This is a genomic window from Achromobacter sp. HZ01, from assembly GCF_003267925.1.
In the GTDB taxonomy this organism is placed as follows: domain Bacteria; phylum Pseudomonadota; class Gammaproteobacteria; order Burkholderiales; family Burkholderiaceae_B; genus Achromobacter; species Achromobacter pulmonis_A.
The window spans coordinates 1478210-1525313 of the sequence record NZ_LWKV01000002.1 but is presented as its reverse complement, the minus strand read 5'-3'; the positions used below and the strand labels follow the sequence as shown (position 1 = coordinate 1525313).

Annotated in this window: 41 protein-coding genes, 3 tRNA genes and 1 pseudogene (1 of these 45 only partly in view); 18 read left to right on the top strand and 27 right to left on the bottom strand. The window is 66.4% G+C overall.

Features of this window, described 5'->3' with window-relative positions:
* The 8 genes and pseudogenes from A6B37_RS16080 to hisN form a co-directional block, all read right to left on the bottom strand.
* Positions 1 to 81: pseudogene (locus A6B37_RS16080) on the bottom strand (elongation factor Tu); the annotation flags it as partial.
* 69 nt (positions 82 to 150) lie between these two features.
* Positions 151 to 225: transfer RNA gene (locus A6B37_RS16075), tRNA-Thr, on the bottom strand.
* Between the two features lie 9 nt (positions 226 to 234).
* A tRNA-Gly gene (locus A6B37_RS16070) sits at positions 235 to 308 on the bottom strand.
* Positions 309 to 472: 164 nt separating this feature from the next.
* Positions 473 to 559 (bottom strand) — tRNA-Tyr (locus tag A6B37_RS16065).
* 114 nt (positions 560 to 673) lie between these two features.
* A complete protein-coding gene (locus A6B37_RS16060; protein WP_111826301.1) occupies positions 674 to 1834 on the bottom strand; it encodes an iron-containing alcohol dehydrogenase in 1161 nt (386 codons plus the stop codon).
* Between the two features lie 24 nt (positions 1835 to 1858).
* A complete protein-coding gene (locus A6B37_RS16055) occupies positions 1859 to 3247 on the bottom strand; it encodes an aldehyde dehydrogenase family protein (RefSeq protein ID WP_111826300.1) in 1389 nt (462 codons plus the stop codon).
* Positions 3248 to 3278: 31 nt separating this feature from the next.
* On the bottom strand, positions 3279 to 4664 hold the full coding sequence (locus A6B37_RS16050; RefSeq protein ID WP_111826299.1) for a glutamine synthetase: 1386 nt from the start codon (positions 4662 to 4664) through the stop codon (positions 3279 to 3281).
* Between the two features lie 61 nt (positions 4665 to 4725).
* Positions 4726 to 5532 carry a histidinol-phosphatase gene (gene hisN, locus A6B37_RS16045; protein WP_102775007.1) on the bottom strand — a complete coding sequence of 269 codons (807 nt, stop codon included), beginning with the start codon at positions 5530 to 5532 and terminating at the stop codon, positions 4726 to 4728.
* Positions 5533 to 5735: 203 nt separating this feature from the next.
* Between hisN and A6B37_RS16040 the strand changes: the two genes are divergently transcribed.
* The 4 genes from A6B37_RS16040 to A6B37_RS16025 are packed head-to-tail and all read left to right on the top strand — an operon-like array spanning position 5736 to position 10278.
* Complete coding sequence (locus A6B37_RS16040) at positions 5736 to 6740, top strand: ABC transporter substrate-binding protein (RefSeq protein WP_111826298.1); 1005 nt, start codon at positions 5736 to 5738, stop codon at positions 6738 to 6740.
* A gap of 49 nt (positions 6741 to 6789) precedes the next feature.
* Positions 6790 to 7797, top strand: coding sequence for an ATP-binding cassette domain-containing protein (locus tag A6B37_RS16035; protein ID WP_102775005.1), 1008 nt, complete (start codon positions 6790 to 6792; stop codon positions 7795 to 7797).
* Positions 7798 to 7807: 10 nt separating this feature from the next.
* Positions 7808 to 9490: an ABC transporter permease subunit gene (locus A6B37_RS16030; protein WP_111826297.1), complete on the top strand. Its 1683-nt coding sequence runs from the start codon at positions 7808 to 7810 to the stop codon at positions 9488 to 9490.
* A gap of 26 nt (positions 9491 to 9516) precedes the next feature.
* Positions 9517 to 10278: a DeoR/GlpR family DNA-binding transcription regulator gene (locus A6B37_RS16025; protein ID WP_102775003.1), complete on the top strand. Its 762-nt coding sequence runs from the start codon at positions 9517 to 9519 to the stop codon at positions 10276 to 10278.
* Between the two features lie 18 nt (positions 10279 to 10296).
* Here A6B37_RS16025 and A6B37_RS16020 read toward each other — a convergent pair whose 3' ends face one another.
* The 4 genes from A6B37_RS16020 to A6B37_RS16005 all read right to left on the bottom strand — a co-directional run bounded on the left by A6B37_RS16020 (position 10297) and on the right by A6B37_RS16005 (position 14811).
* The gene (locus tag A6B37_RS16020; protein ID WP_102775002.1) at positions 10297 to 11292 is read right to left on the bottom strand and encodes a tripartite tricarboxylate transporter substrate binding protein; all 996 of its coding nucleotides are present in this window, start codon (positions 11290 to 11292) and stop codon (positions 10297 to 10299) included.
* Positions 11293 to 11432: 140 nt separating this feature from the next.
* Positions 11433 to 13031 (bottom strand): rhodanese-like domain-containing protein, encoded by a 1599-nt coding sequence (locus A6B37_RS16015; protein ID WP_111826296.1) that lies wholly within the window; start codon positions 13029 to 13031, stop codon positions 11433 to 11435.
* A 5-nt stretch (positions 13032 to 13036) separates the two neighbouring features.
* On the bottom strand, positions 13037 to 14221 hold the full coding sequence (gene metC, locus A6B37_RS16010; protein WP_111826295.1) for a cystathionine beta-lyase: 1185 nt from the start codon (positions 14219 to 14221) through the stop codon (positions 13037 to 13039).
* A 2-nt stretch (positions 14222 to 14223) separates the two neighbouring features.
* Positions 14224 to 14811, bottom strand: coding sequence for a cysteine dioxygenase family protein (locus tag A6B37_RS16005; protein WP_102775000.1), 588 nt, complete (start codon positions 14809 to 14811; stop codon positions 14224 to 14226).
* 114 nt (positions 14812 to 14925) lie between these two features.
* On the opposite strand from A6B37_RS16005, the gene A6B37_RS16000 reads away from it, so the two are divergent.
* Positions 14926 to 15813 carry a LysR substrate-binding domain-containing protein gene (locus tag A6B37_RS16000; RefSeq protein ID WP_102774999.1) on the top strand — a complete coding sequence of 296 codons (888 nt, stop codon included), beginning with the start codon at positions 14926 to 14928 and terminating at the stop codon, positions 15811 to 15813.
* On the opposite strand, the gene A6B37_RS15995 is transcribed toward A6B37_RS16000, so the two are convergent.
* From A6B37_RS15995 to A6B37_RS15960, 8 genes are all read right to left on the bottom strand, one after another.
* Positions 15807 to 16811, bottom strand: coding sequence for an asparaginase (locus tag A6B37_RS15995; RefSeq protein WP_111826294.1), 1005 nt, complete (start codon positions 16809 to 16811; stop codon positions 15807 to 15809). The two genes, A6B37_RS16000 and A6B37_RS15995, sit on opposite strands and share 7 nt — an antisense overlap.
* On the bottom strand, positions 16804 to 17724 hold the full coding sequence (locus A6B37_RS15990; RefSeq protein ID WP_102774997.1) for a ParB/RepB/Spo0J family partition protein: 921 nt from the start codon (positions 17722 to 17724) through the stop codon (positions 16804 to 16806). Before A6B37_RS15990 ends, A6B37_RS15995 begins: the two co-directional genes overlap by 8 nt.
* 43 nt (positions 17725 to 17767) lie before the next feature.
* On the bottom strand, positions 17768 to 18592 hold the full coding sequence (locus A6B37_RS15985; RefSeq protein ID WP_111826293.1) for a GNAT family N-acetyltransferase: 825 nt from the start codon (positions 18590 to 18592) through the stop codon (positions 17768 to 17770).
* 9 nt (positions 18593 to 18601) lie between these two features.
* Entirely contained in the window at positions 18602 to 19402 is an 801-nt protein-coding gene (locus A6B37_RS15980; protein WP_102774995.1) for an AAA family ATPase, read from the bottom strand.
* Positions 19399 to 20055, bottom strand: a complete 657-nt coding sequence (gene rsmG, locus A6B37_RS15975; protein WP_210405807.1) for a 16S rRNA (guanine(527)-N(7))-methyltransferase RsmG — start codon at positions 20053 to 20055, stop codon at positions 19399 to 19401. Before rsmG ends, A6B37_RS15980 begins: the two co-directional genes overlap by 4 nt.
* Positions 20056 to 20138: 83 nt before the next feature.
* On the bottom strand, positions 20139 to 22058 hold the full coding sequence (gene mnmG / locus A6B37_RS15970; RefSeq protein WP_111826291.1) for a tRNA uridine-5-carboxymethylaminomethyl(34) synthesis enzyme MnmG: 1920 nt from the start codon (positions 22056 to 22058) through the stop codon (positions 20139 to 20141).
* Positions 22059 to 23951: 1893 nt separating this feature from the next.
* Entirely contained in the window at positions 23952 to 24158 is a 207-nt protein-coding gene (locus tag A6B37_RS15965) for a cold-shock protein (protein ID WP_006216596.1), read from the bottom strand.
* A 233-nt stretch (positions 24159 to 24391) separates the two neighbouring features.
* Positions 24392 to 25450, bottom strand: coding sequence for an AbrB family transcriptional regulator (locus A6B37_RS15960; protein WP_102774992.1), 1059 nt, complete (start codon positions 25448 to 25450; stop codon positions 24392 to 24394).
* A gap of 88 nt (positions 25451 to 25538) precedes the next feature.
* On the opposite strand from A6B37_RS15960, the gene A6B37_RS15955 reads away from it, so the two are divergent.
* Entirely contained in the window at positions 25539 to 26705 is a 1167-nt protein-coding gene (locus A6B37_RS15955; protein ID WP_111826290.1) for a pyridoxal phosphate-dependent aminotransferase, read from the top strand.
* Positions 26706 to 26836: 131 nt separating this feature from the next.
* Here the strand turns inward: A6B37_RS15955 and A6B37_RS15950 are convergent, their stop codons facing one another.
* The 5 genes from A6B37_RS15950 to A6B37_RS15930 all read right to left on the bottom strand — a co-directional run bounded on the left by A6B37_RS15950 (position 26837) and on the right by A6B37_RS15930 (position 32162).
* Positions 26837 to 28363: a tripartite tricarboxylate transporter permease gene (locus A6B37_RS15950; protein ID WP_111826289.1), complete on the bottom strand. Its 1527-nt coding sequence runs from the start codon at positions 28361 to 28363 to the stop codon at positions 26837 to 26839.
* Complete coding sequence (locus A6B37_RS15945) at positions 28360 to 28797, bottom strand: tripartite tricarboxylate transporter TctB family protein (RefSeq protein WP_102774989.1); 438 nt, start codon at positions 28795 to 28797, stop codon at positions 28360 to 28362. The genes A6B37_RS15950 and A6B37_RS15945 overlap by 4 nt, the downstream gene beginning before the upstream one ends.
* Positions 28798 to 28908: 111 nt before the next feature.
* Positions 28909 to 29907, bottom strand: coding sequence for a tripartite tricarboxylate transporter substrate binding protein (locus A6B37_RS15940; RefSeq protein WP_102774988.1), 999 nt, complete (start codon positions 29905 to 29907; stop codon positions 28909 to 28911).
* 115 nt (positions 29908 to 30022) lie between these two features.
* On the bottom strand, positions 30023 to 31495 hold the full coding sequence (locus A6B37_RS15935) for a sensor histidine kinase (protein WP_111826288.1): 1473 nt from the start codon (positions 31493 to 31495) through the stop codon (positions 30023 to 30025).
* A complete protein-coding gene (locus A6B37_RS15930) occupies positions 31482 to 32162 on the bottom strand; it encodes a response regulator (RefSeq protein WP_102774986.1) in 681 nt (226 codons plus the stop codon). The genes A6B37_RS15935 and A6B37_RS15930 overlap by 14 nt, the downstream gene beginning before the upstream one ends.
* Before the next feature lie 490 nt (positions 32163 to 32652).
* Here A6B37_RS15930 and A6B37_RS15925 point away from each other — a divergent pair, with 490 nt between their 5' ends.
* Together A6B37_RS15925 and A6B37_RS15920 are read left to right on the top strand one after the other, a co-directional pair.
* Complete coding sequence (locus A6B37_RS15925; protein WP_102774985.1) at positions 32653 to 34035, top strand: ClcB-like voltage-gated chloride channel protein; 1383 nt, start codon at positions 32653 to 32655, stop codon at positions 34033 to 34035.
* Between the two features lie 177 nt (positions 34036 to 34212).
* The gene (locus A6B37_RS15920) at positions 34213 to 34548 is read left to right on the top strand and encodes a hypothetical protein (protein ID WP_111826287.1); all 336 of its coding nucleotides are present in this window, start codon (positions 34213 to 34215) and stop codon (positions 34546 to 34548) included.
* Between the two features lie 5 nt (positions 34549 to 34553).
* On the opposite strand, the gene A6B37_RS15915 is transcribed toward A6B37_RS15920, so the two are convergent.
* The gene (locus A6B37_RS15915; protein ID WP_111826286.1) at positions 34554 to 35117 is read right to left on the bottom strand and encodes a hypothetical protein; all 564 of its coding nucleotides are present in this window, start codon (positions 35115 to 35117) and stop codon (positions 34554 to 34556) included.
* Positions 35118 to 35175: 58 nt separating this feature from the next.
* Between A6B37_RS15915 and A6B37_RS15910 the strand changes: the two genes are divergently transcribed.
* Both A6B37_RS15910 and dinD read left to right on the top strand, forming a co-directional pair.
* Positions 35176 to 35532: a winged helix-turn-helix domain-containing protein gene (locus A6B37_RS15910; RefSeq protein WP_111826285.1), complete on the top strand. Its 357-nt coding sequence runs from the start codon at positions 35176 to 35178 to the stop codon at positions 35530 to 35532.
* 218 nt (positions 35533 to 35750) lie between these two features.
* The gene (gene dinD / locus A6B37_RS15905) at positions 35751 to 36605 is read left to right on the top strand and encodes a DNA damage-inducible protein D (protein WP_111826284.1); all 855 of its coding nucleotides are present in this window, start codon (positions 35751 to 35753) and stop codon (positions 36603 to 36605) included.
* Between the two features lie 33 nt (positions 36606 to 36638).
* Here the strand turns inward: dinD and mnmE are convergent, their stop codons facing one another.
* Positions 36639 to 37991 (bottom strand): tRNA uridine-5-carboxymethylaminomethyl(34) synthesis GTPase MnmE, encoded by a 1353-nt coding sequence (gene mnmE, locus A6B37_RS15900; RefSeq protein WP_111826283.1) that lies wholly within the window; start codon positions 37989 to 37991, stop codon positions 36639 to 36641.
* A 115-nt stretch (positions 37992 to 38106) separates the two neighbouring features.
* On the opposite strand from mnmE, the gene A6B37_RS15895 reads away from it, so the two are divergent.
* From A6B37_RS15895 to A6B37_RS15860, 8 genes are all read left to right on the top strand, one after another.
* On the top strand, positions 38107 to 39693 hold the full coding sequence (locus A6B37_RS15895) for an ABC transporter substrate-binding protein (protein WP_111826282.1): 1587 nt from the start codon (positions 38107 to 38109) through the stop codon (positions 39691 to 39693).
* 21 nt (positions 39694 to 39714) lie between these two features.
* Complete coding sequence (locus A6B37_RS15890) at positions 39715 to 40689, top strand: ABC transporter permease (RefSeq protein WP_111826281.1); 975 nt, start codon at positions 39715 to 39717, stop codon at positions 40687 to 40689.
* On the top strand, positions 40686 to 41612 hold the full coding sequence (locus A6B37_RS15885) for an ABC transporter permease (RefSeq protein ID WP_102774978.1): 927 nt from the start codon (positions 40686 to 40688) through the stop codon (positions 41610 to 41612). Before A6B37_RS15890 ends, A6B37_RS15885 begins: the two co-directional genes overlap by 4 nt.
* 11 nt (positions 41613 to 41623) lie before the next feature.
* Positions 41624 to 42634, top strand: coding sequence for an ABC transporter ATP-binding protein (locus tag A6B37_RS15880; RefSeq protein WP_111826280.1), 1011 nt, complete (start codon positions 41624 to 41626; stop codon positions 42632 to 42634).
* Complete coding sequence (locus A6B37_RS15875; RefSeq protein WP_111826279.1) at positions 42631 to 43641, top strand: oligopeptide/dipeptide ABC transporter ATP-binding protein; 1011 nt, start codon at positions 42631 to 42633, stop codon at positions 43639 to 43641. Before A6B37_RS15880 ends, A6B37_RS15875 begins: the two co-directional genes overlap by 4 nt.
* 40 nt (positions 43642 to 43681) lie before the next feature.
* Positions 43682 to 44881 (top strand): M20 aminoacylase family protein, encoded by a 1200-nt coding sequence (locus A6B37_RS15870; protein WP_111826278.1) that lies wholly within the window; start codon positions 43682 to 43684, stop codon positions 44879 to 44881.
* 328 nt (positions 44882 to 45209) lie between these two features.
* Positions 45210 to 46133 (top strand): TauD/TfdA family dioxygenase, encoded by a 924-nt coding sequence (locus A6B37_RS15865; RefSeq protein ID WP_111826277.1) that lies wholly within the window; start codon positions 45210 to 45212, stop codon positions 46131 to 46133.
* Between the two features lie 46 nt (positions 46134 to 46179).
* Positions 46180 to 47104, top strand: partial view of an ABC transporter substrate-binding protein gene (locus A6B37_RS15860; protein ID WP_102774973.1) — the 5' portion only. It continues 119 nt past the right edge of the window; 925 of the gene's 1044 nt are visible here — the first part of the coding sequence; it begins with the start codon at positions 46180 to 46182; its stop codon lies beyond the right edge, outside the window.

The window sequence follows — 47104 nt, the reverse complement described above, 5'->3', positions numbered from 1 at the left end:
CGTCGTTTTGCCGTGGTCAACGTGACCAATCGTACCCACGTTCACGTGCGGCTTGGTACGTTCAAACTTGCCTTTTGCCATGGCTGACTCCTGACCTGGATTGCGCTTTTGACTAAAGCTGCGACTGAAGAAAAGAACTTAGGGAATTAGTGGTGCCCATGGCGCGGATCGAACGCGCGACCTCTCCCTTACCAAGGGAGTGCTCTACCACTGAGCCACATGGGCATATAAAGCTGGAGCGGGTGAAGGGAATCGAACCCTCGTCGTAAGCTTGGAAGGCTTCTGCTCTACCATTGAGCTACACCCGCGGCTATCCTTTCACCTTCTCTCTTCCCGAACCTCTTTCAATACAAAGCCTGGAAAACCGTGCCGCCTTTCTTGCAAAGGCGGCCAAGCATCCAGAACCTCACATTGTAAATCCAGGCCAACTGCGCCTGGATTCCTGTGTACTACTACACGAGGCACGGGTCTCTGGTGGAGGAGGTTGGATTCGAACCAACGTAGGCGCAAGGCCAACAGATTTACAGTCTGCCCCCTTTAACCACTCGGGCACTCCTCCAGAGGAGAATTCGAGATTATGAACACTTTCTAAATCGCTGTCAAACGATTCGGACGAAAAATATTCAGAACTCCGGTTCAGTCACCCCGCGTTTGCACGCAGAGGGGGGCAATCTTACAGATTTCCGTGAACCGCTGCACGGAAAAGTTCGGTGTATTGCGCGGCCGAGTAGTCCACCGGATTGGTGCCGGCCGAAGGGTCGGCGGCCGCCATGCGCCCGACGCGCTCGGCCTGGGCGTCATCGATGCCGATCTCGGCCAGCGTGTGCGCAATGCCGATGGCCTCGCGCAGCGCCAGCACCCAGTCCAGCACCGCGCCCGGCCGGGCCGGCAGGTCCAGGTAGCGCGCCAGCGCTTCCAGGCGCGGGGCCACGGCGTGCTGGTTGGCTTTCAGCACGTAGGGCATGAGGATGGCGTTGAGCAGGCCGTGGTGCGCGTCGTAGAGCGCGCCCAGCGGATGCGCCAGCGCGTGCATGGCGCCCAGCCCGCGCTGGAACGCGGTGGCGCCCATGCTGGAGGCCACCAGCATCTGCTGGCGCGCCTGCAGGTCGGCGCCGTCGGCCACCGCCTGCGGCAGGTATTCCTTGACCATGCGCATGCCTTCGAGCGCGATGCCCGTGGCCATCGGATGGAACACCGGCGAACAATAGGCCTCCAGGTTGTGCGACAGCGCGTCCATGCCGGTGGCGGCCGTGATCTTCGGCGGCAGGCCGACGGTGAGTTCGGGGTCCAGGATGACGATGGCCGGCAGCATGCGCGCATGGAAGATGATGCGCTTGACCTCGGCCGCCTCGTCGGTGATGACCGAGGCGCGTCCCACTTCCGAGCCGGTGCCCGCGGTGGTGGGCGCCGCCACCACCGGCGCCATGCCGGCCACGTTCACCCGCAGGTAGTTGTCGCCCACGTCCTCGAAGTCCCACAGGGGCCGCTGCTGGCCCGCCATCAGCGCGATGGCCTTGGCCGCGTCCAGCGCCGACCCGCCGCCCATCGCGATCACGCCGTCATGGCCGCCCTGCCGGTACGCCGTCACGCCGTCGTCGACGTTGCGGCCCGTGGGGTTGCCCTTGATATCGTGGAACAGGCCGCATTGCAGGCCGGCTTCGCGGCACGCGGCCTGCGCCGCGGCCACCATCGGCAGCGCCGCCAGGCCGGGGTCGGTCACCAGCAGCGGGCGCGCCATGCCCAGTTCGCGGCATGCCTGCGGCAGTTCGCTGATGCGGCCGGGACCGGCCTTGATGGCGGTGGGGTAATTCCAGTTGACGCTAGGCACGCTCATGGTCGGCTTCCTGTGGATATCTGGTTAGAGGCTGCGCAGATGGAAGGATTTGGCCTGCGTGAGCTGCTCGTATCCGACCACGGACAGCGATACGCCGCGGCCCGAGTTCTTCACGCCGGTCCAGGCCAGCGCGGGGTCCAGGTAGTCGCAGCGGTTCATGAAGAACGTGCCCGTGCGGACCTGGCGGCCGATGCGCAGCGCGGCCTCCTGGTCCTGCGTGAACGCCGCGGCCGTCAGGCCGTAGGGGCTGTCGTTCATGAGCGCGATGGCCTGCTCGTCGCTGTCTACCGGCATGATGCCGACGACGGGGCCGAAGCATTCGTCGTTCATGACGCGCATGCCGTGGTCCACCTGCGTCAGCAGCGCCGGCGCGACGTAAGGCGAGTTTTTGTTCGCGTTTTTAAAACGCGATGGATCTATCAGGTTTCTGGCGCCGGCCGCGACCGCGGCGTCGACGATCTCGCGGATTTCGTCGGCGGCGCGCTTGCGCACCACCGGCCCGAGCGTGGTCCCGTCCTGCAGCGGATCGCCCAGCACGTATTGCTCGGTCAGCGCCACGGCGCGCTCGACGAACTCATCGTAGCGCGGCCGCGCCACGTAGATGCGCTGGATGCCGCAGCAGGACTGGCCGGAATTGAAGTACGCGCCGTCGACCAGCGTCTCGACCGCGTGGCCGATGTCGGCGTCGTTGCGCACATAGGCCGGGTCGTTGCCGCCCAGCTCCAGGCCGACGCCGATGAAGCGCCCCGCCGCGCCCTCTTCCACGCTGTGTCCGCCGCGCACGGAGCCGGTGAAGGACACATAGCCGATTTCCGGCGCGCGGATCAGGCGCTGCGCGATCTCGTGGCTGGCGTGCAGGTACTGGAACACGCCCGCGGGCGCGCCGGCCTCGCGGAACGCGCGCTCGATGAATTCGGCGCACAGCGGCGTCTGATCCGAGTGCTTGAGGATGACGGCGTTGCCGGCCATCAGCGCCGGCACGATGCTGTTGACGGCGGTCAGCAGCGGATAATTCCACGGCGCGATCGTCAGCGCCACGCCGATGGGCTCGCGGCTGATGAAGCGCGTGAACCCGGGCTGCTCGGGAACCCGGATCGGGGCCAGCGCCTCGGCGGCGATGGCGATCATGTGACGCGCGCGCGACTCGAAGCCGGCCACCTCGCCTGGCGTGTAGCGCAGGGGCCGGCCCATTTGCACGGTGATGGCGCGCGCGATTTCGTCCCTGGCCGCGACGAAGCGGTCCACGGCGGCCGACACGATGCGCCCCCGCTCCTGCACGCCCAGCGCCGCCCAGCCCGGCTGCGCGCCCTGGGCGTCGGCCAGCGCACGCGCGATCTGCGCCTCGCTGGCATAGGGACGGCGGACGACCTCGCGCCCGTCGATCGGACTGATGGTGATGAGTTCCTGCGTCATGGCTGCCCTGTGCAAACGGTGTGGTCGATGGTCAGATGATTTCGAAGTAGCGCGCCAGTTCCCAGTCGGTCACGTGGCGCCGGAACTGCCTTTCTTCCCATTCGCGCGTGGCCACGTAGTGCTCGACGAAGGCGTCGCCGAACAGCCGGCGCGCGGCCTCGGATTCGCCCAGCCGCTGGGCCGCGTCCCACAGCGTGCTCGGCAGGCGCAGATGCGCGGGAAACTGCTGGGTATAGGCGTTGCCCTGCACCATGGGCTCGGGTTCGAGCCCCTGTTCGATGCCGTACAGGCCCGAGGCCAGCGCGGCCGACAGCGCCAGGTAGGGATTGGCGTCGGCCGAGCCGATGCGCACTTCGACGCGCTGCGACTTGTCGCTGCCGGGAATCAGCCGCAGCGCGGTGGTGCGGTTCTCCATGCCCCAGGTGGCGTCCAGCGGCGCCCAGTAGCCGGGCACCAGGCGCGAGTAGCTGTTGACGGTCTGCGCGTACAGGGCCATGAATTCCGGCAGGTAGCGCTGCACGCCGGCCATGAAGGAAGCCTGCGTCGCGCTCATGCAGTGCGGCCGCGACTCGTCGTGGAACGCCGAGCGCCCGGTCTTGCGGTCGCGCAGCGACAGGTGGATGTGGCCGCTCTGGCCGGGATGCTCGTGCGACCACTTCGCCATGAAGGTCGCCATCAGGCCATTCTGCTGCGCCAGCGCCTTGGTGAAGGTCTTGAACAGGAATGCCTTGTCGCCGGCGGCCGCGGCCTGGTCGACCGCGAGCGCGGCTTCCAGCACGCCCGGCCCGGTCTCGGTATGCAGGCCTTCGATGGGCATGTCCATGCGTTCGCACATGTCCAGCAGCTTGCGGTAGAAATCGCCCTCCACCGTGCTGCGCAGCACGGAGTAGCCGAAATTCCCGGGCGTCCAGTTCTCGAGGTTGCGGTAGTGCTTCGCGCGCACCGAGTGCGGGGTCTCGCGGAACATGAAGAACTCGTATTCCAGCGCGGCGTAGGCGTCGAAGCCCATGTCGGCGGCCCGGTCGATGACCCGGTGCAGCAGGCGCCGCGGGCAGATGGCGCCGGCCTCGCCTTCGAATTCCGCCAGGAACAACAGCATGTCCTCGCCGCCCGGCCCCTGCTCCAGCGGCAGCCTGCGGGCGCTTTGCGGGACGATCCGCAGCTTGGCGTCGGGATAGGCGGTATGCCAGCCGGTGTACTTGGTGTTGTCGTAGAGCTGGTCGTCGAGATCCCAGCCGAACACCACGTCGCAAAATGCGAGCCCGGAGCGCAGCGCCCCCAGGAACTTATCGCGGCGCAGGTACTTGCCCAGCATGACGCCGTCGACGTCGGACAGGCCGACCTTGATGTGCGAGAGCGCGCTGGCCTGCACCAGCCGCTCCGCGTCTTCCACCGTTGCTACCCCTAGTGCATGCATGCTTGTCCACCTTGCTGTGACTGTAGCGTTGCGTTGACCTGTCGGGCGGGCGGCGCGGCGTTCAGGTCGCGGCCGCCCCCAGCAGCCGCATCGCCTGGCGATGCAGCTGCGGCGTGGCGGCCGCGATCACGCGGCCCTGCGACTGGAGGCCGAGCGGCTGCCCGGACCAGTCGGTAATGACGCCGCCTGCCCCTTCGATCACGGGCATCAGCGCCAGATAGTCGTATGGCTGCAGGCCGGACTCGACCACCAGGTCGACGTGGCCGCTGGCCAGCAGCCCGTAGCTGTAGCAGTCGCCGCCGTAGCGGCGCATGCGCGCGGCCTGCGCCAGCGCGTCGAAGGCGGCCAGCTCGGCGCCGGCGAAGATGTCCGGCGAGGTCGCGTAGAGGATGGCCTCGCCCAGTTCGGTGCAGCCGCTGACGCGACACGCGTGGCCGTTCAGGCTGGCGGGCTGGCCGGCCGCGCCGATCCAGCGTTCGTCCAGCGCGGGAATGTCGATCAGGCCCAGCACCGGCCTGCCGCGGTGCAGCAGCGCCAGCAGCGTGCCCCACAGCGGGTTGCCGGAAATAAAGGCGCGGGTGCCGTCTATGGGATCGAGCGACCAGACCAGCTCGGCCTCCATGTGCGATACGCCGAACTCCTCGCCCAGGATGCCGTGCTCCGGGTATTGCTCCGCGATGGCCGCGCGCAGGGCCGTCTCGACTTCGCGGTCGGCCTGGGTGACGGGGCTGGCGTCGGCCTTGGTGTCGACCGCCAGCGGATGGCGGAACCACTTGCGCGACAGCGGCCGCACGCGGTCGGCCAGCGTCTGGGCGAACGCGCGATAGGCGGCCAGCTGCGGCGCGGATAGCGGCAATGAGGTTTGCATCGGTGATGCCTCCAGACCGGCCGCGGGATCGGGCCCAGGCCAAAAAAAACCGTGCATACGAGGTTTTTCCAGTCTAGACACGTTGCCACAAATTTGCAAATATACTTAAAACTGCAACTCGCACCTGTCTTGCAGCCCCGCAGTCCGCATATGTAGCTCGCACCGTTGCCGTGTATTCCAACCGGAGTCCCATCATGCAATGTATGAAGAAGCTCAGCCTTGTGGTTGCAGTAATTTCCCTAGGTGCCATCGGCTCGCAGGCCCATGCCGGCGCCATCACCGTCTACACCGCGCTCGAGGAAGACGAGATCGCGGCCTACCTCAAGGCGGCCAACGCCGCCATGCCCGACCTGAAAGTCAACGTGCTGCGCCTGTCCACCGGCGACCTGGGCGCGCGCCTGATCGCCGAGGCCTCCAATCCGCAGCAGGACGTGATCTGGGGCTTCGCGGTCAGCAATATGCTCGACCCGCGCCTGCAGAACCTGCTGGAACCCTATGCGGCCAAGGGCATGGACGCCCTGCCCGCCCGCTACAGGGGCGCCGACAACAAGTGGTTCGCCGCCACCGGCTACGTGGCGGCGTTCTGTGTCAACACCGACAGGCTGAAGTCCAAGAACCTGCCCATGCCCACGTCGTGGGAAGACCTGACCAAGCCCGCCTACAAGGGCGAGATCGTGATTCCCAGCCCGGCCGCCTCCGGCACCGGCTATCTGCAGATCGCCGCCCTGCTGCAGGGCCTGGGCAAGGAAAAGGGCTGGGCCCTGCTCAAGGACCTGGACAAGAACGTGGCGCAGTACACGCCTTCCGGTTCGCGTCCCTGCAAGATGGCGCGCGCCGGCGAGTACGCGATCGGCGTGTCCTTCGCCTTTCCGGCCATGCAGTCCATCGAAGAGGGCTATCCCATCAAGATGGTGATCCCGTCCAAGTGGGTGGGCTACGAGCTGGAGGCTTCGGGCCTGATGAAAACGGCCAAGAATCCCGCGGACGCCAAGCGCTTCCTGGACTGGACCCTGTCGCAGCAGGCCGGCGGCCTCTACAGCAAGTACAAGGAACTCGTCACCATCCCCGGCGCCGCCCCCAACAAGGCCGCCGAGGCCGCGGGCCTGCCCAAGGACCTGGGCACGGTGCTGTACCCCGTGGACTTCCAGAAGTCGGCGGCCGAGCGGGACGCCATCATCAAGACCTGGCAGGAAACCATCAAGCGTTGACGGCGGCGCGGCCGGCCGCCGCCGGCCGCGTCCCGTCCTGGAGACGCCCATGTACCTGGAATTGCGCGGGATACGCAAGACTTTCGACGGCTCGGTCGCGCTGCAGGACATCGACCTGTCGGTGGGCGAGCATGAATTCGTCTGCCTGCTCGGTCCCAGCGGCTGCGGCAAGACCACGCTGCTGCGCATCGTGGCCGGGCTGCTGCCGTTCGACCGCGGCGCCATCACGCTGGGCGGGCACGACCTGAGCGCGCTGCCGGCGCGCAAGCGCGGCTTCGGCATCGTGTTCCAGTCGTACTCGCTGTTTCCCAACATGACCGTGGCCGAGAACGTGGGCTACGGCCTGCGCATCCGCGGCGAAAGCCGCGAGCGCATCGCGTCGCGGGTGCGCGAACTGCTGGCGCTGATCAAGCTGCCCGAGCACGCCGAACGCTACCCGCACCAGCTCTCCGGCGGCCAGCAGCAGCGCGTGGCGCTGGCGCGCGCGCTGGCCGTGGACCCGGCGCTGATCCTGCTGGACGAACCGCTGTCGGCGCTGGACGCGCGCGTGCGCACCGATATGCGCGCCGAGATCCACGACGTGCAGCGGCGCCTGAAAATCCCGACCATCATGGTCACCCACGACCAGGAAGAAGCCTTGACGCTGGCCGACAAGATCGTCTGCATGAACGACGGGCGCATCGAGCAGGTCGGCTCGCCGGCCGACCTCTATCTGCGCCCGCGCACGCGTTTCGTGGCCAACTTCGTCGGCCTGAGCAACCTGCTGCCCACTGACTGGGTGCGCGAAGCCATGCCCGAGCTGCTGGCGAGCCGCCCCGAAGGCGCCAGCGAGCGCTATGAAGCCTGCCTGCGGCCCGAGAACCTGCGGGTGGCGGCCGACGAGCGCGGCGCCGGCCGCGTGCAGGACATGACGTTCATGGGCAACCTGACCCGCCTGCGCATCGCGTGGCGCGGACGCGAACTGGTGGTGGAGCAGCATGGCGCGGCCGGGCTGGCGCGCGGCGCCCCCGTGCGCCTGGACGCGGAGCCGGGCCAGTGCGCCTGGGTCAGCGTATGAGGGCGCTCCGATGAGCGCCGCCCACGCCGGCGCCGCGCTGGCCGCCCCCGCCGGCCGCGCGCCCTGGACGGCCGACCGCCTGCTGCTCTGGACCTGCGTCGGCATACCGATGGCGGGCCTGGCGCTGTTCTTCCTCTATCCGCTGGCGACCGTGGCCTGGAACAGCCTGGTCGAGAAAGACGGCTCCATCGGCCTGGGCAACTACGCCGAAGTCTTCGCCACGCGCGGCATCCTGACCGCCACGCTCAACAGCCTGGTCATGAGCTTCGCCACCACGGCGGTCAGCATCGTGCTGGGCTTCGCCATCGCCTATGGGCTGGACCGCAGCTGCATGCGCGGCAAGGCCATCGTGCGGGTGGCGCTGGTGCTGCCGCTGCTGGCTCCGTCGCTGGTGCAGGGCCTGGGCCTGATCTTCCTGCTGGGGCGCAACGGCCTGGTGCACCGCTGGACCGGCTGGGACATCGACATCTACGGCTTCTGGGGGCTGCTGATCTCCAACGTGTTCTATGCCCTGCCCCAGGCCGTGCTGATCCTGCAGGCGGCGCTGCGCAACATGGATGCGCGCTACTACGATGCGGCCGAAGTCATGGGCGCCTCCAGCGCGCGCCAGTTCTTCGACATCACCCTGCCCAACTGCAAGTTCGGCCTGCTGAGCGCGGCCTTCGTGGTGTTCGTCATCACCATCACCGATTTCGGCAACGCCGCGGTGATCGGCGGCAACTACCGCGTGCTGGCCACCGAGATCTACAGCCAGGTGTCCGGCCAGATGAACTTCGGCCTGGGATCGGTGGTGGGCATCCTGCTGCTGCTGCCTTCGCTGATATCGGTGCAGATAGAGCGCGTGGCCTCGCAGCGCCAGTTCGGCTCGGCCTCGCCCGGCGGCCTGAGGGTCGCGCCGCAGCCGGCGCGGGCGCGCGACGCCGCCTTCGGCGCCGCCGTGCTGCTGGCCGCCGGCGCCATCATCGTCACGGTGGCCACGGTGGTGTTCGCCAGTTTCATGCGGCTGTGGCCCTACCGCATGGAATGGACGCTGAAGCACTATGACATCACGGTCAGCGGCGGCTACGCGCCGCTGTGGACCTCGCTGTACCTGTCGCTGGCCGCCGCCGGCGGCGGGGTGCTGCTGCTGTTCTTCCTGAGCTTCGGCGTCTGCCGCATCCCGCGCGCCTGGGCCAAGCCGGTGTACATGCTGTCGGTGCTGCCGGTGGGGGTGCCGGGCCTGGTGCTGGGCCTGTCCTACATCTTCGCGTTCAACGCGCCCGGCACGCCGCTGTACGCGCTGTACGGCAGCGCGGCGCTGATCGCGCTGTGCAACTTCTACCACTACCATACGCAGGGGTTCCTGACGATGATGACCGGCATGCGGGCCGTGCCGCAGGCCCTGGAGGAAGCGGTCAGCTGCCTGGGCGGCGGCACCCTGCGGGTGCTGCGCGACGCGGTGCTGCCGCTGATCGGTCCGACGGTGCTGGGCGTCTTCTTTTTCCTGTTCATGCGCTCCATGGTCACGCTGTCGGCGGTGATCTTCCTGGTCACGCCTTCGGTCAGCGTGGCCCCGGTTTCGGTGCTGCGCCTGGACGAAGCCGGATTCGTCTCGCAGGCGGCGGCCTATTCAACGCTTATCATGCTGGTCGTTGGAGGTTCCCTGCTGGCCCTGCGCGCGCTGATTGCGTGGGCCGCGCGGCGGCGGGCATAGGGATAGAGAACTAGGAAACATCGGATATGTGGCAAGAAGAGCGGTATCAGAGAATCCGCGCCCTGCTGTCTTCATTGCAGCAGGTATCGACCGACCGCATCGTCGGCGAATTGGGGGTATCGCGGGAGACCGTCAGGCGCGACCTGCTGGAGCTGGAATCGATGGGCGAACTGCGCCGGGTGCATGGCGGCGCGGTGCCGGTGCACAGCGAGCCGCCCATCGCCGAACGCGTGCACACCCGCGTCAAGTACAAGCGCGCCATCGCGCGGGCGGCGGCCGGCCTGGTCTCCAGCGGCCAGACCCTGTTCCTGGACGCGGGCAGCACCACCAGCGTGCTGGCCGACGAACTGGCCAAGCTGTCGGGCCTGACCATCATCACCAACTCGTTCGACGTGGCCCTCAAGGTCGGCACCGCCGGCAGCGGCGCCAACCAGCTCATCATGCTGGGCGGCTCGGTCAGCGGCCCGGTCTGCGCCACCGCCGGCGACATCACGATCGCGGAAATCCACCGCTACCGCGCCGACCTGGCGCTGCTGTCGCCGGTGGGCGTGGACGCGGAGTTCGGCGCCACCAACTACGATCTGCGCGAAGCCGAAGTGGCGCGCGCCATGACCGCCAACGCCAAGCGGCTGGTGCTGCTGGCCGATTTCAGCAAGATCGGCCTGTGCAGCCGCGTGTCCTATTGCGGCGTGGACCGCATCGACCACCTGGTCACCAACACCAGCGCGCAGAAAAAACCGGCCTACGCCGCGCTGAAGGCGGCGGTCGGCGACGTCCTGGCCGTATAGGGCGCCGCCGCGCCGGCTTCAGTCCAGCGACACGCCGGCGGTCTTGACCATGCCGGCCCAATAGGCCGTGTCTTGCGCCAGGCGCGTCTTGAAGGCCTCGGGCTGGCTGCCCACCGCATTGCTGCCGCCGCCGTTGATCTTCGCGACCACCTCGGGCGACTTCATCGCCTGGCCCACCGCCTGCGCCAGGTAGGCGATGCGCTCGGGCGGGGTGCCGGCCGGCGCGAACAGCCCGTACCAGTCATCGGCCGTGATGCCCTCCATGCCGGACTGCTTGAGCGTGGGCGCGCCCTTGAAGCGGCCGATGCTGGTCTCGTGGCTCATCGCCAGCACGCGCAGCTTGCCCGCGGCCACCATGGGCTCGGCCGAGGCCGGAGACGTGATCAGCATGTCCACCGTGCCGCCCATCAGGTCGGTGATGGCGGGCGCGGCGCCGCGGTATGGCACGTGCACCAGCTGGACGTCGGCCTTCTTCGACACCAGCGCGCCCATCAGGTGGCTCATGGTGCCGTTGCCGGGCGTCGCGTAGGTGACCACGCCGGGCTGCTTGCGCGCGGCCTCCAGATAGTCTTTCAGGGACTGGTACGGGCTTTCGGTGCGCGTCACCAGCACCAGCGGCGCCGAGGTGATCTGGGAAATGGGCACGAAGTCCTTGATCGGGTCGAAGCCCACGTTCTTGTAGACGCGCGGATTGACCGCCATCACGCTGGTCTGCGACATCACCAGGGTGTAGCCGTCGGGCTTGGCGCGCGAGACCTGCGCGGTGCCGACGTTGCCGCCCGCGCCGGAGCGGTTTTCCACCACCACGCTCTGGCCCGTGATGGCCCCCAGCTCCTGCGCGATCAGGCGCGCCACGTTGTCATTGCCGCCGCCCGGCGGGAACGGCGAGACGATGGTGATGGCCTGCTTGGGATAGTCGGCCAGCGGCGCGGGCGCCTGGGCATGGGCGGCGCCGGCGCACAGCAGGCCGGCCACGGCCGCGGTTGCGCAAAAGTACGATGCGATCTGCTTCATTTGGATTTCCCCTGGTATTGGCGGCCGGATGCTCGGCCGTCCGTTGCATTTCGGTTCGCAATGAACCGCCCGCACCCCGGCGGCGTCAGCCGCGGGGCGTACTGTCTGGATGCATTTGCCGCGCCTCGCGGCGCGATAGGTCAGCCGGCCGGAAAGCGGTAGGCCGCGCGTTCTCGATCGTCGATCTGCCTGACCAGATTGGTTTCCCAGGCCAGGTACTGGCGCGCCGCGGCCTTGTTGCCGTCGTGACGGTCATGCACGAAAAACAGGTAGTCGATACAGTCCGCGTCGGCGGGCTCGTCAGGCGTGGACGCCAGCGCGATGCCCTGGGCGGACCAGCCGGCCGGCGTGCCGGTATTGGCGCTGACGTCGTCGACGCCCAGCGCCTTCAAGTCCTGCGCGGCCCAGGCGGCCAGCGCGGCGTCTTCGGCCAGCAGCACCACCGGGCGCGAGGCGTCCAGGCGCAGGCGGTCCAGGCGCGGGCGGATGGCCCAGCGCGCGCCCTCGATATGCCGGGCGCGATAGCGCATGCCCGGCCGGATATCCAGCAGCTGCGCGCCCTGCGCCATCGCCTCGGCCAGCGCGGCGTCGTCCAGCACGCGGATCTGCGGCGCGGGCGTCCTGTCCACACGCAACGCCAGACGGGCGCGCACGCCCTCTTTCAGCACGCTGGCGTCCCAGCCCATCTGCCGCAGCCAACTGGCGATGACCGGCGCGCGCACGCCTTCGGCGTCGAACACGACGATGCGCGCGCCGCGCACGGCCACGTACTGGTCGGTGGCCTGGATCAGCTGGCCTCCGGGCGTGTGCTGCGCGCCGGGCAAAGAGCCCTGGGCGTATTCCTCGGCGCTGCGCACGTCGCACAGAAAGGTGCTGCGCGCCGCGTCGTCCAGCCAGGCCTGCACGTCGCCGGCGGACACCATGGGCACGCCGTGGCGCTCGGCCAGCGCGGCGGAACGCTGCGCCAGCGCCGGCAGGTCCTGCGGCGCGATGTCGTCGCCGTAGCGGCGCAGCGCGCCGTGTTCCAGCTGCAGGTCTTCGAGATACCAGCCCTGCGTGCCGTTTTCCAGCGCGTACACGGGATTGGGCACGCCCAGATTGATCAGCGTCTGGGCGCCGATGATGCTGCGCGTGCGGCCGGCGCAATTGACCACGATGGTGGTCTGCGGGCTTTTGGCCAGCGTGTGGGCGCGCAGCGCCAGCTCGCCGTTGGGGCAGCAGACGCCGCCCGGGATGCTCATCTTCTGGTATTCGGAATAGGGCCTGCCGTCCAGCACGATCAGGTCGTCGCCGCGGCGCTGGCGCTCGGCCAGCTCGCGCGCGCCGATGCGCGGGGTGTGGAAAACTTCTTCGGCCAGTTCGCCGAAGGTCTTGCTGGGCACGTTGACGCCGGCGAAGGCGGCGTAGCCGTCTTCGCGCCACTGCGCGATGCCGCCGGCCAGGCGGTGCACATTGGTGTAGCCCAGCGCGGCCAGCGCGCGCGCGGCGCGCAAGGCGGTGGCGTCGTCGCCGCCCTCGTCGTAGATCGCCATCCGCACGTCGCGCCGCGGCGCCAGGCGCACGACGTCCACTTCGAGCCGGCTGTAGGGCAGCGGCACGGCGTAGAACAGGTGGGACTCGCCGTACTGGCCGTGTTCGCGCACGTCCAGCAACGCGATTTCGCCGCCGTCATGCAGCCATTGCTTGAGCGTGTGCGTATCGACGTCGGCGACAGTATGGTCAGGGGTGGGATGCATCATCGGATTCAGAGGGAACGGGAAACGGAGGAAAGCGCGGACAGCGCATGTTCGAGATCGGCGATGAGGTCTTCGGGGTCTTCCAGGCCGATGTGCAGGCGCGCCATGACGCCGCGCTTTTCGGTGTCGGGCAGCGAACGGCAGCTCTCCAGCCGCACCGGGATCGCCAGGCTTTCGAATCCGCCCCACGACGCGCCGATGCCGAAAAGCCGCAGTCCGTCGAGCAGGCGTTCGACGTCCGCCTCGCCGAATCCGGCCGAAAACTCCACCGTCAGCAAGCCGTTGGCGCCGCTGCAGTCGCGCTTCCAGATGGCGTGCGAGGGATCGCCGGGCAGCGCCGGACAGAGCACGCGCGCCACTTCGGGGCGGCCCAGCAGCCAGTCCGCCACGCGCAGCGCGCTGCGCGCATGCTGGGCCATGCGCAGGGGCAGCGAACGCATGCCGCGCAGCACCAGGTACGCGTCGTCGGCGCCCACCGTCTGGCCGAAATCGATGGTGGCGCGCTCCAGGGCGCGCCAGGCGCGCGCATTGGTCACGACCGCGCCCATCATCACGTCGGCATGTCCGCCCAGGTATTTGGTGGCCGCGAGAATAGAGATGTCGGCGCCCAGCGCCAACGGCTGGCACAGCAGGCCGGAGGCCCAGGTGTTGTCCACAGCCAGCCAGCAGTCATGCCGGCGCGCCAGTTCGGCGAGCGCGGGCAGGTCCGGCATCTCGTAGGTCAGCGAACCGGGCGACTCGGCATAGATCATCCGCGTGTTGGGGCGGATGAGCGCCGCGATGCCGGCGCCGTCCGGCCGGTAGTACGTGTATTCGACGCCCAGCCGCGACAGGTGCTCGGCGCAGAAGCGGCGCACCGGCTCGTACACCGCATCGGTGAGCAGCACGTGGTCGCCGGCGCGCAGATAGGCGAGCAGCACGGTGGCGATGGCGGCCTGGCCGGTTGGATACAGATGGGCGCGGTGGCCGCCCTCCAGCTCGACCAGCGCATCCTCAAGCGCGTGGGTGCTGTCGGTGCCGCGCGCGCCATAGGACGGCAGGCGTTCCTGTTCGCGCCGGGCGCGCGTATCGCGCCAGGCCTGCACGCTGTCGAAGACATAGGTACTGGCGCGCGTGACCGGCGTATTGACCCAGCCCCGGTGGGGACGCCCTGCGCGCAGCAGGCGCGTCGCGGGCCGCAGCGGCTTGTCCATGCTCAGCGCCGCGTCTGCACGCCGATCGGCATGACTTTGCAGGTGCCCGCTTCCAGGTCGAACGCCAGGCGTTCGTTCAGGGTCTCCAGCGCGCGGCCGTACATGTGCAGGTGGCGGATGACGCTGTCGCCCTGGATTTCCACGGCGTGGATGTCATCCGGCATCAGCGCGATGCCGGCGCCCGGCCCCACCACCACGGTGCCGGTCTGCTTCAGGCGGCCCACGCCGGGCGTCGCGCCGTCGTCCAGGCGGTCGTACACGTAGTTGTGTTCCACGCCTTCCACGGCCGCGATACAGGCCCAGGTCGTGTGGTTGTGGGGAACGATCTGCTTGCCCGGACGCATCACGTTCAGATAGAGCGCGTAGCTTTTGTCGGGGTCTTCGGCGATCAGGTAGCGCGCCTGGCGCTCGCCGTCCTCGGGCGCGGGATAGCGGTCGGCCGCCCACCAGTCGGTGTGGCCGGCCAGGCCGATCAGCTCGTCCAGCACCAGCTTGAGACTGTCGCGGTTCAGCCCCTTATTTCCTACAGTTTTCTTAATATTTCCGATGGCGCCGTCTATGCCGGCCTGATGGGGATGCGGAGTGCTCACTTTGATTTTCCCTGTTGTCGGTCGTTATCAAAGCCAATGTATCCCCCGCGCCCGGCGTAAACAATTTAAATTGCCTTAATATTCCATTAGCGTTCCTAATACTTTTAGCCTGCCATGCGCAATCTGGACCTGGACCTGCTCCGCACCCTGACCGCCATCGCCCAGTACGAGACCTTCTCGCAGGCCGCCACCCGGCTGCACAAGACTCAGTCGGCCGTGACCCAGCAGATGCAGCGACTGGAATCGGTCATCGGCCAGCCGCTGTTCGAAAAGCAGGGCCGCAACAAGGTGCTGTCCTCGCATGGCCGGCGCCTGGTGGCCTACGCGCGCCACATACTGGCCATCAACGACGAGGCGCTGCGCGCCCTGCAGGACGGGCCGCTGGAAGGCGACCTGCGCCTGGGCGCGCCGCTGGACGTGGCCGACACCATATTGCCCACCCTGCTGATGCACATCGCGCGCTCGGCGCCGCGCGTGAAACTGGAGATCCGCACCGATCGCAGCCCGTTCCTGATGGACGCGCTGCGCGCCGGCGAGCTGGACCTGACGATCTCGACCCGCTTCGACCAGGAGTTCGAAGGCGTGGCGCTGCGCAGTTCGCCCACGGTGTGGCTGGCCTGCGCCGACTATGTGCACGATATGCACGCCCCGGTGCCGCTGGTGCTGGCCGACGAGCCCAGCATCTTCCGCCGCCTGGCGCTCAATGCGCTGGAACAGGCGCAGGTGCGCTGGCACACCAACTACGTGGCGCCGAACCTGGTGGGGATCAAGGCCGCGCTGCGCGCGCGCCTGGGCGTGACGGCGCGCAGCGTGGAACTGTTGGGGCCGGAGATGCGGGTGCTGGGCGAGAAGGAAGGGCTGCCGCCGCTGCCGGACGTGACCTACTTCCTGTGGATAAGACGCGATCTGATCAACCCGCTGACGCGCCAGGTCTACGACATGCTCAAGACCCAGCTCGGCCTGGGCCGCGGACTCCAGGCGGCCGATTCAGGCGTTCAGTAGCGGTCGAAGAAGCGCTGCAGCGCCTGCGGGTCGCGAGTGACGCACAGGCCCAGCATCAGCAGGATGCGCGCCTTCTGCGGGTTCAGGTCGCGCGCGGCGACGAAGCCCAGGGCGGCGTCGTCCAGTTCCACGTCGCGCGCCACCAGGCCGCTGCCGGTGCGGCTGGCGCGCACCACCGCGACGCCGCTGGCGGCGGCCCGCAGCAGGCCGTCGATGGCCAGGTCGGTGGCGTTGCCGTCGCCGACGCCGGCCAGCACGATGCCGTCGGCCGCGCCGGCCAGGAAATCGATCAGGTCGTCCTGCAGGTCGGCGTGGGCGTAGACGATGGCCACGCGCGGCCAGCCGGCGCGCTCCAGCAATGCGAGTGAAAACTCGCTTTCTGTGGTGTGCGCGGTGGTGTTGCGCGAATAGAACTGCGGCGCGCCGCCGTGCATGACGCCGGCGCGGCCGCGGTTCGGCGACGCGAACGCGCACAGGCCGGCGGCCGCGGTCTTCTGGATCTCGCGGGCGTAGTGCAGGTCCTCGTTCATGACCGCCAGCGGTCCGCGGCCGCGGGCGTCGGGATGGCGCGCCAGCGCCACGGCGTTATACAGATTGGCCGGGCCCTCGGCGCCCAGCGCGGTGGCCGGACGCATGGCGCCCACCAGCACGATGGGCTTGTCGTGGCGGATCACCAGGCTCAGGAAATACGCGGTTTCCTCCAGCGTGTCCGTGCCGTGCGTGATGACGATGCCGGCCACCGACGGGTCCTGGCACAGCGCGTCCACGCGCAGCGCCAGCGCGCGCCAGACCTCGTGCGTCATGTTCTGGCTGCCGACGTTGGCGACCTGTTCGGCGCGGATGTCGGCGATGGCGGCCAGCTGCGGCACGGCGGCCAGCAGCTCGCCCACGCCGACCGAGCCCGCCTTGTAGCCGGCGGCGGTGGCGTCGGGTTGGGCGCCGGCGATGGTGCCGCCCGTCGCCAGTACGGCGATGACAGGCAGCGCGCGCTCAGGCATCCACCACTCCGGACAGGCCCTGGCGTTCCAGCAGCGAATTCAGGTGCTCCCAGCCGTGGAAGTCGATGACGATCTGCCCTTTTTCCTTGGCGCCCACCTTGAGCGCGACGCGCGTGCCCAGGTGGTCGGACAGGGCTTCCTCCAGGCGCGTCAGGTCGCGCGAGGCGCCGTTGGTTTTCTTGCGCGGCGCGGCCGACGCGTCGGCGTCCTTGGCGGTCTTGGCGACTAGTTTTTCGGCTTCGCGCACCGACAGGCGGCGCGCAATGATGAGATTGGCCAGCTGGATCTGCGTGGCCGCGTCCACGGCCAGCAGCGCGCGCGCGTGGCCCATGTCCACGTCGCCGGCCAGCAGCATGGTCTGCACCGGGGCGGCCAGGTTGAGCAGGCGCAGCAGGTTGCTGGTGGCCGAACGCGAGCGGCCGATGGCCTGCGCGGCCTGTTCGTGCGTGAGGCCGAATTCGTCCAGCAGGCGGCGCACGCCCTGCGCCTCTTCGAGCGGGTTCAGGTCTTCGCGCTGGATGTTTTCGATCAGCGCCATGACGGCCGCGTTCTCGTCGGCCACTTCGCGCACCAGCACCGGCACTTCCTTCAGGCCGGCGATCTGGGCGGCGCGAAAACGGCGCTCGCCCGCGATGATTTCGTACTGGCCGGGCGCGGCCTCGCCCAGCGCGCGCACAAGTATGGGTTGCATGATGCCTTGTGTGCGGATCGATTCGGCCAGTTCGCCCAGGGCGCCCTCGTCCATGCGCGTGCGCGGCTGGTATTTGCCGGCGCGCATCTTGGAGACGGGCAAGGTGGACGGCGGACCCTCGGGCTTGGCCGCGGCCTTGCCGATGTTCTCGATGGCGGGCGCGTCCGCGCCGAGCAAGGCGTCCAGTCCGCGGCCCAATCCCTTGGGTTTCTTGGTGGCCATAGTTAAATCCTCTTTCCTTCTGTTTTTGTATCCCGAGCCAGGCTCAGGTGTCCGCGTGCTCGGCGGGCACGCGATACCAATACGCGTAACAGTCTTTGAAACCGTAGCGGCCGTACAAGGCGCGCGCGGCTGAATTTTCCGGCTCGACCTGCAGATAGGCTGTCGTGGCGCCGCCGGCAGCGCCCAGAGCCAATAAGTGTTCCACCAGGGCGCCGGCATGGCCTTTGCGCCGCTCTGCGGGGTCGGTGACGATGTCGAACAGGCCGAGCAGATCGCCGTCGCGCACGGCCAGGCCGGCGGCGACGCCGCGCCCCGCCGCGTCCGTGGCAAGCACCGGCAGGATATCCACAGCCAGGCCCTGCAGGCGCCTGCGGTGTTCGTCGACGTGCTCGGGCAAGGCGCCGCGCATGGCGCCGACCGCCTGCGCGAAACGGTCCGCGGCGATCGTCTGGAACCGCAGCCCGCCCGTGGCGCCGTGCCCGGGCGCGAGCGGCATGCTCATGACCCGGGTCTCGCCGGTGTAAACATAACCGCGGGCCTCCAGGTCGGCATCGAGGGAAAAGTCGGGGCCGATGGAGGTCAGGCGCAGCACCATGGGCAGGCCATGGCGCGCGTACAACGATGAACAATACGCCAGCCGCTCATCCAGCGTACGTGTGGATAACCCCAGCACATTCACGCTGCGCATGCGCTTGGCCGGCGACTGCGCGAAACGCACCAGCCAGCCATCATAAAGCACCTGCGCGCCGACCGCCGTCGCGTTCAGCGCGGCCTCTTCGAGACGCACGCGCAGGCTGTCGCGCTCGCCGGCGCAAGGCGCGCGGCGGGCGATCGACGGAAGCGGAGCGATGCGCGCAGAGGCCGACATGGATATGGATTACTTCAAATCCCGTTTTACGCGCTCGATCATTTCGGCACCAAATGCAATGTAGGCCTGCGCGCCGCGTGACGCGCGGTCATAGATCACGCCGGGCATGCCGTAACTGGGTGCTTCGGCCAGGCGCACGTTGCGCGGCACGACCGTCTTGAAGACCTTGTCGCCGAAATGCGCCTCGAGTTGCGCGGACACTTGCTGTTGCAGCGTCATGCGCGGGTCGAACATCACGCGCAGCAGGCCGATGACGCGCAGGTCGTCGTTGATGTTGCGATGCACGCGCTTGATGGTGTTGACCAGGTCGGACAGGCCTTCGAGCGCGAAGTATTCGCACTGCATCGGAATGATGACGCCGTGGGCGGCGGCCAGGCCGTTCAGGGTCAGCAGCGAGAGCGTGGGCGGGCAGTCGATCAGCACGAAGTCGTACTGGCTGGAGACGGTGTCGATGGCGGCCTTGAGCTGGCGCTCGCGCTGTTCCATCTGCACCAGGTCAATCTCGGCGCCGGAGAGTTCGCGGTTGGCCGGCAGCACGTCGTAGCCGCCCGATTCGGAGCGCACGCGCGCCTGTTCGATGCCGGCTTCGCCGATCAGCACCTGGTACAGGTTCGATTCGAGCGAGTTCTTGTCGATGCCGCTGCCCATCGTGGCGTTGCCCTGAGGGTCCAGGTCCACCAGCAGCACGCGTTGCTTGTGCGTGGCAAGGCCGGCCGCCAGGTTGATGGCGGTGGTCGTCTTGCCCACACCGCCCTTCTGGTTGGCAATGCAGAATACGCGGGCGGTCGTGCTGGGGGGTATGTTCTTCATAGGGTTCCTTGACTGCGGCGCATCCAGACCAGGCAGCGTTCCGCTTGCAGTTCCGGCACGGACAGCGGCTGTATGTGATCGACTTGCCATTGCCCGCGCGCATGCAACGCCTGGATTTCATCCTCGGGGTGCTTGCCCTTCATGGCGACGAGGGTACCATCGTTGCGCACGTGCCGACCTGCGAGCTGCGCAAAATCGTCCAGCGACGCGAAGGCGCGCGACGTGACAATGTTGCACTCGGCCGGCTCCAGCGTTTCGATGCGGGCGTGGCGCGCCTGCAGGTTGGGCAGGGCCAGCGCGCCGCTCATCTGGCGCACGAATGCGGTTTTCTTTTCGACGGCGTCCACGCAGGTCACGGACCAGCGCGGCCGCATGATGGCCAGGACGACGCCAGGCAGGCCTCCGCCCGAGCCGACGTCGTAGACCTTGGCCGGCGCGTCCGGACCGCCCAGCGCCTCGCTGAAGGGCGCCACGGCGGCCAGGCTGTCGAACAGGTGCTGCACCAGCATCTGCTGCGGATCGCGGATCGCGGTGAGGTTGTAGGTCCGGTTCCAGCGCTGCATCTGCGCCAGGTAGTCGAGCAGCCTGGCCCGGGCGGACGCGTCGGCGTCCAGCCCCAGCTGTTCGCACGCGCGCGCGAGCCGGCCGGCCATGTCGGCGGGCTGGTCTGCGCGGCCGGTCACGGAATGGCTTTCATGTACGCTGCGGTACTCGCCCTTGGGGCGCCCCACGGGGCTCATGCCGCTTGCTTGCGCGAGCCGTAGTGCAGGCGCTTCAAGTGGATGAGGAGCAGCGAGATGGCGGCGGGCGTGACGCCCGAGATCCGCGCGGCCTGGCCGATGGTCTCGGGACGGTGCGCCTTGAGCTTCTGGCGGACTTCGAACGACAGGCTGGTCACGGCGTCGTAGTCCACGTCGGCGGGAATGGGCTGCTGCTCGTGCGCGATGTGCTTCTGGACCTCGTCCTGCTGGCGCGCGATGTAGCCGGCGTACTTGACCTGGATCTCGACCTGCTCGGCCAGCACCTCGTCGGCGACCACCCCAGGACCGGCGAGCAGCGTGCCGTCGGTATTGCGGGCGGCCATCAGCGCTTCGTAGGAGACGCCGGGGCGTTTCAGCAGGTCTGCAAGTGAGTACTCACGTTCAATCGCCTTGCCCAGCAGCGGCTCGGCGACCTCGGCCGGCAGCACGCGCGGATTGACCCAGGAGGACTTGAGGCGCTCGACTTCGGCGGCCACCGCGTCGCGCTTGCGGTTGAAGGCGTCCCAGCGCACGTCGTCGACGATGCCGAGGCGGCGGCCGATTTCCGTCAGGCGCAGGTCGGCGTTGTCTTCACGCAGGCTCAGACGGTATTCCGCCCGCGACGTGAACATGCGGTAGGGCTCGGTCACGCCGCGCGTGACCAGGTCGTCCACCAGCACGCCCAGGTAGGCTTCGTCGCGGCGCGGCGTCCATTGCTCGCGCTCCAGCGACAGCAGCGCGGCATTGGTGCCGGCCAGCAGGCCCTGGGCCGCAGCTTCTTCATAGCCGGTGGTGCCGTTGATCTGCCCGGCGAAGAACAGGCCGACGATGGCCTTGGTCTCCAGCGTGCTCTTCAATCCACGTGGATCGAAGTAATCGTATTCGATGGCGTAGCCGGGGCGCAGGATGTGCGCGTTCTCCAGCCCGGGCAGCGAGTGGATCAGTTCCAGCTGCACGTCGAACGGCAGGCTGGTCGACACCCCGTTCGGATACACCTCGTGCGTGTCCAGGCCCTCGGGCTCCAGGAACACCTGGTGCGACTGCTTGTCGGCGAAACGGTGAATTTTGTCCTCGATGGACGGGCAATAGCGCGGACCCACGCCTTCGATCACGCCGCTATACATGGGCGAACGGTCCAGGCCGCCGCGGATGATGTCGTGCGTGCGGGCATTGGTGTGCGTAATCCAGCAAGGCAGCTGCCGCGGATGCATCGCCACATTGCCCAGGTACGAGAACACCGGGATCGGGTCCAGGTCGCCAGGCTGCTCTTCCAGGATGCCGTAGTTGATCGAGCGCCCGTCGATGCGCGGCGGCGTGCCCGTCTTGAGCCGGCCCTGCGGAAGCTTGAGCTCCTTCAGGCGCTGCCCCAGCGAAATAGCGGGAGGATCTCCCGCCCGGCCGCCCGAGTAGTTCTGCAGGCCCACGTGAATCAGGCCGTTGAGGAACGTGCCGGCAGTCAGCACCACGGTCTTGGCCCGGAACTTCAGGCCTACCTGCGTCACCGCGCCGACCACACGGTCGCCCTCCACCATCAAGTCTTCCACGGCCTGCTGGAACAGCCACAGATTGGGCTGGTTCTCCAGACGGCCACGGATAGCCTTGCGGTACAGCACGCGGTCGGCCTGGGCGCGAGTGGCTCGCACGGCCGGCCCCTTGGAGCTGTTCAGGATGCGGAACTGAATCCCCGACTCATCGGTCGCCAAAGCCATTGCGCCGCCCAGGGCGTCGACTTCTTTGACAAGGTGTCCCTTGCCGATCCCACCGATGGAGGGATTGCAAGACATTTGACCTAGGGTTTCGATGTTATGCGTCAGCAGCAGCGTCTGTGCGCCGGTGCGCGCGGCAGCCAAAGCCGCCTCGGTGCCGGCGTGGCCGCCACCGACAACGATGACATCGAATGCGCGGGGATAGTCCATGATGGGGAGGTAAGAGAGCGTTCGGTGCTCATTATAGAGGCAGGGCTTCCATGTTTCACGTGAAACATGTTTCGCTGCAGCAACGAAGCGTCGCAGCTCCCTTCAGGCGTCGGCAATTGACAACGACAGGCATGCAGACCCGCACAATATGTCGGCACCTGCCGGTGTTTCGAATGCGTGTTCCACGTGGAACATCGGGATTCAGATGTCTAAAGGAAGGCCCGCGGTGCTGCGATGTTTCACGTGAAACACTACCTTGAAAGCCCATTGAGCTGAATCGATCGGTTTCAGGTTCGACACATAAGACGCCGATCTCGATGTTTCACGTGAAACATCGTTTCCCCAGCATTTGCCGTGTTTCACGTGAAACATAAGGCAGATAAAAACGTCAGCCCCTCATCGTTGTTTCACGTGAAACCACCAAGTTCCGATGAAACGAAGAAAAACTGATATTTCCACCCCTACCCTACCCCTACCCCTGAAAAATCAATTTTTTCGAAGTATTCACCACACAATCAAGCAAAGGCAGACGACGCATTCGTGAACTGTTGTCCACGATCGCTCCGCTACACGTTATGAAAAACATTCCGGCAAAGTTCCATGCTGGCCGAGATCAGCAAAATTGACTCAATAAAACCGGCTTCGAGTTCATAACAAAGTTATCAACAAATCCAGCTGTCGTTGAATTACTGCGTGCCCGCGTTTCACGTGGAACAACTTTGGGGATAAGTCGGAATACGGACAGCCGCAAGGTGCGTTCCCACGCCTATTCGCCGCGCACCGGAGGCACCAGGCCAAATCCATGAAAATCCACAAATACGCAAGCTGCCCCCTATGAAAGCGGCGCGTGCAGTCCTTGGAAATGACAGCAAGAAAGCAGCAAAAAGCGCAGCGCCGAAAAGCCGCATAGCGCCCTGCATAACCGTGGAAAACTTTGTGGATAAGATGGCGCCGCCGAACGGCCGCACCGAAAACTCACCGCCGGGCTGACATCGCCGGCCAACAAGATTTGATTTCCGAACTGGAATCGCCTGCCAAGTTCATCGCCTTGGCTTATCCCCAGTGTTATCCCATGCAGCAGCCATATTCCGGATCTATCGCATCCATAGAGCGCCGTCATCGGGAATCTTTGATGAAGCAAGTATCTTGCTCCTGCCCGGCTCGCCGCGCCATCATCCTTTTGGGTGAGTGCCGGATTATCCCCTGCGCGCTGTGGAAAACTCGTCTGCACGATTCAAGACAGAAAAATTACCCGCGCACGACGGACCAACGGCCTGGCGTGGGCCATCTGCCATTGGGCATCCATGCCGTCCGAAAGTCTTAGCGAGCTCCTGCTATCCCCATTTATATCCACAGGCGCGAACACCCGAATCGGGCTACCAAAGGCCTAATTCTGTGCATAACCGAGATGGGGATATCTTTGTGAACAACCGCCCGCCGGCGGGCCAAAAATCGGCCTTGGGGCGCCGGAAGAATATAGAGGCCTGTGCCCCGCTGGAGCGGGAAAATCCGCCCAAACCTGCGTATTTACTGGGGAAAATGCGCGTATTGAGGGCAGCCAGACCACCGTAGCGGTCCTTGCGCCATTGCCTGGGCAAGACCAGGAATGCGGTACGGAATTTGGGATAACTCTGCAAATCCTTGCGTCGGAGCAATGAAATGCTTCATTACTGCGCATGAAAATATTCATGCCCAAAAATAATTATCCACAAACTTATCCACGGCCCGAGAATATGTTAGTAGCTACTAACAAATGGCTGAAAACCCGAAACGGAAAATCGGCGGCGCCCGCATTGGACGACGCGGCCCAAATGAAACAACGCCCCAGACCTGAGGTCTTGGGGCGTTGTAGCCAGGCCAAGCCTGGCAGACGGGAAATTGGGATTTCCCGATTTAGAGCGGGCGAATTTCGGCCGCTTGAGGTCCTTTCGGACCATCCTTGACTTCGAATTCGACTTCCTGCCCTTCGTTCAGGCTGCGATAGCCGCGGCCCTGGATGGCGGAAAAGTGTGCGAAAACATCGGTGCCGCCGACGTCCGGAGTGATGAAACCGTAACCCTTGTCAGCGTTGAACCACTTAACTTTGCCCTTCTGAGCCATTTTTTCTAGCGTCCTGTAATTAACTCGAAATGCAATGAATCAAGGACGCCGTGAGAACTGAACGACCGGTTGTGACACCTGCGTTGCTGCTGCGTTCCCGCCTGCCGCCAGGCTGCAGAACGAGTCCGCGCGCTGCTTGAATCAACTGCCTGACCAGCATACTCACCGGACATTACAGACTCATATAGTTGTTTTCCCCAATGTCGTATTTTTCAGACTTGAAGCAATCCGGCTCAGGCGGAGCGCGCCTGACGCGGCGCCAACAGGTGGTATAGCGGCCCCGTCACCAGCACCACGAACACCATCCGCGTCACGTGAAACGCGGTGACCACCGGCACGCCCAGCTGCAGCACCTTGGCGGTAATGGCCATTTCGGCGATGCCGCCCGGCGTGGTGCCCAGAATAAGGGTCGGGATCGGGGCCGCCGACCATAGCGACAACAGGGCGCCGAGGCCGAAGGCCAGGGCCAGCGCCAGAATGGTGAAGCCGGCCATCGCCGCGATGAAGCGCGGCGCGGCGCGGAAGAAATCGGGCCGGTAGCGGTCTCCCAGCGACCAGCCTATGAACAGCTGCCCGATCTTCGGCACATAGTCGGGCAGCGCCGACAGCTCGATGCTGGAGGCCGTCAGGATCATTGCCACCAGCATCGGCCCCAGCACCCAGGGATTGGGCAGGCGCAGCTTCATGAAGATGGCGCCGGCGACGCAGGTGAGCGCCACCAGCAAGGCCAGGCCGGCGCCATGCACCTCGCGCGGCCCGGGCACGGTGGGGTCCAGCCCGGCCACGCCCCACCACTGAAAAATGAACGGCACGGTCACCACTACCAGCAGCACGCGCACGCTGTGCGCCGTCGCCACGCGGTCGATGCGCGCGCCGTGGCGCTCGGCCAGGTTGGCCATCTCGCTGGCGCCGCCGATGGCCGCCGAGAACCAGGCCGTCTTGAAATCCACGTCGGTGTAGCGGCGCAGAATCGCCGTGCCCAGAAACGCCAGCCCCAGCGCGAACAGCATGCCCACGACGATGGGGCCGGCGTTGTTGCCGATATGCCCGATCACCTGCGGCGTGAAGTACAGGCCCAGCGAGGTGCCGATCACCCACTGCCCGCCGTTGCGCGCGGGCCTGGGGCAGGCCGTGCCCAATCCGGCGATCCGCGTCGCGGCCGTCAACAGCAGCGCGCCCAGCATCCAGGGCAGCGGAATATGCGCCCATACGGCCAGCAACGCTCCGGCCAGCGCGATCACGAAACCGCCCAGCACCCTACCCGACATACTCTGCACCACGCCCCCTTCCATATCGCTGCGTTTCGAGAAAACGAATTATGAGTTAGTGGGATACTTACGAAAACTCTCTGCGCTGGTAGCGTCCACTTCCTCGTCCACCATGATCCGATCCAAACTTCCTGACGTCGGCACCACCATCTTCACCGTGATGAGCCGCCTTGCCATCGAACACAAGGCCATCAACCTGGGCCAGGGCTTCCCAGACTTCGATCCCGATCCCGCCTTGTGCGAGCTGGTCTCCAAGGCCATGGCCGAGGGCCACAACCAGTACCCCTACATGCCCGGCGTCGCGCCGCTGCGCGAAGCCATCGCCGCCAAGACGCTCGCATGCTATGGCCACGCGTACGATCCCGAAACCGAGATCACGGTGACCAGCGGCGCCACCGAGGCCTTGATGGCCACGGTGCTCGCCGCCGTGGGCAGCGGCGACGAAGTCGTGGTCATCGAGCCCTGCTACGACTCCTATCTGCCGGCGATCCGCCTGGCCGGCGGCACCGCGGTGCCGGTGCCGCTGCGCGCGCCGACCGCAGACGATCCCTACTACCGCATCGACTGGCAGCGAGTGCGCGACGCCATCACGTCCAAGACGCGCCTCCTGATGCTGAACTTCCCGCACAACCCCACCGGCGCCGTGCTGGACGACAGCGACCTCGACGCGCTCGAATCCATCGTGCGCGACACCGGCGTGCTGCTGGTTTCCGACGAGGTCTACGAACACATCGTGTTCGACGGCAGGCCGCATGCCAGCGTGGCGCGCCGCCCGCTGCTGGCCGAGCACGCCTTCGTGATCTCGTCCTTCGGCAAGACCTATCACACCACCGGCTGGAAGATAGGCTACTGCTGCGCGCCGCGCCAGCTCAGCGCCGAACTGCGCAAGGTGCACCAGTTCATGGTGTTCACGGTGCCCTCGCCCATGCAGTTCGCGCTGGCCGAATACATGCGCGACCCCAAGCCCTACCTGGATCTGCCGGCCTTCTACCAGGCCAAGCGCGACCGCCTGGCGCAAGGACTGGAAAAGACCCGTTTCCGCCCGCTGCCCAGCCCCGGCACGTTCTTCCTGCTGGCCGATTACAGCGAGATTTCGCGCCAGAACGAGGCCGACTTCGCGCGCGACCTGACCGTCAATCACGGCGTCACCGTGATCCCGGTTTCGGCGTTCTACCGCCATCCCGACGCGCCCGATTCGAACCATCGCATCGTGCGTTTCTGTTTCGCGAAAAAGGACGAAACCCTGGATTCCGCGCTGCAGCGGCTGGCCCGAGTCTGACGGCAATTTCGACTGAATATGAGTAAAAGCTCATATTCATATTTTGCCGGTTTCGATGGATAAAAAAGGGGCGCCGCGAGGCGCCCCATGCAGTTCCGGCGATGCCCCGGCGCATCCGCGCCGGCTTCGCATCAGGCCGGGTCGGCGGCAACCTTTCTTGCGGCGCGCAGCTTGCGCATGACTTGCGGCACGATCACGACGGCGGCAGCGCCCGCCCACAGGCCGATCGAGACCGGGCTGGCGAACAGCACGCCCACGTCGCCGTCGGTGATCGACAGCGCGCGGCGCAGGTTCTGCTCCATCATGTCTCCCAGCACCACGCCCAGCACCAGCGGCGCCATCGGCACGCCGAATTTGCGCAGGAAGTAGCCCAGCGTCCCGATGCCGGCCACCAGCAGCAGGTCGAAGGTACCCGCGTTGATCGCGTACACGCCGATATAGCTGATGCACAGGATGCCCGGCACCATCAGCCAGCCCGGCACCGACAGCACCTTGGAGAACAGGCGCACCAGCGGCACGTTCATGATGAAGAGCAGCACGTTGGCGACGAACAGCGAAGCGATCAAACCCCACACCAGATCCGGCTTGGAATCGAACAGCACCGGGCCCGGCGTGATGTTGTAGAGGGTCAGCGCGCCCATCATCACCGCCGTGGTGCCCGAGCCGGGCACGCCCAGCGTCAGCATGGGCACGAAGGAGCCGATGGCCGAGGCCGTGGCGGCGGCCTCGGGCGCCACCAGGCCGCGCATGTCGCCCTTGCCGAACTTGGCGTTCGGGTCCTTGGCTTCGATGATGCGTTTTTCCTGCGAGTACGCCACGGCGGCGGCCACGCTGGCGCCGGCGCCCGGCAGCACGCCCACGCCGAAGCCCACGAAAGCGCTGCGCACCACGCTCCACCACGTGAAGACCAGCTCTTTCAGATTGAAGATCTTGCGGCCGCTGGGCTTGACTTCGACGCTGTGGCCGGCCATGACTTTCTCCAGCATCTCCAGCATTTCGGCCACCGCGAACAGCGCGATCACGACCACCACGAAGTCGATGCCGTCGGCCAGGTGCACCGACTCGAACGTATAGCGGTAGACGCCGGAGTTGGCGTCCACGCCCACCACCGAAATCGCCAGGCCGATCATCGCGGCCAGCACGCCCTTGACCGGCTGCTTGCCCAGCAGGCTGGTCAGGCAGCAGAACGCGAACACCATCAGCACGAAGTACTCGGCCGGGCCGAAGGCCAGCGCCCATTTGGCCAGCAGCGGCGCCAGCAGGATGATGCCGACCACCGACACGATGGCGCCGAAGAACGCCGACCACGCCGACAGCGACAAGGCCACGCTGGCCAGGCCCTGGCGCGCCAGCGGATAGCCGTCCAGCGTCGTCATGATGGCGCTGGCCTCGCCCGGCACGTTCAGCAGGATGGACGTGATGCGCCCGCCGTACTCCGCGCCCACGTACACCGCCGCCAGCAGGATCAGCGCGGTCTCGGGCGGCAGGTTCATGGCGAAGGCGATCGGTATCAGCATCGCTACGCCGTTGATCGGCCCCAGCCCGGGCAGCACGCCCACCATCGTCCCGAAGAACGAGCCGATGGCGGCCACCAGCAGGTTGGTCGCCGAGAAGGCGACGCCGAAGCCGATCGACAGATGATCAAGAATGGCGCTCATATCAGGTTCTCCAGCAGTCCGGCCGGCAGGACCACGTCCAGCACCTTGTCGAACAGCACGAAAAAGAAAATGCTCATGACCACGCCGCCGATGGCGCACTTGATCCAGCCGCCGCCGAACAGGCGGCCGACGAACACCGTCATGAGGGTGGTGGCGATCACGAAGCCCAGCCACTGGAACAGGAACGCATAGGCCGTGGCGAACACCACCATCAGCGCGATGCGGCCGTTGGCGCCCGGCGGATTCGCCTCCACCTGGTGGCCGCCCTTGTAGACCAGCCACAGGCCGCACAGGCCGATGATCAGCGCCAGCAGCAGCGGAAAGGCGCGCGGGCCGACGGGCTCATAGGCGAACGGGGCTTCGATGCCCCAGCCCGCGGCGGTCAGGAAGACGGCGAGCCCGAGCGCCGCCAATCCCAGTATTCGATCGTTCATGATCACTTTTCCGATGTAGTCGCATCACGCGGCGCAGCGCCTCCCGCCGCCGCGGCCGGACCGCGGCGGAAAGGAGCCCTGACGGGCGCGAACGGGGGAGTAAGGCCTGGCTTACTTCTTGATCAGGCCGAAGGAATCGGCCAGCTCGCCGTAGTGCCGGACACGCTCTTTCACGTAGGCGTCCAGCTCGGCGCCGGTCTTGTTGAACGGGAACAGGCCCTGCTGCTCACGCAGTTTCGCGAACTCGGGCGAGTTGGTCGCCTTGTTGAAGGCGTCGACCCAGAACTGGTAGTCGGCGTCAGACACCTTCGGGCCCACGTAGAAGCCGCGGATGATCGGCCAGACGATGTCATAGCCCTGTTCCTTGGCGGTGGGCACGGTGCCCAGCTTGCCCGGCAGGCGTTCGTCGTTGAACACCGCCAGCACGCGGATCGGAGCGCCGCCTTCCAGCATGGTGAAGGCTTCGGCCGCGTCGCCCATGTAGGCCTGGATATGGCCGCCGCGCAGCGCGGTGACGGCTTCGCCGCCGCCCTCGAAGGCCACGAAACGCATCTTCTTGAAGTCCACGCCCGCCGCCTTGGCGGTCAGCGCGGCCTTCATCCAGTCCTGGCTGCCCACGGTGCCGCCGGCGCCCAGCACGATCTTGGTCGGGTCCTGCTTGAACGCTTCCATCAGGCTCTTGAGATCGGTGTACGGCGAATCGTTGCGGACCACCGCCACGCCGTAGTCGGTGCCGATGCCGGCCAGCCAGCGCACGTCGTTGACGTTGTACTTGCCGAACTTGCCCTGCGCCAGGTTCAGGAGCGAACCGCCGGAGAAGGCCACGATGGTGCCCGGCTCGTTGGGATGCTGGGCCACGATGTTGTTGTAGGCCACCGCACCGATGCCGCCGGGCATGTAGACGATGCGCATGGCGCTCTTGAGCGCGCCGCTCTGCTTCAGGCCTTCGGTGGCCAGGCGGCAGGTCAGGTCGAAGCCGCCGCCGGGCTGGGCCGGGGCGATGCATTCCGGACGGCGGGGCTCTTCGGCCGCCTGCGCGGCTCCCAGGGACAGGGTGATCGCGCCAAGCGCCGCAAAGGCGGCCAGGCGCAGCTTCAGACTCGTCTGCATTTTTGCGTCTCCGAGATTTATAGGTCTAGGTGTGTCTGGAAGCCGCGCCGCCGATTCTGCACGGTGGCTGCCCCAGTGAACGCAACCGTACAAAATCGAACCTTTCCAACACCTTTCAAACTGGACCGATTTCTTGCCGCGGCGCAGCATCCGACGCCGATCCAAGGGTAAACACCAATGCCGCCCGCAGTCCGGGCAGCGGCGCGCGGTTCTCCAGCACCAATCGCGCGCCCAGGATTTCGGCGATGGTGCCGACGATGGCCAGGCCCAGGCCGGCGCCGGGCTTGTTCTTGCCGGCCGCGCCGCGGCGAAAGCGCACGCAGGCCCGCGCGATGTCGTCGGCGGACATGCCCGGGCCGCTGTCCTCGACCAGCAGGCGGGCCTGGACGGCGTCGGCCTGTATCCGCACCGTGACCTCCCCGGCCGGCGAGGTGTAGCGGATGGCGTTGTCCACCAGGTTGCTGACCGCTTCGCGCAGCAGCCAGTCGGCGCCGCGCACCATGACGGGCCGCTGCTCGGCCTCCAGGCCGATGTCCAGCTGGCGCAGGCGGGCGGTGGGCAGCAGACCGCGGATGACGCCGTCGGCCAGGTCCACCAGGTCCACCGATTCGGGGACAAATCCCCCTTCGGCCAGGGAGGCGTCTTTTGCGCGCGCCAGGGCCAGCATCTGGTTGGTGGTGCGTACGGCCCTGTCCAGCCCCTCCTGCATCGCCAGAAGGGCTGTACGGACCTCCTGGGGGTCTGTTTCGCGCAGGGCATACGCCATCTGGGTCCGCAAAACCGACAGCGGCGTGCGCAACTGGTGCGATGCGTCGTCCAGGAACTGGCTCTGGACCCTCGCCTGGGCCGCAAAACGGGCCATGTGGAGGTTTACGGCCGCCACCAGGGGTAGGACCTCCCCCGGCATGTCGGACGCGCTGACGGGGCTTAAATCGTCCGCAGAACGCCCTTCGACCTCCTGCCGCAGCCGGCCCAGGGGCCGCAAGGCCATGAAAACGCCCACGATGATCACCAGGACGCTGATCAGGATGACGGCCAGGTCCCGCTCCACGGAGCGCACCAGGGCCCGGTGCAGGAACGCCTGGCGCGTGCCCAGCCCCTCCGCGACCTGCACTACTACCCGTCCCCCTTTGTTGTCGTACAGCGGCGGGTCCATGGGGCGGGCCAGCACCGCCACCCGCACCGGCGTGCCCTGGTAGGTGGCGTAGAAAAAGCGCGGCTCGCCCGAAACCAGCGGTTCGGCGGGCATCGGCAGGTCGGGATAGCCGATTTCGGCCAGCCCGTCCTCGGTGGCCACGCGGTAGAACACGCTGCCATTGGCCGTGAGCTCGAAAAATTCCAGCATCAGGTATGGCTGCTCCATGGCTAATCCACCGCTGGCTGTGGATATGTTGTGGTCGATGGCGCGCAGCGCTCCGGCAAGCGATCGGTCGTAGGCCGTATCGACCTGGTTGCGCAGCTGCTGGTTGGACATCCAGAGCGCGCCCACCATCACCAGAACCAGGGTCGGAATCAGCCACCAGAGCAGCTGGGTCTTCAGGGTGCGGTTGCGTTTCTGCCCGGTTTTTTTCGAACTACGGGTTGTCAACAGCGTTCTCCAGGCAGTAGCCCATGCCCCGCATGGTCACGATCTGCACGCCGGTATCCGCCAATTTTTTGCGCAGCCGGTGCACCAGGACCTCGATGGCCTCCAGGTTGATGTCCGCGTCGTCGGTCAGGATGCGGTCCAGGATCTGCTGCTTGTTGATGGGTTCTCCGCTTTTCTGGATCAGCACGCGCAGCACCGCGTGTTCACGTGGGGATAACTGCAGGGCCTGTCCGTGGACCGTGAATTTTTGCGCGGCAGTCTCGAAAACCAGGTTTCCCAGAGTCAGCCGCGGATGCTCGCGCCCGCGGCTGCGCCGGATCAGCGCAATCAGGCGCGCTTCCAATTCTTCCACGACAAAGGGTTTCGGCAGGAAATCGTCCGCGCCCTGGTGGAGTGTCCCGATTTTTTCGGCCAGCGAATCGCGCGCGGTCAGGACCAGCACCGGCGTACGGTCGTCCCGCGCGCGGATCTTGGCCAGCAAAGTATGGCCATCCATGCCGGGAAGTCCCAGGTCCAGGATGACGGCGTCGAATTCCTCGACCGCCAGGCGTCGTTCGGCAACCAGTCCGTCATCGGCCCACTCGACGACGAAGCCGGCATGGCGTGCCAGGCTTCGTGAAAGCCAGCGGGCAAGTTCGGCTTCGTCTTCTATCAGCAGGATGCGCATGGACGGAGTCCGCGGGGGGATGGCTGGGCGGAATGGGAAGACATGTTTGGCTTTTCCTTTATTTCTCTTTATATAAAGACTAATGATTAATAAGGGCTGTGGATAACTACCTTAACCCTGAAAACCTCTTTTTTTTCATAGCCTTGCGGCCGTTTTTGGCTGTGCAAGAACTCTGTGTGGGAAAAAAGCTGAAGTTGGACAAGATTTTGGACCCGGTCCGAAACCCCTGCTTGTTCAACTTGCCTCCACAAAATGTGCACAACCGGCCGCCCTAGGAGTTATCCACAGCCCTGTTCCTGGGTGCGGACCGGGAAATGGGCACTTTTACCCCGAAAAACCGGCTTGTGCATCCCCGCTTTTTCGGCCTTTCAGACGCGTTTAAAGGCCCGCTGAGCGCCTATCGGAAACCGGGATTCGGGGCCTGGAATGCCCGCTTTCATTACAAGGGACTGAACAAAAAGTGAGCAGCTTTCGCCGTAAAATCCGAGCCATGGCGAAAGAAATCAGAATCAAGCATTCGGGCTGGGCGACCTGGCTGCGAGGCCGTCTGCTGGCCGATAACCTGCCCGCCACCGTCTGCGCGGCCGCTTTGATGGGCCTGCTGGGGGCGCTGGCCACCGTGGTGTTCCGGGAACTGCTGGGCTGGACGCAGGTATTGCTCGGCGGGGGCGACGCGCCCCACGGCATGGTGTCGCTGGCGCGGGGGCTGGACCCCTGGCAGCGGTTTCTGCTGCCCGCCGCCGGCGGCGCGGTGGCCGGCGTCATCCTGCAGCTGGCCGCGAGCCGCCTGCCCAAGCGCGGCGCGGCCGACTATATGGAAGCGATCTCGGTGGGCCGCGGCGTCATCGGTTTCCGCCAGACCATCGCGCGCAGCCTGTCGTCGATCTTTTCCATCAGTTCGGGCGCCTCGATCGGCCGCGAAGGCCCCATGGTGCAGCTGGCGGCCATGCTGTCCTCGCTGAGCGGGCGCTACCTGGTGCTGCCGCCCCGGCATCTGCGGCTGTTGGTGGCCTGCGGCGCCACCGCGGGCATCACCTCCGCCTATAACGCGCCGATCGCCGGCGCGTTGTTCATTTCCGAAATCGTCTACGGCGCGATTTCCTCGGCCACGCTGGTGCCGCTGGTGGTCTCGTCGGTGGTGGCCAACATCGTGACGCGCCAGATCCTGCACTACGACGCGGTGTTCCATATGCCGCGCTTCGATTTCGTGTCGGGCTGGGAAGTCATCAATTATCTGGGCCTGGGCCTGATCGCCGGCCTGGCGGCGCCGCAGTTCCTGCGCTTCCTGGACGTGGCGCGGCGCGCCTTCGGCCGGCTGCCCTGGCCCTTGTGGGCCAGGATGGCCGCGGGCGGGCTGATCGTGGGCGCGCTTTCGGTGGTCAACCCCGAGGTCTGGGGCAATGGCTACAGCGTGGTCAACAGCATGCTGCACACGCAATGGGCATGGCAGGCGGTCGCCGCCATCCTGCTGCTGAAAACGCTGGCCACCGCCGCCAGCGTGGGGTCGGGCGCGGTGGGCGGCGTGTTCACCCCGACCCTGTTCGTGGGGGCGGCGCTCGGCGCCTTGTACGGCACCGGCCTGCAAGCCCTGTTTCCCGCGGGCGATCTTTCGGCCGTGTCCAGCTACGCCATCGTCGGCATGGGCGCGCTGCTGGCGGCCACCACCTATGCGCCCTTGATGTCCATCCTGATGATCTTCGAGATGACGTTGAGCTACGAAGTCATGCTGCCGCTCATGCTGGCCTGCGTCACGGCCTACGTGATCGCGCACCGGATCAGGCCGGATTCGGTGTACGCCAAGTCGCTGGCCAACAACCGGCGGGCGCGGCTCGCGGTCCCTGGAGAAAGGGCCGAAAGCAAGCCTGCCGCTTGATTGCGAGTAAATACTCGTATTCTGGCCGGGCGAAAAATACGAGTCCGGCCGCGGCCTTGCAGGCGGTCGCCGGCATTGCCGGCAATTTAGTTATAGAATTTATAACTAAACCGCTGCGCGCCCCATGAGGGCGCGCAGTCACAAGAAGAATGATCAGCAGTACCCACAGGAGCATCCATGGCACCCGGCAAGTCTGCCACGGCAGGTAGCGACGCGCCCAATCTCTGGCAGCAGTACGCCAGATTCCACGAGGCGTGCGTCGCCGTTCTGGACCGCATCGAGCAGCGCGCGGACCCGCATATTCCGCTGGCGCAAAACGAATGCGCGGAACTGAGAATCATGGCGCTCAACCTGGGCGCGCTGGGCCGCGTGCTGCATGGCAAGCGCGCCCGCGACATGCGCCAGCTTGCGGCGCGCCTGGACCGGGCGCTGGCCGGCTGCAACCAGCAAACCGTCGCGCCGGCCCTGGACAGCGAAACGCCCGAACGGGACCCGGCGGTGCTGGCAGGCTGATACCGCTATCGGTCAGTGCGTGCGCCGGCCGCAAGCCGGCGCAGCACGGCCGTGGCCGCCTTGAGCGCATACAGCACGAACAGGGCGCCCGTCAGGTCTCCGATGAACATCGCCACGAACCCGGTGGCCAGCGTTTCGCGCGCGCCATGCAGGAAAAACCAGGCGTGGTGGATGGCGGAATTCACCAGCGCGTAGCTGACCGCGCAGGCCAGCAGGCGTCCGGTGGTCAGATTGCCCAGGTCCGGCCGCAGCCGCAGCGCGCTCCGGGCCCAGAGATAGGCCAGATAGGGCGCCGCGGCTTCCATGATGCCACCGGCCACCGATTGCACGACGTCGTTCGGGAAATGGTAGAAAAAGTAGGCGGTCCACGAACCGATCAGTACGCCCATCGCCCCCGGCAGCCCGAACAGCAGCGTGGCAACCAGCCGCACGCCGGCGGGCAGGTAGACCCAGTTCACGCCGCGCATGAATTCCAGATTGGTGAACACCCACTCGTTGATTGCCAGACTGGCGAGGAACAGGAAGGTCGTGGCCAGCACCCATTTTCCCTGCCTTAGAATGTCGCCCATAACCTAAGTATCTTTGCCCACTTTTCGTTGCCCGCCCTCGGTCGCCGCGTCATTATCCATGAAACAAAGAAAGAGGCCCGCCGACATCTACCTGCGCTTTCTGCGCCTGGCCGAAGCGCTGCGAGGCCTGCCCTCGCTGCCCACTCTGGACCCGGTGGAAGAACGCATCCTCACGCTGGTGGCGCGCGCCTCTCAGGAAGAGCGCCGCCTGTCGGTGCGCGACGTCATGGCCGTCGACAGCATAGGCTCGCCCGCGACCCTGCACGCGCGCCTGAAATCCATGCGCGAGAAAGGCTGGGTGCAGCTGGTCGACACCGAGGATGCCCGCCGCAAGCAGGTCGAACTCAGCCAGGCGGCGCTCAAGCATTTCGACCGGCTGTCGGAATGCCTGGTGGAGGCGGCGCGCAAGCCGTAGCGGCGGCGTGGGGCTGCCGGTTTGCGGGTTGCCGATGGGGACTCGGCCGCTTTTGTTGGAATGGGTGTAAATGGGTATGTTGTTGGTTTCGTGATTCACGCTAGTTCTCTGTGAATCGTCCGAGAAATTGTCGACCTCATAGCCGAAATACTGTTTGAACATGGGGGGGTTATGACAAACGCACTGGCGCAAGTATTTATCCCACGACGAGATGTGATATGACCGGGAAAGACATCGAAAAACAGCATCACGCCACTTTCGAGGGCATTCGCCGTCTTGACGAGGCGGGTAACGAATATTGGTTGGCACGCGAATTGGCGCCGTTGTTGGAGTACCCGCAATGGCGCAATTTTCTCGCGGTGCTGGAAAAAGCCCGTGCTGCCTGCCGTACCAGCGGGCAGTTGGTGGCAGACCATTTTGCGGACTTGCGCAAAATGGTCGAGATTGGCTCCGGTGCCCACCGCGAGGTGGAAGACGTGCGCCTGTCGCGCTATGCCTGCTACCTGATCGTGCAGAATGGCGACCCGTCCAAGCCAGTCATCGCCAACGGTCAGACCTACTTTGCCCTGCAGACTCGCCGGCAAGAGCTGGCCGACGAGCGCCAGTTCGCTCAGCTGCCCGAGGACGACAAACGCTTGGCCATTCGCAACGAGTTGGCTGCGCACAACAAGTATCTTGCCGCTGCCGCGAAGGATGCTGGCGTGGACAGCCCGCTGGACTACGCCATCTTCCAGGACCACGGCTACAAAGGCCTGTATGGTGGCCTCGGCGCCAAGGACATCCATGCCCGCAAGGGCTTGAAGAAAAGCCAGAAGATCCTCGACCATATGGGCAGCACGGAGTTGGCGGCCAACCTGTTCCGCGCTACCCAGACGGAAGAAAAGCTGCGTCGAGACCAGGTGCAAGGCAAGGTGCAGGCCAACCAGACGCACTTCGACGTTGGCCGCAAGGTGCGTCAGACCATCCGAGAGTTGGGCGGTGCCATGCCGGAACGCCTGCCCGTGCCGGACAACAGCATCCAGCAAATCGAATCGGCGAAGAAAAAGCAGTTAAAGAAGCAAACAGACAAGTAAGACCGTGCCTGATCGGGTGTTCCCGCGCCCGAATCACTTCCCAATACAAAAACTCGAAAAAATCTCCCCCAGCAGATCGTCGCTGGTGAATTTTCCGGTGATGCTGGACAGGCTGTCGTGCGCCAGGCGCAGTTCTTCGGCGAACAGGTCCAGCACGCGGTCGTCCTGTTGCGCGTGTTCGCCGGCCAGCGCCAGGTGTTCGGCGGCCGCCTGCAGCGCGTGCAGATGGCGTTCGCGCGCGAGCCAAGGGGATTCCGCCCCCGGGTTCCAGCCGGCGATCTGCAGCAGTTCGGCGCGCAGCGCGTCCAGGCCGATGCCGCGCTTGGCCGAGATGCCGAGTTCGCCGGGACCGGCGGCGAAGGGGGCGGCCAGCAGGTCGATCTTGTTGTAGACCTTGAGGACCGGCGTGCGCGGCGGCAGGCGCGCGGTGATCTGGGCGTCGAGCTGGTCGCCGGGCTGGGTGGCGTCCTGCAGATGCAGGATGACGTCGGCACGTTCGATTTCCTGCCAGGTACGGGCGATGCCTATGCTTTCGACGGTGTCTTCGGTTTCGCGCAGGCCGGCGGTGTCGACGATGTGCAGCGGCACGCCGTCGATATGGATTTCCTGCACGACCTTGTCGCGGGTGGTGCCGGCGATGGGGGTCACGATGGCGATGTCGTCGCCGGCCAGCGCGTTGAGCAGGCTGGATTTGCCCACGTTGGGCTGGCCGGCGAACACGACGTGCAGGCCTTCGCGCAGGATGACGCCCTGGCGCGCCTGGGCGATCAGCGCGGCCAGGTCGGCGGCCAGGGCTTCCAGCGTCGGGCGCGCCTGGTATTTTTCGAGGAAGTCGATTTCCTCTTCGGGGAAGTCCAGCGTGGCCTCGACCAGCATGCGCAGATGCACGATGCGGTCGGACAGGTCGTTCACGCGCGCCGAGAATTCGCCCGACAGGGAGGCCATGGCGCCGCGCGCGGCGGCCACCGACGAGGCGTCGATCAGGTCGGCCACGGCCTCGGCCTGGGCCAGGTCCATGCGGTCGTTGAGAAAGGCGCGGCGCGTGAATTCGCCGGGCTCGGCCAGCCTCAGGCCCAGGTCGCGGCCGGCGGCCAGGCAGCTGTCGAGCACGCGGCGCAGCACGGCGGGCCCGCCGTGGCCTTGCAGTTCCAGCACGTCCTCGCCGGTGTAAGAGTGCGGCGCCCGGAAATAAATGGCGATGCCTTCGTCCAGCAGTTCGCCGGATTCGGTTTTGAAGGGCAGGTAGTGGGCGTGGCGCGGGGTCAGGTCGCGCTGGAACAGGCGGCGCGCCAAACCCGAGAGGTCCGCGCCCGAGACCCGTACGACGCCGATGCCGCCTCTTCCGGGGGCGGTGGCGATGGCGGCGATGGGGGCGTGGACGGACATATTTCAGGCGGGGCGGGGCAAGGACAATAAGGGAATATAACTGTTGCGCGGCGGCTTGTTTGCTGGTTAATGTGGCCCGGAGGTTCAAAACCCGAAACTACTCTGGGAGATCACTATGGCGTCTCGGTTTTCGCGTGTCTTGACCTGCGGCGCGGCCGCGGCGGTTCTGGCGTTGGGCACTCTCGGTTCGGCCATGGCCCGCGATCTGGTGATCGCCCTGAAGACCGAACCGTCCTCCATGGACCCGCAGTATCACGCGCTCACGCCGAATACGCAGATCTCCCAGACCATTTTCGACACGCTGGTGGCGACCGACGCGCAGCTCAAGCCGCGCCCCGCGCTGGCCGAGTCCTGGACCGTGGACGGCAAGGTGTGGACCTTCAAGCTGCGGCCCGGCGTGAAGTTCTCCGACGGCACGCCGTTCACCGCCGAAGACGTGGTCTTCACCTATGCGCGCGTGCCCAAGGTGCCCAACAGCCCGTCGCCCTTCACGCTGTACCTGGGCGCGGTGGAAAAGACCGAGGCGGTCGATCCGCATACCGTGCGCATCACCACCAAGGAAGTGGCGCCGAACCTGCTGGTCAACCTGGCGCAGCTGCCCATCATGTCCAAGAAGGCGGCCTCGGGGCCGGCGCCGGAGGGCAAGACCACCACCGAACTCAATAGCGGCGACGGCCTGATCGGCACCGGCCCGTACAAGTTCGTGTCGTGGAAACGCGGCGCCGAGTTCGTGCTGGCGCGCAACGACAATTACTGGGGCAAGAAGCCCGAATGGGATCGCGTGGTCTACCGCCCGATCAGCAATGCGGCCGCGCGCGTGGCGGCGCTGCTGGCCGGCGACGTGGACATGATCGAGGACCCCCCGACCGACGACCTGCCCAAGCTGAAGGCCGACAAGAAGCTCTACGTCGAGGAAACGCCGTCGGTGCGCGTGGTGTACGTCGCGCTGGACCAGTACGCCGAGCCGTCGCCCGGGGTGCAGGGCACCGACAAGAACCCCATGAAGGACAAGCGCGTGCGCGAGGCGCTGTCGCTGGCCATCAACCGCCAGGCGCTGGTCGAACGCGTGATGGGCGGGGTGGCGCTGCCGGCCGGCAACCTGTTGCCCTATCCCATGTTCGGATCGAGCAAGGAGCATTCCAAGGCGCCCAAGGCCGACGTCGAGAAAGCCAAGGCGCTGCTCAAGGAAGCGGGCTATCCCGACGGTTTCTCGATCACGCTGGGCTCGCCTTCGGGGCGTTATGTGAACGACTCCAAGGTGGCGCAGGCGATCGCCTCGATGTGGACGCGCATCGGCGTCAAGACCAGCGTGGACGCGCTGACGCCCCCGGTGTTCTTCAAGAGCCGCGACAGCTACAAGTTCTCGGCCTACCTGGCGGGCTGGTCGGTGACCAGCGGCGAAATGTCCAACGCGCTGACGTCGCTGCTGGTGACGCGCAACCCGGAAGCGGGCCTGGGTACCACCAACCGCAGCCGCTATTCCAATCCGAAGATGGACGCGCTGGTCAAGGAGGCGTCGTCCACCATGGACGACGCCAAGCGCGCGCAGCTGCTGTCCGAGGCCGGCAACATCGCCATGGATGACTACGCCATGCTGCCCATCCATTTCGAGCTGTCGGTGTGGGCCATGAAGAACGACATCCGCTATCAGGGCCGGCCGGACCAGGTCACGCTGGCGCAATACGCGACCCTGAAAAAGTAGCGCGCCCGCGGATAACGCCACGTGCTGGCCACGATCGTAAGAAGGCTGCTGCAGACCATCGTCGTCATGTTCGTCATGTCGGCGCTGGTCTTCGCCGGCATATACATGGTGGGCGACCCGGTCTCGATGCTGGCCAGCCCGGAAGCCACCGAGGCGCAGCGCGCCGCGGTGCGCGCCTCGCTGGGCCTGGACCTGCCGTTGTGGCGGCAGTACCTGATCTTCATGGGCCAGGCGGTGCGCGGCGACTTCGGCAACAGTTTCCTGACCGGCGAGCCGGCCATGCGGCTGATCCTGGAGCGCATGCCGGCCACGGTGGAGCTGGCCTGTGTGGCCATGCTGATGTCGGTGCTGATCGGCGTGCCGCTGGGCATACGCGCCGGCCTCAGGCCGGAGGCGCCCGGATCGCGCGCCATCATGACGGGCTCGGTGCTGGGTTTTTCGCTGCCCAACTTCTGGGTGGGGCTGATGCTCATCATGGTGTTCGCCGTCATGCTGGGCTGGCTGCCGGCCGGCGGGCGCGGGCAGACCGTCAGCATCGGCGCCCTGCAGCTTAGCGTGCTGACTTTCGACGGCTGGCTCAGCCTGGCGCTGCCGGCCGCCACCATTGCGTTTGCCAAGTGCGCCATGATCATCCGCGTGACGCGCGCGGCCACGCGCGAGGCGCTGCCGATGGACTACATCAAGTTCGCGCGCGCCAAGGGGCTGTCGGAAAAGCGTGTGCTGGGCGTGCATCTGCTCAAGAACATCCTGATTCCGGTGGTGACGGTCGCGGGCCTGGAGTTCGGGCAGGTGATGGCGTTCGCGGTGGTGACCGAGACGGTGTTTTCCTGGCCCGGCATGGGCAAGCTGCTGATCGATTCCATCATCAACCTGGACCGTCCGGTGGTGGTGGCCTACTTGCTGCTGATCGTGTTTTTCCTGGTCATGCTGAACCTGGTGGTGGACATCATCTATACGGTGCTGGACCCCCGCGTACGACTGGATAGCCGCCGATGACCACGCCCGTCTCCGCCCCCGCCGCCGCGACCGCGCAACCGGTCCGGGAACAGACGCCCTGGCGCCGCTTCCTGGGCGATTTCTTCGCCAGCAAGCTGGCCACGCTGGGCCTGGCGATGCTGGTGCTGATCGTGGGCGCCGCGCTGCTGGCGCCGTGGATCGCGCCGCAGAATCCGTACGACCTGGCGATGCTGGACATCATGGATTCCAAGCTCCCGCCGGGCAGCGAAAGCGGCGACGCCAGCATGCGCTACTGGCTGGGCACCGACGGCCAGGCGCGCGACCTGCTGTCGGCGATCCTGTACGGCATGCGCACCAGCCTGCTGGTGGCCACGGTGTCGGTGCTGGCCGCCTTCGGCATCGGCGCCACCGTGGGCCTGGTGGCGGCCTATTTCGGCGGCCGAATCGACGCCTTGCTGATGCGCATTGTGGATATCCAGTTGTCGTTTCCGGCCATCCTGGTGGCGCTGATGCTGCTGGCGATCCTGGGCAAGGGTGTGGACAAGGTGATCATCGCGCTCATCGTGGTGCAGTGGGCGTATTTCGCGCGCGCGGCGCGCGGCGCGGCGCTGGTCGAGCGCGGCAAGGAATACGTGGAGGCGGCGCGCTGCATGTCCTTGTCATGGGGGCGGGTGCTGTTTCGTCACGTGCTGCCCAATTGCATGCCGCCCTTGATCGTGATCGCCACCATAGACCTGGCGCACGCCATCGCGCTGGAAGCCACGCTGTCGTTCCTGGGCGTGGGGGTGCCGGTGACCGAGCCGTCGCTGGGCATGCTGATCTACAACGGCTTCGAATACCTGCTGTCGGGCCAGTACTGGATCTCGTTCTTCCCCGGCATCGCGCTGGCGCTGGCCATCATCGCCATCAATCTGGTGGGCGATCACCTGCGCGACGTGCTCAACCCGCGCCACGCGAATTGAGGGGCGCCGCGATGCAGACCCAGCCTGTGGAAAACCCGTCCGCCGCGCCGCGCTCCATCCTGGAAGTGCGCGGGCTGAAGACGCATTTCTTCACGCGCGCCGGCGTGGTGAAGGCGGTCGACGGCGTGGACCTGCATCTGGCCGAAGGCGAGATCCTGGGGCTGGTGGGCGAGTCCGGCTCCGGCAAGAGCATCACCGGCTTTTCGCTGATGGGGCTGCTGGACCCGCCGGGCCGCATCGTCGACGGAGAGCTGCGGCTGAACGGGGAAGACCTGCGCGGCGCCACGCCGGCGCGCTGGCGGCAACTGCGCGGCCAGGAGATCGCGATGATCTTCCAGGACCCGATGATGACGCTGAACCCGGTGCTGCGCGTGGACACGCAGATGATAGAGGCGGTGCAGGCGCACGGCCCGGCCACGCGCGAACAGGCGCGCCAGCGCGCCTTGCAGACGCTGGCGATGGTCGGCATTCCGTCTCCGCAGGAGCGGCTGCGCAGCTATCCGCACCAGTTGTCCGGCGGCATGCGCCAGCGCGTGGCGATCGCGATCGCGCTGCTGAATTCGCCGCGCCTGATCATCGCCGACGAGCCGACCACGGCGCTGGACGTGACCATACAGGGGCAGATCCTGTTCGAAGTGCAGAAGCTGTGCCGCGAGACCGGCACCGGCCTGATCTGGATCACGCACGACCTGGCGGTGGTGGCCGGGCTGGCCGACCGCGTGGCCGTGATGTACGCGGGCCGCGTGGTCGAAACCGGCAGCACCGAGGCCGTGATCAGCCATCCCCTGCATCCCTACACGCATGGCCTGATCGCCTCGATTCCCACGCCGCAGTCTCGCGGCAAGCCGCTGGTGCCGATTCCCGGCATGACGCCGTCGCTGCTCAACCTGCCGGCGGGCTGCGCGTTCCGGGGGCGCTGCCCGCGCGCCACCGACGCCTGTCTGGCCGAGCCGCAGCCCGTGGAAGTCCGTCCGGCGCAATGGGTGCGCTGCTGGCATGCAGGAGGCCCCGACATCCAATGAACGCCGCCGATTCCCGCCCCATCCTGTCCCTGCGCCAGGTCGAGCTGCGCTTCGTGCAGCGCGTGGACCTGGCCGGCCGCATCGCCAATCTGCTGGGCGCGGGCCTGAAGACGCAGATCGTGCACGCGGTGGCCGGCGTGGACCTGGACGTGATGCCCGGCGAGGTGATCGGCATCGTGGGCGAGTCGGGCTGTGGAAAATCCACGCTGGGCCGCGTGGTCTGCGGCATTCTGCCGCCGACGGCCGGCGAGGTGCATTACCAGGGCAAGCCGGTGCAGGACCTGGCGGGCCCGGCGCGCAAGGCGTACGAGCTGGGCGTGCAGATGATTTTCCAGGACCCCTACGCCTCGCTGAATCCGCGCATGCGGGTGCGCGAGATCATCGGCGAGGCGCCGGTGGCGCACGGCCTGGTGCGCTCGCGCGACAAGGCCGAGTACGTGGCGGGGCTGATGCGCCAGGTGGGCCTGGACGCGAGTTTTGCACAGCGTTATCCCCATCAATTCTCGGGCGGCCAGAGGCAGCGCATAGGTATTGCGCGGGCGCTGGCGCTCAAGCCTTCGGTCATCGTGTGCGACGAGGCGGTCGCGGCGCTGGACGTATCGATCCAGGCCCAGGTGCTTAATCTGTTCGAACAATTGCGCGCCGACCTGGACCTGACCTATCTTTTCATCAGCCACAATCTGAGCGTGGTCAGCCATATTTCAGACCGCGTGGCTATCATGTACCTGGGCCGCGTGGTGGAGCTGGCGCCCACCGACACCGTTTTCCGGCGCGCCAACCATCCGTACACCCAGGCCCTGCTGAAAGAACTGCCGACGCTGCAGCCGGGGCGGCGCACGTACCAGCCGATCAAGGGCGAACTGCCTTCGCCGCTGGACCCGCCGAGCGGTTGCGCCTTCCATCCGCGCTGTCCGCACGCCATGCCGCGCTGCACCGCCGAGCGGCCGCTGCTGAAGGAAGTCGCGCCCGGCCAGCTCAGCGCCTGCCATTTGAACGACGCGGCCTAGAAAAAACGCCTATCCACACTCCTACCGTTTATCCACAGCCATGAAAACCATAGCCGAAATCGAACGCGTGCACGGCGAGCTGACCGCGCTGCGCCGCGATATCCACGCCCATCCCGAACTCGCCTTCCAGGAAACGCGCACCTCCACGCTGGTGGCCGAACGCCTGCGGGAGTGGGGGCTGGAAGTCCACACCGGGCTGGGGAAAACCGGCGTGGTGGGCGTGCTGCGCGCCGGCAGCGGCAAGAAAACCATCGGGCTGCGCGCCGACATGGACGCCCTGCCCATGCCCGAGCACAACCGCTTCGCGCACAAGTCCACGATCAGCGGGCGCATGCACGGCTGCGGCCATGACGGCCACACCACCATGCTGCTGGGCGCGGCGCAGTATCTGGCCAGGCATCGCGACTTCGACGGCACCATCGTGTTCATCTTCCAGCCGGCCGAGGAAGGCGGCAACGCCGGCGCGCGCGCCATGATGGAGGATGGCCTGTTCGACCGCTTTCCGTGCGACGCGGTGTTCGGCATCCACAACATGCCGGGCATGCCGGTCAACCAGTTCGGGTTCCGCGCCGGGCCGACCATGGCTTCCAGCAACCGCTGGGACATCGTCATCAAGGGCGTGGGCGGCCACGCGGCGCAGCCGCACGCCTCGGTCGATCCCATCGTGGTGGCGGCCGACATGGTGCATGCGCTGCAGACGGTGATCTCGCGCAGCAAGAATCCGCTGGACCAGGCGGTGCTGTCGATCACGCAGATCCACGCCGGCGACGCCTATAACGTGATTCCCGGCGAGGCCGTGCTGCGCGGCACCGTGCGCACCTATACGGTGGAGGCGCTGGACAAGATCGAATCCGACATGCGCCGCATCGCCACCACGCTGCCCCAGGTATACGGCGGCACGGGCGAACTGGACTTCGTGCGGGCCTATCCGCCGCTGGTGAACTGGGAAAAGGAAACGGCCTTCGCCGCCCAGGTGGCCGAAGACGTGTTCGGCGCCGACCAGGTGCTGCGGGACATGCCGCCCTTCATGGGCGCCGAGGACTTTTCCTTCTTCCTGGAGGCGGTGCCGGGCGCCTACCTGTTCCTGGGCAACGGCGACGGCGGGCACCGGCTGGAAACCTATCACGGCATGGGGCCGTGCCAGCTGCACAACCCGAATTACGACTTCAACGACGCCCTGCTGCCGGTGGGCGCGACTTACTGGGTGAAACTGGCTCAGGCCTTCCTGGCCGCCCCCTGATATACGCAAGTCATTGATTTAAAAGGCGCGGAACCGTCGAGGTCCGCGCCTTTTTCCATGCGCGGGCCGGGTTGTGCACCGCCTGTCCACTGGCTTTCCACCGGCTATCCACCGGGATATCCCCTGGGTATCCACCGGCTATTCACCGCTTTTCCCGGGCTTGTCTCCAGGTTTATCCATAGGTTTATCCACAGGCCGGCACAGTCCCCTTTATGCCGGAGCGGCTTGAACAAAGGCCGAATAATTCGTTGGTGCCGGGCTGCCGGCTTTTCATAATGGATCGCTCCAATGCCGGCCCGGCCGGCAGCCCAACCGCAAGGAGCGATCCATGTCCCAGAGCAACGCGCTGCGCCTGCCCGAAGCGCAAACCGCGCCGCGTTACGCCGGCGCCCCTGCCCGCCAGGATTTCGAAATCCGCCCGCTGGCGCGCGCGATGGGCGCCGAAATCGTCGGCATCGACCTGTCGCAGGAACTCGACGCGGCCGATTTCGCCCGGGTGCACCGGGCCCATCTGGACCACCATCTGCTGGTGTTCCGCGACCAGCGCATCACGCCGCAGCAGCACATCGATTTCAGCCGCCGCTTCGGCCGCCTGATGATCCACGTGCTGCATCAATTCCACCTGCCCGGACATCCGGAGATCCTGGTCGTGTCCAACATCGTGGAAAACGGCAAGCCGGTGGGCCTGGGCGACGCCGGCAAGTACTGGCATTCGGACATCTCGTACAAGGCGCTGCCCAGCCTGGGCTCGCTGCTGCATGCGCAGGAACTGCCGGCGCAGGGCGGCGACACGCTTTTCGCCAACATGCACCTGGCCTACGACACGCTGCCCGCCGCGCTGCGCGATGCCGTGCAAGGCAGGCGCGCCGTGCATTCCTACCTGGCCAAGTACGGGCAGCTGCAGAAGGAAGGCGCCTGGCGTCCCAACCTGAGCGCGCAGCAGCTGGCGCAGGTGCAGGAAGTCGTTCATCCCGTGGTGCGCACGCATCCCGAATCGGGCCGCCGCGCGCTGTTCGTCAGCGAAGGCTTCACCACCCGCATCGAAGGCCTGCCCGAGGACGAGAGCCGCCAGATCCTGGACGAGCTGTTCGCCCACAGCATCCGGCCCGAACACATCTACCGCCACCAATGGCAGCCCCACGACCTGGTGTTCTGGGACAACCGCTCGCTGATCCACCTGGCCGCTGGCACGCCGGACCACCTGCGCCGCAAGCTGTACCGCACCACCATCGAAGGCGATACGCCGTTCTGAAAACCGGCGCCCGCGCCCGCCCCACGATTTATCCACAAGGAACGCCATGCATTTTTCTTCCAACCTGAGGGACCGCTTCATCCGCGCCGCCACCGGCGCGGGTCTTGCGCTGGCGCTGGCCGTGCTGGCGCTCGCCTCGCCGACGCCGGCGCTGGCCGAAGGCCGCATCCGCATCGCCGAGCAGTACGGCATCGTGTACCTGCTGCTCAACGTGGCCCGCGACCAGCAACTGATCGAGAAGCACGGCAAGGCCGAAGGCCTGGACATCTCGGTCGAATGGGCCAAGCTGTCCGGCGGCTCGGCGGTCAATGACGCGCTGCTGTCGGGGGCTGTGGATATCGCGGGGGCCGGCGTCGGGCCGCTTTTGACGATCTGGGACCGCACGCGCGGCAAGCAGAACGTCAAGGGCGTGGCCTCGCTGGGCAACTTTCCCTATTACCTGGTCAGCAACAATCCGGACGTGAAGACGATCGCGGATTTCACCGACAAGGACCGCATCGCCGTGCCCTCGGTGGGCGTCTCGGTGCAGTCGCGCGTGCTGCAGCTGGCCTCGGCCAAGCTGTGGGGCGATGCGCAGTACAACAAGCTGGACAAGCTGTCGGTGGCCCTGCCGCATCCGGACGCCGCGGCCGCCATCATCGCCGGCGGCACCGAGATCACGGCGCATTTCGGCAATCCGCCGTTCCAGGAACAGGAGCTGGCCGAAAACCCCAAGGCGCGCATCGTCCTCAAATCGTACGACGTGCTGGGCGGGCCCAGTTCCTCCACCGTGCTGTTCGCGACGGAAAAATTCCGCAAGGAAAATCCCAAGACCTACAAGGCGTTTCAGGCCGCCTTGCAGGAAGCGGCCGCCTTCGCCGCCGCCCATCCGGAACAGGCCGCCGACACCTACCTGCGCGTCACCGGCGCCAAGCTGGACCGCGGCTTTCTGATCGGGGTCATCAAGAATCCGGACGTGCAGTTCAAGCTGG

Coding starts and splice junctions, on each gene's coding strand:
- A6B37_RS15965 (WP_006216596.1), bottom strand. CDS start 24,158: ATGGCTCAGAAGGGCAAAGTTAAGTGGTTCAACGCTGACAAGGGTTAC.
- A6B37_RS15945 (WP_102774989.1), bottom strand. CDS start 28,797: ATGAACGATCGAATACTGGGATTGGCGGCGCTCGGGCTCGCCGTCTTC.
- dinD (WP_111826284.1), top strand. CDS start 35,751: ATGACCGGGAAAGACATCGAAAAACAGCATCACGCCACTTTCGAGGGC.
- A6B37_RS16035 (WP_102775005.1), top strand. CDS start 6,790: ATGTACCTGGAATTGCGCGGGATACGCAAGACTTTCGACGGCTCGGTC.
- A6B37_RS16025 (WP_102775003.1), top strand. CDS start 9,517: ATGTGGCAAGAAGAGCGGTATCAGAGAATCCGCGCCCTGCTGTCTTCA.
- A6B37_RS15960 (WP_102774992.1), bottom strand. CDS start 25,450: ATGGAAGGGGGCGTGGTGCAGAGTATGTCGGGTAGGGTGCTGGGCGGT.
- mnmG (WP_111826291.1), bottom strand. CDS start 22,058: ATGGACTATCCCCGCGCATTCGATGTCATCGTTGTCGGTGGCGGCCAC.
- A6B37_RS15950 (WP_111826289.1), bottom strand. CDS start 28,363: ATGAGCGCCATTCTTGATCATCTGTCGATCGGCTTCGGCGTCGCCTTC.
- A6B37_RS16050 (WP_111826299.1), bottom strand. CDS start 4,664: ATGCATGCACTAGGGGTAGCAACGGTGGAAGACGCGGAGCGGCTGGTG.
- A6B37_RS15880 (WP_111826280.1), top strand. CDS start 41,624: ATGCAGACCCAGCCTGTGGAAAACCCGTCCGCCGCGCCGCGCTCCATC.
- A6B37_RS16030 (WP_111826297.1), top strand. CDS start 7,808: ATGAGCGCCGCCCACGCCGGCGCCGCGCTGGCCGCCCCCGCCGGCCGC.
- A6B37_RS15895 (WP_111826282.1), top strand. CDS start 38,107: ATGGCGTCTCGGTTTTCGCGTGTCTTGACCTGCGGCGCGGCCGCGGCG.
- hisN (WP_102775007.1), bottom strand. CDS start 5,532: ATGCAAACCTCATTGCCGCTATCCGCGCCGCAGCTGGCCGCCTATCGC.
- A6B37_RS15985 (WP_111826293.1), bottom strand. CDS start 18,592: ATGTCGGCCTCTGCGCGCATCGCTCCGCTTCCGTCGATCGCCCGCCGC.
- A6B37_RS15990 (WP_102774997.1), bottom strand. CDS start 17,724: ATGGCCACCAAGAAACCCAAGGGATTGGGCCGCGGACTGGACGCCTTG.
- A6B37_RS16055 (WP_111826300.1), bottom strand. CDS start 3,247: ATGACGCAGGAACTCATCACCATCAGTCCGATCGACGGGCGCGAGGTC.
- rsmG (WP_210405807.1), bottom strand. CDS start 20,055: ATGGCCGGCCGGCTCGCGCGCGCGTGCGAACAGCTGGGGCTGGACGCC.
- A6B37_RS15940 (WP_102774988.1), bottom strand. CDS start 29,907: ATGCAGACGAGTCTGAAGCTGCGCCTGGCCGCCTTTGCGGCGCTTGGC.
- A6B37_RS16000 (WP_102774999.1), top strand. CDS start 14,926: ATGCGCAATCTGGACCTGGACCTGCTCCGCACCCTGACCGCCATCGCC.
- A6B37_RS15955 (WP_111826290.1), top strand. CDS start 25,539: ATGATCCGATCCAAACTTCCTGACGTCGGCACCACCATCTTCACCGTG.
- A6B37_RS15875 (WP_111826279.1), top strand. CDS start 42,631: ATGAACGCCGCCGATTCCCGCCCCATCCTGTCCCTGCGCCAGGTCGAG.
- A6B37_RS15915 (WP_111826286.1), bottom strand. CDS start 35,117: ATGGGCGACATTCTAAGGCAGGGAAAATGGGTGCTGGCCACGACCTTC.
- A6B37_RS16040 (WP_111826298.1), top strand. CDS start 5,736: ATGAAGAAGCTCAGCCTTGTGGTTGCAGTAATTTCCCTAGGTGCCATC.
- A6B37_RS16020 (WP_102775002.1), bottom strand. CDS start 11,292: ATGAAGCAGATCGCATCGTACTTTTGCGCAACCGCGGCCGTGGCCGGC.
- A6B37_RS15870 (WP_111826278.1), top strand. CDS start 43,682: ATGAAAACCATAGCCGAAATCGAACGCGTGCACGGCGAGCTGACCGCG.
- A6B37_RS15980 (WP_102774995.1), bottom strand. CDS start 19,402: ATGAAGAACATACCCCCCAGCACGACCGCCCGCGTATTCTGCATTGCC.
- mnmE (WP_111826283.1), bottom strand. CDS start 37,991: ATGTCCGTCCACGCCCCCATCGCCGCCATCGCCACCGCCCCCGGAAGA.
- A6B37_RS15920 (WP_111826287.1), top strand. CDS start 34,213: ATGGCACCCGGCAAGTCTGCCACGGCAGGTAGCGACGCGCCCAATCTC.
- A6B37_RS15925 (WP_102774985.1), top strand. CDS start 32,653: ATGGCGAAAGAAATCAGAATCAAGCATTCGGGCTGGGCGACCTGGCTG.
- A6B37_RS15930 (WP_102774986.1), bottom strand. CDS start 32,162: ATGCGCATCCTGCTGATAGAAGACGAAGCCGAACTTGCCCGCTGGCTT.
- A6B37_RS15865 (WP_111826277.1), top strand. CDS start 45,210: ATGTCCCAGAGCAACGCGCTGCGCCTGCCCGAAGCGCAAACCGCGCCG.
- A6B37_RS16060 (WP_111826301.1), bottom strand. CDS start 1,834: ATGAGCGTGCCTAGCGTCAACTGGAATTACCCCACCGCCATCAAGGCC.
- A6B37_RS15995 (WP_111826294.1), bottom strand. CDS start 16,811: ATGCCTGAGCGCGCGCTGCCTGTCATCGCCGTACTGGCGACGGGCGGC.
- A6B37_RS15885 (WP_102774978.1), top strand. CDS start 40,686: ATGACCACGCCCGTCTCCGCCCCCGCCGCCGCGACCGCGCAACCGGTC.
- A6B37_RS16015 (WP_111826296.1), bottom strand. CDS start 13,031: ATGATGCATCCCACCCCTGACCATACTGTCGCCGACGTCGATACGCAC.
- A6B37_RS15910 (WP_111826285.1), top strand. CDS start 35,176: ATGAAACAAAGAAAGAGGCCCGCCGACATCTACCTGCGCTTTCTGCGC.
- metC (WP_111826295.1), bottom strand. CDS start 14,221: ATGGACAAGCCGCTGCGGCCCGCGACGCGCCTGCTGCGCGCAGGGCGT.